Source organism: Novosphingobium aquiterrae (genome assembly GCF_042434435.1).
Classification (GTDB): domain Bacteria; phylum Pseudomonadota; class Alphaproteobacteria; order Sphingomonadales; family Sphingomonadaceae; genus Novosphingobium; species Novosphingobium aquiterrae.
In genome coordinates, this window is sequence record NZ_JBHLTL010000006.1 from 1 (window position 1) to 56,795 (window position 56,795).

Annotated in this window: 52 protein-coding genes and 2 tRNA genes (1 of these 54 running past the window's edge); 25 read left to right on the forward strand and 29 right to left on the reverse strand. The window is 64.1% G+C overall.

The features are described 5' to 3' along the window. Window positions 1-100 precede the first annotated feature (100 nt). The 4 genes from ACFFF7_RS09735 to ACFFF7_RS09750 form a co-directional block, all read right to left on the reverse strand. Window positions 101-391, reverse strand: coding sequence for a JAB domain-containing protein (locus ACFFF7_RS09735; protein ID WP_379481162.1), 291 nt, complete (start codon window positions 389-391; stop codon window positions 101-103). 95 nt (window positions 392-486) lie between these two features. Further along, window positions 487-948, reverse strand: a complete 462-nt coding sequence (locus tag ACFFF7_RS09740; RefSeq protein WP_379481163.1) for a hypothetical protein — start codon at window positions 946-948, stop codon at window positions 487-489. 40 nt (window positions 949-988) lie between these two features. Beyond that, entirely contained in the window at window positions 989-1,327 is a 339-nt protein-coding gene (locus ACFFF7_RS09745) for a hypothetical protein (RefSeq protein WP_379481164.1), read from the reverse strand. A 30-nt stretch (window positions 1,328-1,357) separates the two neighbouring features. Then, window positions 1,358-1,945, reverse strand: a complete 588-nt coding sequence (locus tag ACFFF7_RS09750) for a response regulator transcription factor (protein ID WP_379481165.1) — start codon at window positions 1,943-1,945, stop codon at window positions 1,358-1,360. A 568-nt stretch (window positions 1,946-2,513) separates the two neighbouring features. Between ACFFF7_RS09750 and ACFFF7_RS09755 the strand changes: the two genes are divergently transcribed. From ACFFF7_RS09755 to ACFFF7_RS09770, 4 genes are all read left to right on the forward strand, one after another. Further along, window positions 2,514-3,050, forward strand: a complete 537-nt coding sequence (locus tag ACFFF7_RS09755) for an RNA polymerase sigma factor (RefSeq protein WP_379481166.1) — start codon at window positions 2,514-2,516, stop codon at window positions 3,048-3,050. 38 nt (window positions 3,051-3,088) lie between these two features. Further along, window positions 3,089-4,012: a FecR family protein gene (locus ACFFF7_RS09760; RefSeq protein WP_379481167.1), complete on the forward strand. Its 924-nt coding sequence runs from the start codon at window positions 3,089-3,091 to the stop codon at window positions 4,010-4,012. 2 nt (window positions 4,013-4,014) lie between these two features. Beyond that, a complete protein-coding gene (locus tag ACFFF7_RS09765) occupies window positions 4,015-6,399 on the forward strand; it encodes a TonB-dependent receptor (protein ID WP_379481168.1) in 2,385 nt (794 codons plus the stop codon). A 494-nt stretch (window positions 6,400-6,893) separates the two neighbouring features. After that, the gene (locus tag ACFFF7_RS09770; RefSeq protein ID WP_379481169.1) at window positions 6,894-10,112 is read left to right on the forward strand and encodes a beta strand repeat-containing protein; all 3,219 of its coding nucleotides are present in this window, start codon (window positions 6,894-6,896) and stop codon (window positions 10,110-10,112) included. Between the two features lie 331 nt (window positions 10,113-10,443). On the opposite strand, the gene ACFFF7_RS09775 is transcribed toward ACFFF7_RS09770, so the two are convergent. The 7 genes from ACFFF7_RS09775 to ACFFF7_RS09805 form a co-directional block, all read right to left on the reverse strand. Beyond that, a complete protein-coding gene (locus ACFFF7_RS09775; protein ID WP_379481170.1) occupies window positions 10,444-11,514 on the reverse strand; it encodes a LacI family DNA-binding transcriptional regulator in 1,071 nt (356 codons plus the stop codon). A 189-nt stretch (window positions 11,515-11,703) separates the two neighbouring features. After that, the gene (locus ACFFF7_RS09780) at window positions 11,704-13,599 is read right to left on the reverse strand and encodes an ATP-binding protein (protein ID WP_379481171.1); all 1,896 of its coding nucleotides are present in this window, start codon (window positions 13,597-13,599) and stop codon (window positions 11,704-11,706) included. Continuing rightward, window positions 13,596-14,051 carry a hypothetical protein gene (locus ACFFF7_RS09785; RefSeq protein WP_379481172.1) on the reverse strand — a complete coding sequence of 152 codons (456 nt, stop codon included), beginning with the start codon at window positions 14,049-14,051 and terminating at the stop codon, window positions 13,596-13,598. The genes ACFFF7_RS09780 and ACFFF7_RS09785 overlap by 4 nt, the downstream gene beginning before the upstream one ends. 11 nt (window positions 14,052-14,062) lie before the next feature. Beyond that, complete coding sequence (locus tag ACFFF7_RS09790) at window positions 14,063-15,664, reverse strand: carboxyl transferase domain-containing protein (RefSeq protein WP_379481173.1); 1,602 nt, start codon at window positions 15,662-15,664, stop codon at window positions 14,063-14,065. Then, entirely contained in the window at window positions 15,661-16,272 is a 612-nt protein-coding gene (locus ACFFF7_RS09795) for a TMEM175 family protein (RefSeq protein ID WP_379481174.1), read from the reverse strand. Before ACFFF7_RS09795 ends, ACFFF7_RS09790 begins: the two co-directional genes overlap by 4 nt. Continuing rightward, window positions 16,272-17,435: an isovaleryl-CoA dehydrogenase gene (locus ACFFF7_RS09800; RefSeq protein WP_379481175.1), complete on the reverse strand. Its 1,164-nt coding sequence runs from the start codon at window positions 17,433-17,435 to the stop codon at window positions 16,272-16,274. Before ACFFF7_RS09800 ends, ACFFF7_RS09795 begins: the two co-directional genes overlap by 1 nt. Before the next feature lie 283 nt (window positions 17,436-17,718). Beyond that, a tRNA-Gly gene (locus ACFFF7_RS09805) sits at window positions 17,719-17,792 on the reverse strand. A gap of 168 nt (window positions 17,793-17,960) precedes the next feature. On the opposite strand from ACFFF7_RS09805, the gene aqpZ reads away from it, so the two are divergent. Beyond that, complete coding sequence (gene aqpZ / locus ACFFF7_RS09810) at window positions 17,961-18,680, forward strand: aquaporin Z (RefSeq protein WP_379481176.1); 720 nt, start codon at window positions 17,961-17,963, stop codon at window positions 18,678-18,680. A 72-nt stretch (window positions 18,681-18,752) separates the two neighbouring features. Here the strand turns inward: aqpZ and ACFFF7_RS09815 are convergent, their stop codons facing one another. The 5 genes from ACFFF7_RS09815 to pepN form a co-directional block, all read right to left on the reverse strand. Next, window positions 18,753-19,568, reverse strand: coding sequence for a cytochrome c1 (locus ACFFF7_RS09815; RefSeq protein WP_379481177.1), 816 nt, complete (start codon window positions 19,566-19,568; stop codon window positions 18,753-18,755). A 24-nt stretch (window positions 19,569-19,592) separates the two neighbouring features. After that, complete coding sequence (locus ACFFF7_RS09820) at window positions 19,593-20,885, reverse strand: cytochrome b (protein ID WP_379481178.1); 1,293 nt, start codon at window positions 20,883-20,885, stop codon at window positions 19,593-19,595. A gap of 11 nt (window positions 20,886-20,896) precedes the next feature. After that, window positions 20,897-21,463, reverse strand: coding sequence for a ubiquinol-cytochrome c reductase iron-sulfur subunit (petA, locus tag ACFFF7_RS09825; protein WP_379481179.1), 567 nt, complete (start codon window positions 21,461-21,463; stop codon window positions 20,897-20,899). 255 nt (window positions 21,464-21,718) lie between these two features. Next, window positions 21,719-22,483, reverse strand: coding sequence for a peptidoglycan editing factor PgeF (gene pgeF, locus ACFFF7_RS09830; protein ID WP_379481180.1), 765 nt, complete (start codon window positions 22,481-22,483; stop codon window positions 21,719-21,721). Then, window positions 22,476-25,130, reverse strand: a complete 2,655-nt coding sequence (gene pepN, locus ACFFF7_RS09835; RefSeq protein ID WP_379481181.1) for an aminopeptidase N — start codon at window positions 25,128-25,130, stop codon at window positions 22,476-22,478. The genes pgeF and pepN overlap by 8 nt, the downstream gene beginning before the upstream one ends. Window positions 25,131-25,188: 58 nt before the next feature. Here pepN and ACFFF7_RS09840 point away from each other — a divergent pair, with 58 nt between their 5' ends. Continuing rightward, window positions 25,189-26,031 carry a Rossmann-fold NAD(P)-binding domain-containing protein gene (locus ACFFF7_RS09840; RefSeq protein WP_379481182.1) on the forward strand — a complete coding sequence of 281 codons (843 nt, stop codon included), beginning with the start codon at window positions 25,189-25,191 and terminating at the stop codon, window positions 26,029-26,031. Here the strand turns inward: ACFFF7_RS09840 and ACFFF7_RS09845 are convergent. After that, window positions 25,932-26,852: a DMT family transporter gene (locus ACFFF7_RS09845; RefSeq protein WP_379481183.1), complete on the reverse strand. Its 921-nt coding sequence runs from the start codon at window positions 26,850-26,852 to the stop codon at window positions 25,932-25,934. The two genes, ACFFF7_RS09840 and ACFFF7_RS09845, sit on opposite strands and share 100 nt — an antisense overlap. After that, window positions 26,849-27,844: a threonine aldolase family protein gene (locus ACFFF7_RS09850; RefSeq protein WP_379481839.1), complete on the reverse strand. Its 996-nt coding sequence runs from the start codon at window positions 27,842-27,844 to the stop codon at window positions 26,849-26,851. Before ACFFF7_RS09850 ends, ACFFF7_RS09845 begins: the two co-directional genes overlap by 4 nt. A 52-nt stretch (window positions 27,845-27,896) precedes the next feature. On the opposite strand from ACFFF7_RS09850, the gene ACFFF7_RS09855 reads away from it, so the two are divergent. Then, window positions 27,897-28,208, forward strand: coding sequence for a GNAT family N-acetyltransferase (locus ACFFF7_RS09855; protein WP_379481184.1), 312 nt, complete (start codon window positions 27,897-27,899; stop codon window positions 28,206-28,208). Window positions 28,209-28,309: 101 nt separating this feature from the next. Next, the gene (locus ACFFF7_RS09860; protein ID WP_379481185.1) at window positions 28,310-28,435 is read left to right on the forward strand and encodes a hypothetical protein; all 126 of its coding nucleotides are present in this window, start codon (window positions 28,310-28,312) and stop codon (window positions 28,433-28,435) included. A 1,300-nt stretch (window positions 28,436-29,735) separates the two neighbouring features. Here ACFFF7_RS09860 and ACFFF7_RS09865 read toward each other — a convergent pair. The 6 genes from ACFFF7_RS09865 to ACFFF7_RS09890 all read right to left on the reverse strand — a co-directional run bounded on the left by ACFFF7_RS09865 (window position 29,736) and on the right by ACFFF7_RS09890 (window position 34,013). Continuing rightward, entirely contained in the window at window positions 29,736-29,867 is a 132-nt protein-coding gene (locus ACFFF7_RS09865) for a hypothetical protein (protein WP_379481186.1), read from the reverse strand. A gap of 306 nt (window positions 29,868-30,173) precedes the next feature. After that, window positions 30,174-30,443, reverse strand: coding sequence for a hypothetical protein (locus ACFFF7_RS09870; RefSeq protein WP_379481187.1), 270 nt, complete (start codon window positions 30,441-30,443; stop codon window positions 30,174-30,176). Window positions 30,444-30,551: 108 nt separating this feature from the next. Continuing rightward, complete coding sequence (locus ACFFF7_RS09875; protein WP_379481188.1) at window positions 30,552-31,634, reverse strand: sensor histidine kinase; 1,083 nt, start codon at window positions 31,632-31,634, stop codon at window positions 30,552-30,554. Window positions 31,635-31,753: 119 nt separating this feature from the next. Beyond that, entirely contained in the window at window positions 31,754-32,161 is a 408-nt protein-coding gene (locus ACFFF7_RS09880; protein ID WP_379481189.1) for a response regulator, read from the reverse strand. Window positions 32,162-32,416: 255 nt separating this feature from the next. Continuing rightward, window positions 32,417-33,856 carry a DUF6538 domain-containing protein gene (locus ACFFF7_RS09885; protein WP_379481190.1) on the reverse strand — a complete coding sequence of 480 codons (1,440 nt, stop codon included), beginning with the start codon at window positions 33,854-33,856 and terminating at the stop codon, window positions 32,417-32,419. Between the two features lie 82 nt (window positions 33,857-33,938). Further along, window positions 33,939-34,013, reverse strand: a tRNA-Thr gene (locus ACFFF7_RS09890). A gap of 127 nt (window positions 34,014-34,140) precedes the next feature. On the opposite strand from ACFFF7_RS09890, the gene ACFFF7_RS09895 reads away from it, so the two are divergent. Genes ACFFF7_RS09895 through ACFFF7_RS09945 form a run of 11 tightly spaced genes read left to right on the forward strand, consistent with a single transcriptional unit; the run spans window position 34,141 to window position 44,271 of the window. Next, window positions 34,141-34,275, forward strand: a complete 135-nt coding sequence (locus tag ACFFF7_RS09895; RefSeq protein WP_379481191.1) for a hypothetical protein — start codon at window positions 34,141-34,143, stop codon at window positions 34,273-34,275. Window positions 34,276-34,307: 32 nt separating this feature from the next. Continuing rightward, window positions 34,308-34,994, forward strand: coding sequence for a 2,3-diphosphoglycerate-dependent phosphoglycerate mutase (gpmA, locus tag ACFFF7_RS09900; RefSeq protein WP_379481192.1), 687 nt, complete (start codon window positions 34,308-34,310; stop codon window positions 34,992-34,994). 1 nt (window position 34,995) lies between these two features. Continuing rightward, window positions 34,996-35,487, forward strand: a complete 492-nt coding sequence (gene purE, locus ACFFF7_RS09905) for a 5-(carboxyamino)imidazole ribonucleotide mutase (RefSeq protein ID WP_379481193.1) — start codon at window positions 34,996-34,998, stop codon at window positions 35,485-35,487. A 15-nt stretch (window positions 35,488-35,502) separates the two neighbouring features. Further along, on the forward strand, window positions 35,503-36,558 hold the full coding sequence (locus ACFFF7_RS09910) for a 5-(carboxyamino)imidazole ribonucleotide synthase (RefSeq protein WP_379481194.1): 1,056 nt from the start codon (window positions 35,503-35,505) through the stop codon (window positions 36,556-36,558). Continuing rightward, window positions 36,552-37,052 carry a dihydrofolate reductase gene (locus ACFFF7_RS09915; protein WP_379481840.1) on the forward strand — a complete coding sequence of 167 codons (501 nt, stop codon included), beginning with the start codon at window positions 36,552-36,554 and terminating at the stop codon, window positions 37,050-37,052. Before ACFFF7_RS09910 ends, ACFFF7_RS09915 begins: the two co-directional genes overlap by 7 nt. Before the next feature lie 18 nt (window positions 37,053-37,070). Then, complete coding sequence (locus ACFFF7_RS09920; RefSeq protein ID WP_379481841.1) at window positions 37,071-38,270, forward strand: dipeptidase; 1,200 nt, start codon at window positions 37,071-37,073, stop codon at window positions 38,268-38,270. 2 nt (window positions 38,271-38,272) lie between these two features. Further along, entirely contained in the window at window positions 38,273-39,196 is a 924-nt protein-coding gene (locus ACFFF7_RS09925) for a bifunctional riboflavin kinase/FAD synthetase (protein WP_379481842.1), read from the forward strand. Next, window positions 39,193-40,242, forward strand: a complete 1,050-nt coding sequence (locus ACFFF7_RS09930) for a glycerophosphodiester phosphodiesterase family protein (RefSeq protein ID WP_379481195.1) — start codon at window positions 39,193-39,195, stop codon at window positions 40,240-40,242. The genes ACFFF7_RS09925 and ACFFF7_RS09930 overlap by 4 nt, the downstream gene beginning before the upstream one ends. A 35-nt stretch (window positions 40,243-40,277) precedes the next feature. Continuing rightward, window positions 40,278-43,331 (forward strand): isoleucine--tRNA ligase, encoded by a 3,054-nt coding sequence (ileS, locus tag ACFFF7_RS09935; protein WP_379481196.1) that lies wholly within the window; start codon window positions 40,278-40,280, stop codon window positions 43,329-43,331. Beyond that, window positions 43,328-43,855 carry a signal peptidase II gene (gene lspA / locus ACFFF7_RS09940; RefSeq protein ID WP_379481197.1) on the forward strand — a complete coding sequence of 176 codons (528 nt, stop codon included), beginning with the start codon at window positions 43,328-43,330 and terminating at the stop codon, window positions 43,853-43,855. The genes ileS and lspA overlap by 4 nt, the downstream gene beginning before the upstream one ends. A 5-nt stretch (window positions 43,856-43,860) precedes the next feature. Continuing rightward, window positions 43,861-44,271: a DUF3035 domain-containing protein gene (locus ACFFF7_RS09945; RefSeq protein ID WP_379481198.1), complete on the forward strand. Its 411-nt coding sequence runs from the start codon at window positions 43,861-43,863 to the stop codon at window positions 44,269-44,271. 62 nt (window positions 44,272-44,333) lie between these two features. On the opposite strand, the gene ACFFF7_RS09950 is transcribed toward ACFFF7_RS09945, so the two are convergent. Further along, window positions 44,334-45,659, reverse strand: a complete 1,326-nt coding sequence (locus ACFFF7_RS09950) for a hemolysin family protein (RefSeq protein WP_379481199.1) — start codon at window positions 45,657-45,659, stop codon at window positions 44,334-44,336. 153 nt (window positions 45,660-45,812) lie between these two features. On the opposite strand from ACFFF7_RS09950, the gene ACFFF7_RS09955 reads away from it, so the two are divergent. Further along, the gene (locus tag ACFFF7_RS09955; protein ID WP_379481200.1) at window positions 45,813-46,505 is read left to right on the forward strand and encodes a YiaD family glycine zipper/OmpA-like lipoprotein; all 693 of its coding nucleotides are present in this window, start codon (window positions 45,813-45,815) and stop codon (window positions 46,503-46,505) included. Between the two features lie 327 nt (window positions 46,506-46,832). After that, entirely contained in the window at window positions 46,833-47,600 is a 768-nt protein-coding gene (locus ACFFF7_RS09960; RefSeq protein ID WP_379481201.1) for a helix-turn-helix transcriptional regulator, read from the forward strand. On the opposite strand, the gene ACFFF7_RS09965 is transcribed toward ACFFF7_RS09960, so the two are convergent. After that, complete coding sequence (locus ACFFF7_RS09965; protein ID WP_379481202.1) at window positions 47,597-48,376, reverse strand: 3'(2'),5'-bisphosphate nucleotidase CysQ; 780 nt, start codon at window positions 48,374-48,376, stop codon at window positions 47,597-47,599. The genes ACFFF7_RS09960 and ACFFF7_RS09965 overlap by 4 nt on opposite strands. 166 nt (window positions 48,377-48,542) lie before the next feature. Here ACFFF7_RS09965 and sucC point away from each other — a divergent pair, with 166 nt between their 5' ends. From sucC to ACFFF7_RS09985, 4 genes are all read left to right on the forward strand, one after another. Continuing rightward, complete coding sequence (sucC, locus tag ACFFF7_RS09970; protein ID WP_379481203.1) at window positions 48,543-49,739, forward strand: ADP-forming succinate--CoA ligase subunit beta; 1,197 nt, start codon at window positions 48,543-48,545, stop codon at window positions 49,737-49,739. Window positions 49,740-49,961: 222 nt separating this feature from the next. Next, window positions 49,962-50,714, forward strand: a complete 753-nt coding sequence (locus ACFFF7_RS09975; RefSeq protein ID WP_379481204.1) for an electron transfer flavoprotein subunit beta/FixA family protein — start codon at window positions 49,962-49,964, stop codon at window positions 50,712-50,714. Beyond that, on the forward strand, window positions 50,714-51,646 hold the full coding sequence (locus ACFFF7_RS09980) for an electron transfer flavoprotein subunit alpha/FixB family protein (RefSeq protein ID WP_379481205.1): 933 nt from the start codon (window positions 50,714-50,716) through the stop codon (window positions 51,644-51,646). Before ACFFF7_RS09975 ends, ACFFF7_RS09980 begins: the two co-directional genes overlap by 1 nt. A gap of 77 nt (window positions 51,647-51,723) precedes the next feature. Continuing rightward, window positions 51,724-52,620, forward strand: a complete 897-nt coding sequence (locus tag ACFFF7_RS09985) for an energy transducer TonB (RefSeq protein WP_379481206.1) — start codon at window positions 51,724-51,726, stop codon at window positions 52,618-52,620. A 1-nt stretch (window position 52,621) separates the two neighbouring features. Here ACFFF7_RS09985 and ACFFF7_RS09990 read toward each other — a convergent pair whose 3' ends face one another. The 3 genes in view from ACFFF7_RS09990 to ACFFF7_RS10000 are tightly spaced (at most 56 nt apart) and all read right to left on the reverse strand, a layout consistent with a single transcriptional unit that may run on beyond the window. Further along, window positions 52,622-53,155 (reverse strand): GNAT family N-acetyltransferase, encoded by a 534-nt coding sequence (locus tag ACFFF7_RS09990; RefSeq protein WP_379481207.1) that lies wholly within the window; start codon window positions 53,153-53,155, stop codon window positions 52,622-52,624. Next, window positions 53,152-54,360 (reverse strand): DUF445 domain-containing protein, encoded by a 1,209-nt coding sequence (locus ACFFF7_RS09995; RefSeq protein WP_379481843.1) that lies wholly within the window; start codon window positions 54,358-54,360, stop codon window positions 53,152-53,154. Before ACFFF7_RS09995 ends, ACFFF7_RS09990 begins: the two co-directional genes overlap by 4 nt. Window positions 54,361-54,416: 56 nt before the next feature. Beyond that, window positions 54,417-56,795, reverse strand: partial view of an efflux RND transporter permease subunit gene (locus ACFFF7_RS10000; RefSeq protein ID WP_379481208.1) — the 3' portion only. The gene runs 1,095 nt beyond the window's last position; 2,379 of the gene's 3,474 nt are visible here — the last part of the coding sequence; its start codon lies beyond the right edge, outside the window — the gene reads right to left on this strand; it ends in the stop codon at window positions 54,417-54,419.

Sequence of the window (56,795 nt, forward strand, 5' to 3'; positions counted from 1 at the left end):
GCCAGCCGCTCGCTGGGACGAGCTCATGCCCTGGCACTGGACTTCCAGCCAGCAGCCGCTGATCGCAGAGGCCGCCTAACCGGCGGCCTTCAGGCCACGCTTACGCACAGTCGAGTCCGATCGCTTCTTTGAACAGTGTTCGGGGATGAATGTTGAGACTGTCGCCCGAGCCAACCGCAAGGATCCGCTCGGCAATATAACCTTCTTGCCGATCAAGGAACCAGCCGATCAACTGCTCGTTGCTGCGGCCGCTGAACCGCATAATGAGGTAGTCTAGAAAAGCTTTCGATTCAGTGTTGACTGGTTCGCGCTCAATTCGCTCACGCAGCCCGACATCGACGAGCTGCCTTGCGGCCATTAGCAAAGTCGCGAGTTCCCCGTCTGCGCCCATAGCGCGCCGCAATTCTTCCGGGCTTGCGCTTACCACACCGGCGATGCTGCCGAGCCGATCGATTAGAGATCGAGCGCGTAACGTCGCTCGATCTCCTAAAAGAGGAGTGAGGATCTGGGCAAGGGCGACAAGCTGTCGATCCTCATGGTGCGACGCGCGTGCAACCAAGTTCCCATCAGCAGCAATGCTATCTGCAAGTAAGATGGGACCCGAATCATCACTGAATATACCAGTGGATCGATCTGGAAGCTGATCAGGCGCAAGAAATGTCCCAGGACAGCAATCACTTGCGCCGAAGACACCCACAGCGTCCACCATCGATCGGCTTTCAGGGCGATCCATCCGGTCGTTGTCAGGGTTATCATATCGATCGTCAGATGTCCCAGATCGACTTGCCCGTAGTGTCCTCCACCAGCGATCAACCAGTGGTAGAGCGGATCGAGGACAAACATCAGAATGAGCGCGGCAGCAGTGGCACGCTCGGGAGCCGCGCCCCTGCGCCAAGCAAACACTGCCGCAAGCACAAGGAGCGCCACTTCGAGAAGGTATCTGGTCATCGATCATTGAGAGACACGCCGCCGCGCCGATGGTCAAGGATTAGGCAACCGCTTCAAGCGCGGCAGCGGGCTCGTGCTCGACCATGCCAGAAGGTGGACAAGTCGGTTCGTCTGCACTGCAGTAAATCGCGGCTGCACTGATGGCCTGGTTGTGTACGCGGAAAATGTTCGAACCTGCATCGAGCAGGCTAGACTGGACCTTGTTGAGACGCAGCAGCGCGTCTTGCCCAACATGCGGAGGGACGCCAGCCTCGCGGCGCGCTGTAACGATAGTGCGGATTACTTCCGTGGTGCGAAGCATGGCTTCATCGAGCGCCGCTTCGGCAGCCGGAATCTCGCGACGCAGTCGCGCCGCTGCGGTGAATACTGTAAAAGTCATGTTAGTCTCCGGTATTGATTCTACATCAGTTTACCGAAGCCTCGAACCAAAAGTGTCGAGGAGGGCACCTAACCCATTCGCGACACCAAGACCCAAAAGGGTCAAACAAAGCAGCGCTGCAGCACCTGCCAGAATGATTCCGACCCGGTAAAGCGCGCTGTCAGGAAGGCCCCGCAGCTTCGGCGCGAACCGCTTCTCTCCATCCTGCCACGGCGCATGTACGTCAAACGTCTGAGCGTCATGCATAGTGTAGATCGGCGATGGCAATTCGCTGCTGGAGTTATCGGACAAATCTGGTGGATGCGTTACCGGGGAAGATCGATATGGGAGAGTTTCCCATGTCCCTGTCAGTGAAGCGTAAAGGCGCGCAGCTTCGGAGCGACTTGTGACACCTAGCTTCGCACGCGCGCCGTCTAGTCGTTGATCGACGGTCTTCGGTGAAACGTTAAGGAGCCGCGCAATTTCTTTCGAGGAATTGTGCTGCAAGACCAATTCCAGCGCCTCGCGCTGCTTGTCGGTCAATGTCCGAATAATGTCATCCGGCTTCCGCAAAACAGGGACCTTGGTTATCTGACGGCCCGTTACCCTAAGGCATACTGCTGGAGCAGCCAACTTCAAAATCGAGTCGATACAGCCTTTGGAGGCCTCGGAATTGGTCCGATTTGGACCGATTCTAAAGCGCGATCTGTTTGATCAATTGCTTCGCTCAACTTTATTCCAGCAATCGGTAGCCCAATCGCGTCAGCAATTTCCAGGGCTTCCGCGATGCGCAGCCTAAGCGTCAGAAGAGCCTCTCTTTGCTGCTCGCCGACGCTATTTCGATTCATGAGATCTCCGGGCTCCCCAATGCCGGGTTTGTGACCTCATGGGCATATCGTAGACCTGTACAATTTCAAACAGAAACCAGCTGCGCTTGTCCTAAAACGGGAAATCGACACTCCTTACTCGCTCCAAGCGGAGACGAGTTGCCATTAGACTGACAGCACCGCCATTTTTCCCCGGTAAATCAATTTCGTCTCAGGTACCTTGCGCCAACTGCGGTGCATTTGGCACTCGCAACAGTGCACATCGGCTCATGTGATCACAACGAGCGCAGCAGGGCGGTGCGGGATCGCAAGTCTCCCTGTTGGCCGCGGGGAATACTTTCACTATAGCGCACAATCCTGCACACAAACGCTGCCTTGCCTTGTCGATAACCGAACCTATTGCCGCTCCGGCAGGCCTTGAGGCCGTTCTCCTCGCCAACCGCGGGGCGCTTCTGCGTTTCCTTTCCGCACGTGGCGCGGGCGACGCGGCCGAAGACATTCTTCACGAAGTCTGGCTCAGAGTGACCCAGTCCGCTGGCGCCAGCGGCCCGATCGCCGCGCCGCTGGCCTACCTCTATCGCACAGCAAACAGCGTGATGATCGACCGCTATCGCGCGCGTCGCCAAGCAGACGCGCGAGGCGAAGCCTGGGCAGACATGCATGCCGCCGGCGACCCTGCTTCCGTGGCAACGCCCGAACGCATTGCGATCGGGCGCGATACGCTCGCCGCGATTTTTCATGCCTTGGATGCCGCAAGTCCGAGAGCGGCGGCTGTATTCCGCCAGCATCGCATAGAAGGGGTGCCCCAGCGTGCAATTGCCGAAGGTTTGGGCGTCAGTCTCTCCACCGTGGAGAGCGATCTTCGCATCGCCTACCGCGTGATAGCCGCATTCCGGGAGCGTGACGATGAGGTTTGAGCGCAACGACTCCGTCATAGGATCAGGAGGCCGTGGTCATGGCGATTGATCCAAGAATGCTGGACGAGGCGGCGAGCTGGGCGGTGCGCACCGGCGATGCGGCATTTGCCGATTGGGCCGGTTTCACCGAGTGGCTTGAGAGGGATGCAGGCCATGCCGAAGCCTATGACCGGGTCATGGGCGCGATCGAAGGTGTCGTCGAAGTGGCCGGGGCAGAACCTTCCGCCATTCCTGGCGCGGACATTGCCTTGGAGCCGCACGTAAAGCGCGGCCCGTTCCGCGCCTGGATTGGCGGGGCGATCGCCGCCGTGCTGGTGCTTGCCGCGGTGCTTGGCCTGCAGCTGCGCGGTGGCGGCGTCGACTATGTGACAGCACCTGGCGAGACACGCAGTGTCGCGCTTGCCGATGGCAGCCGAATCACGCTAGCGGGCGGCACCCGGCTGGCAATGACCAGCACACGTGCCGTCCGGCTCGATCAGGGACAAGCGCTATTCGAAGTGCGTCACGACGCTGCGCGGCCATTTGTCGTCGTTGCGGGAGAGGCAACGCTGGTCGATGTCGGCACGGTGTTTGACGTCAGGCGCGAATTGGACGCGACCGTTGTCGGGGTCAGCGAGGGCGCGGTGGTTTTCAACCCGAAGCGTCAGAACCTGCGCGTCGATCCCGGCGAGCAGGCATCACTGCGTAACGGGTCGGATCGCATCGTTCGCAGCGTGGTGCCGGTCTCGGCGATCGGCGAATGGCGCGAAGGTCGGCTGACCTTCCGTGACGCGTCACTTGCCGATGTGGCCGCTGGTTTGACCCGCGCAACCGGGATCGACTTCACCGCAAGGCCGGGCGGTTCGCGGCGGGTATCGGGCAGTGTCGTCGTCGCCCCGCTACGCAGCGACCCCGCCGCGCTTGGTCCCTTGCTTGGCGTGACCATGACGCGGTCGGCGGATGGCTGGACGATCGAGCCCTGATCATGTTGCGGCCGCGGTACGGACTTCTTGCCACACTGGTTGCGATTGCTGCACCCGCTCAGGCCAATGAGGCGCGACTCGATGTGCCGAAAGGCCGGCTGGGCGATGCCGCCGTGGCGGCGGCACAGCAGACCGGCAGTACCATCGTGGTTGTTGACGAAAACCTGTCCAACCGAAAGGTCGGGCCGCTGCGCGGGACCATGACAGCAAGGCAGGCTGCAGAACGGCTGGCGCGGGCCTCTGGCGGGCATCTGGTGGTGGTCAACGGTGCGGCCTTCCGTATCGAGCGCGCGCCGACAACCCCGCCCCGCTTGGCAGCTGTCGAACGCCCGGCAAAAGCCGCCAGGCGCCCGGCTCCTGAATTGCCGCCCGAAGCCTTTTCCGAGCAGCCGATCGTGGTTGTCGCCAGCAAACGCGACTTGACGCTGCGTGACTTTCCCGGCCAGGTTCATCAGATCGATGGCAGCGATCTTGTGTTTGGCGGGGTTGGCGGGACCGATCGGATCGCGGCCCGGATCGCGACCGTTTCAACCACGCACCTCGGAACCGGGCGAAACAAGCTGTTCATCCGCGGCATCGCCGATTCCAGCTTCACAGGGCCTACCCAGTCAACAGTTGGCCAGTACCTTGGCGATCTGCGGCTGAGCTATAACGCCCCCGATCCCGATCTGCGACTGTCCGATATGCGCGCGGTCGAGGTCCTCGAAGGCCCGCAGGGTGCGCTTTACGGGGCGGGATCGCTGGGCGGCATCGTTCGTTTTGTGCCGAACGACCCCGATCTTGGTGCGGCGGCGGCGTCGGGGATCGTCGGCGGAAGCGTGACAGCGCGCGGCGAACCGGGTTTCGATGCCAATCTGGTGGTGAACCTGCCGTTGGCCGAGGATCGGATCGGACTGCGCGTTGCGGCCGACGGAGAACGGCAAGGTGGCTACATCGACAAGCCTCTGCTTAGACGTGAGGATGTCAACCGGACATGGGTCGGCGCGGTGCGCGGATCGATCCGTGCGCGAATTGCAGCAGACTGGACGCTGGACCTGATTGGCCTGACCCAGACAACGCGCGGCGATGACAGCCAATATGCCGATCGCGGCGGAGCACCGCTCGAACGCAGCGCCCGTGTCAGCGAAGGATACGGCGCACACTATGGTCAGGGACAGATCGTGCTCTCGGGCAGGGTCGGGGATATCCGCCTGCGCTCATCAACCGGCGCAGCCCGGCAGGATCTGTCCGAACGGTATGACGCAACCCTGCCGGATGGGCCGGACCGGCTTTTCGTGCAACGCAACCGCACCCTTCTGTTCGCGAACGAGACCCGGATCTGGCAGCCCCTTGGCCGCCGCTTCGGCTGGCTTGCGGGGATCAGCTACACGCACAACAACACACGGTTGCAGCGCGAATTGCAGGCTTCGGACACCATTACACCTTATACCGGCGTGGCCAACAGTATCGAAGAGTTTACCCTTTACGGCGAGGCGAGCGTCCGACTGTTCGAAGGGCTGGTGGCGAGTGCCGGGGGCCGCCTGACCTGGTCGACACTCGATGGCGCGGGCGAAGATGTCAGGCCAGAGATCGCGCTGGCCAACGGCGCGATAACTGCGCAGCGGACCGAGCGCATGGCGCTGCCTTCGCTTGCCTTGACCGCGCACCCACTGGCCGCATTGACCATGTACCTGCGATATCAGGAAGGCTTCCGACCAGGCGGCCTGACGGTCGACAATGATTTCGTCCGCCGTTTCCGCAACGACAGGATTTCCACAATCGAATTCGGGTTGCGGCGCGGATCAGCAGGGCGCGGGCCGTTCGATCTAGCCGCCAGTGTCTCCTTCACCGACTGGCGCGATATCCAGGCCGACTACATCGACCTGGCTGGTCTGCCGACCACTGCCAATGTCGGCAATGGGCAGATCTGGACTTTTACCCTGACAGGCAGCGCCCTGATTGCCCCGGGACTGCGCATCGACGCTGGCGGCGTGATCAATCGGAGCCGAATTTCGCAGCCCAACCTTTACGCTGATGTGCTGGTACCATCATTGATTCCGATCACCGAGGTACCCAATGTCGCCAAGGTCGCGGCGCGTATCGGTGTCGACTATCGCCGCAAGCTGGGCTCTGCGATCGAACTGCACGGGCAGGGCTGGGCGCGCTACGTTGGGCAGTCGCGGCTTGGCGTAGGACCGGAACTGGGCGACTTGCAAGGCGACTATCTGGAAACCGGAGCGACCATCAGACTTGGTACCGATGCGCAAGGCGCAACCCTGTCGATCACCAATATTCCCGACGTTGCCGGTAACCGCTTCGCGCTTGGAACGCCATTCGCGATCGGGCGCAATCAGGTCACACCGTTGCGTCCGCTGACCGTGCGACTGGGTTTCGACGCCCGCTTTTGACCTTGCTGCATGTGCGGGGAGCAATTTCTGTACAAGTAACCAAGGCCGCGAAGCCGCGGCTCCGTCTTCCCTTGCGACAGCCGAGAGGGAGGTCTTTCCGATGCGCCGACAATTGCTTGCCGCCACCGCCGTTCTTGCCCTGGCAACGCCGGCGATGTCGGCCAGTCGCGGCTTTGAGTGGGAACAGAACTGGGCGAACTGCAAGGCAAGGATCAGCAAACCGGAGCGACCGGCAGGGTCCTCGCCGCTGCGCAAGGCGGAGCCCTGTCTATCGCCAATATTGCCGACGTTGCCGGTAACCGCTTCGCGCGTGGAACGCCGGTCGCAATCGGGCGCAATCAGGTCACACCGTTGCATCGGCTGAACGTGCGGCCGGGCCTGGGCGCCGGCTTCTGCCCTTTCCCGACGAGCGGCGCGAAATTTTTTGCAAGTTACCAAGGCTGCGAAGCGGCGGCTCCGTCTTCCCTTTCGACAGCCGAGAGGGAGATATTCCAATGCGCCGAACATTGCTTGCCACGACTGCCGTTCTTGCCCTGGCAGCGCCGGCGATGGCAGAAACGGTCATTACCGCCAAGCGGACCACGACAATTAACACCTCGACCGCCAACAATGGCGCGGCTGACTCGATCCGTATCGGCAGCGCTGGCTCGATCGAGATCACGTCCGGCACGGCCATCACTGTCGACAGCAACAATGCTGCGACCGTTGAGGGTAAAATCATCGTCTCCAACGCGCCCGGCGGCGCGGGCATAGTCGTCAACGCAGGGACCAGTGGCGATATCGTTGTGGCCACGACCGGATCGATCACCGTGGATGAACCCTATACCGCAACCGATACTGATAACGATGGCGATCTGGACGGTCCATTCGCGGTGGGTGCCAATCGATATGGCATCCGTACCCTTGGTGCCCATACCGGCAAGGTGACGCAAAGCGGAACGATCCTGGTCGAAGGCAACGATTCTGCAGGTATCTGGCTGGGCGGCTCCCTGACCGGCAACTTTACGCATGACGGCAAAACGACCGTCATCGGTGATCGTGCGGTCGGCATTCGCGCGGACGCGATCAACGGTTCGGTCCGGCTTGCGGGCCAAGTCAGCGCGATTGGCGTTGGTGCGGTCGGCGCGCGCTTTACCGGTGATGTCTCTGGGGCGATGGTGGTTCAAGGCGCGATCACCAGCACGGGCTATCGCTACACCACGGTCCCGGCTGACCCTTCGAAGCTTGACGCAGATGATTTGCTGCAGGGCGGTTCCGCCTTGATGATCGAGGGCAATGTCGCCGGCGGCATAATCCTGGCCATCCCGCCCCGCGATACCAGCTCGACCGACAATGACGAGGATCGCGACGGGATCGAAGACAGCAAGGAAGGGTCGGCATCTGTCGTTACCTACGGCGCCGCTCCGGCAATGGTCGTTGGCGCAACCGATCACGCCATCGCAATCGGCCCGATCGCCGGTACCGGAACCGGATTTGGCCTGCAGATCGATGGTGCGGTTGCCGGCAACGGTCTCTATTCCGGGATCGCCGGTAATGGCTTGGTTATCGGCGGCCGCGGTGGCGCAGTCACGATCGCGGGCGGAATCGGCATCTCCGGCACGGTCAGCGCCGCGTCAAATGGCGCGAGCGCGACGGCTGTCCGGATCGGCAGCGGTGCCAGCGTTCCCGAAGTGCGCAACTCCGGTACGGTCAGTTCGAGCGGCGGGGGCACAGCAACGTCGGTTTCGTCAGCAGTGTTGATCGAAGCCGGGGCCAGCGTCGCCACGGTTCGCAACAGCGGCGCGATCAAGGCATCGGCTTCGGGTGCGGCAGGCACGGCGGTAGCGATTGCCGATCGCACCGGACAGGTCGCCCTGATCGAGAACAGCGGCACGATCAGCGCGACCGGGGCGCAGGCTGATTCGGGCCGGAACATCGCGATCGACTTGTCGGCCAACACGGCCGGTGCAACCATTCGCCAGACTGTTGTTGCTGCAGGAATCGCGGCTCCCAGCATCACCGGCGACGTCCTGCTTGGCAGCGGTGACGACCTGTTCGATATTGCCGACGGCTCGGTCACCGGGATTGTCACGCTGGGAAGCGGTAATGATCGCCTCACACTCGGCGGCGATGCGACGCTGGGTGGCAAGGTCCTGTTCGGCGCGGGCAACGACACGCTCACCCTGGCAGGCACATCGGCCGTGACGGCCATTGCCGACTTTGCCGGAGGGGGAACCGACAGCCTGACGATTGCCAATTCGGCCCGCTTTGCCGGAACAATGGTCAATGCCGGTCAACTTGCGGTAACGATGACCGGCGGTTCGCTCGAACTTGTCAAACCAACCACGATCGGTTCGCTGACCACGGCAAGCGGTTCAACGCTGCTGGTCATTCTCGACAAGGATGTCGGCGAGGGGACGGCAATCACCGTGAATGGTATCGCGACGATTGCCAGCGGTACGAATATCAAGGTCCAGCTGGCCGATGTCGCCAATGCAGAAGGGCGTTATACGTTCCTTACCGCTGGCACCCTTGTCGGCGGGACCGGGCTGGTCACCAACACCGATCTTGTGCCGTTCATCTACAAGGCGGCGTTGGCGACCAATGCGCCCAGCAACCAGCTGGCGATCGACATCGCGCGCAAATCGGCGACCGAGCTGGGGCTAAACCAGTCGGAAAGCGCGGCGTGGAATGCAGCCTACGCCGCAATCGGCGGGGATGCCGAACTGGGCAAGGTCTTCCTGAACACCCGTGACGGCGAAGTCTTCCGCACCAATCTTGATCAGATGCTGCCCGACCATGCCGGCGGCACATTCCGGGCAATCAGTCTGGGCGCACGGAGCATGGGGCGGCAGATCGCCGATCCGGTGGGGCCGATCAAACTGGATGGAAACCTGCAGGTTAACCTCGGCCTCAGCGTGTGGGGAACGTCGAAGGACAAATCGGATTCGATTGCCTATGACATCAAGGGCATGGGCGGGTTACTCGGCGCGGAATGCCAGACTGGCCTTGGCTATTTCGGTGCAGACCTGACGTGGTTGTGGAGCCAGACCTACAACGGCCTGGGCGTCGACAACACGGTCAAGTCGAACACCTATATGATTGGCGCGCACTGGCGGGTGAAGTCGGGCGGCTTCCAGGCTTTTGCCCGGGGCGGTATCGGGATTGTCCGCTTCGACAGCGAACGCGCGTTCAGCGGTGCCACCGCGACCAGCCAGGTTCGCCGAACCACCAGCAGCAAGTGGAACGGGACCCTGACGACATTCGGCGCAGGCGCCTCGATCGAAGGAGGCGGACGCTACTTCTATTTCCGTCCCTCGGTCGGGATAGATTATGTCCGCCTTAGCGAGGATGGCCATACCGAAACTGGCGGTGGAACGGGCCTGAACCTGACCATCGACAAACGTTCGGGAAGCGAACTGGCTGCCGAGGGCGGCCTTGTGCTGGGGATCGATTTTAGCGGAACGGGCCGGGACGACAGCGACTGGATCCGGGTCGAAGTCGAGGGCGGTCGGCGTGAAATTCTAAGCGGCAAACTGGCCGCAACGACGGCAAAGTTCGGTTCCGGCACCCCCTTCATCTTGCTGGCCGATCAAAGCAGAAGTGGCTGGTACAGCCGCTTGCGTGCTCTGGGCGGAACCAGCGATTACCAGTTCGGCGGCGAAGTGGGCGCCGAGGATGCGAACGGACAAACCGCATATTCGATCCGCGGCACGCTGCGCATTCAGTTCTGAGTCCCCGGAAGAGGCCCGGCATCCCCCCCCCTAACGGGCCTCTTCAACCACTCCGCGTCCTTGCGTCGCAGCGGGGGCGCGGAGTGGCCAATATCCCGTCGGCCAAGCGAATCTGCCCGATGGTGACGAAGGACTGTCGAGGAGCTGCTAATCGAGTGTGGGCGTACCCTATGACTTAAGATCTCACCGTATTGGCAGCCGCATGGCTCTCTAGCGACCGCGCGGGACAAGCCGGGACGCGGTGGTAGGCCCGGTCACTGGAGCCGGTGCGTTTCAGGGTCCGGTGGGATACCGCGCTCATCACCAGCGAGGCCTGCACAAGTCAGGCCGATCAGGCCTGGTGCGAAGCCCCGCGCGCCGTACTGCCGCGCACGATCAGGCGGACGGGGACGAGCCATTCGTCATCGGGCTTGCCCGCCATCATCGACTTGAGCCGCTTGACCAGCAGTTCGGCGGCCAGCGGCAAGTCCGGCTCGATCGTGGTGAGCGAAGGTACAACGTGTTCGCCGGCGTTGATTCCGTCGAAGCCGACCACGCCAACCTCATCGGGAATGCGCACGCCGCGGGCCTGCAATTCCTGCATCGCCCCCAGCGCGATCTGGTCGCAGGCGGCGAAGATCCCGTCGAACTTCATGCCGGTTTCGATCATCCCGCGCACCGCCTCGCGGCCCTGATCGATCCGCGACAGCGCCGGATCGATCTGCGCGATCACCGGGGTTTGCCCCGCCGCACGCAACGCCTTGGAAAAGCCGTCGAAGCGTTCGGTATACTGGCGCTGGAGCGAGGTGACCGAGCCGATGTAGACGTTGCTCTTGTAGCCGCTGTCGAGCAGCACCTGCGCCGCCAGTTCGCCGCCCGCGACATTGTCCGAGCGGACCCAGTTCTGGTCCTGATAAGGCGCGCCCCAGCAGACCATATTGGCGCCGCTGTCGGCGACCTCGCGGAAATGGGCCCAGGCCTCGGTATTTTCGGCGGTGCCGATCACGATCAGCCCGTCGGCGCGGCGGTTGCTTTCGTAATAGCCGTTGAGGTTGGCGGCGCTGTCCTGGAACGAGGTCAGCGCATCGCAGCCCGCCGCCGATATGGCCGAGCAGATATTGCCGAGCAGCGAATAGTAGAACGGGTTCATGTCACCCTTGAGCTCGCCCGGGCGGCAGATCACCACCACTGCGATCACGTCGGTGCGCCCGGTGCGCAGCCGGGTGGCGTTCTGGTCGATCGAGTAATGCAGCTCCTCGGCGGCGCGCTTGACCCGTTCGCGGGTCATTTCGCTGACCACCGGATCGCCGGCCAGCGCGCGCGACACGGTCGACTGGCTGACGCCGGCCAGCTCGGCGACGTCGAACGAGGTCGCCCGCGTCCGCCGCGCCGCTTTCCTCGTCTGGTCGGCCTCGCTTACCATGTGAAGTCCTTCACCCCCGCGCCGGATGAGCGCCCAACGCCTCTCTATGCGCGAAGGGGGCCGGGTTTCAAGGCTGTCAACCTCGACCCTCTGAGTCGTCATCCCCGCGAAGGCGGAGATCCAGCTCCAAGCGCGGGAGTTGGATCTTCGCCTTCGCGGGGATGACGAGTGGAGACAAAGCAGACCTGGCTATCCAGCCGCCTCGATCCGCGCCAGCAGCGCCTCGACCTGGACCTGCGCGCCGGGCGTGGCGGAGAGCTCGGCCACCGTGCCGTCGAACGGCGCGGTCAGGGTATGCTCCATCTTCATCGCCTCAAGCGTGATGAGCTTTTGGCCCTTGGTCACCGCCTGACCTTCGCTCACCTCTACCGCGATGATCTTGCCCGGCATGGGCGAGAGGATATCGCCGTCGTGGGCAGAGTGGTGGCCGGTGCCGTCCGTGCCGCGCGTGGTGAATCGAAAGGTCTGCCCCCGCTCGGTGACGAATATCTCGTTCCCCGGGGTCATCGTTGCGCACAAGCCGAAGTCGCTTTCAAATCCGCTGACATCGCCAGTGACCGCGGAGCCGTTCACATAGAGAACAACTTCAGAAGGTGCAGGTCTGTTGAGGCGAAAGCCGAAAAGCCCAGACCGCATATCGTTTGGCTGCCAGCCAACCCAGTCAAGAAAATCGCGGCGGTAACGCTTTGCAGCGGTATCGACGGCCAGCTTGCTTGGGCTTTGAGCTGGAAGCAGCGTATCGCCCTTTTCCGCAATCAGTCCGGTATCGATTCTACCGGAACGAAATTCCGCCAGGTCGAGGCATTCGAAAAGGAAGCCCTGATTTGTCGTAAGTGGTGACACATAGCTGGCGTTCAGCGCCGTCAGCATGTGGTTGATTGCGGCGTCTCGATCTACTCCGTGCACGACCAGTTTGGCAATCATCGGGTCATAATAAGGACTGACGGTATCGCCATCGTCCACGCCCGTTTCAATCCGGATTCGATGATCGAGCGCCAAGTGGTCAATCTTTCCAGGGCTCGGCAAGAACCCCTTGGCCGGGTCCTCGGCATAGAGCCGCGCTTCCATCGCCCAGCCGGTGATGCTCAGCTCGTCCTGCTTCAGCGGCAGCGGCTCGCCGCTGGCCACGCGGAGTTGCCATTCGACCAGATCGACGCCGGTGATCTCCTCGGTCACCGGGTGTTCCACTTGCAGGCGGGTGTTCATTTCCATGAACCAGATGCGGTCGGCGCGCAGGCCTTCGGACGCGTCGGCGATGAACTCGATTGTTCCGGCGCCTTCGTAGTCGACCGCCTTGGCGGCGCGCACAGCGGCGGCGCAGATCGCCTCGCGGGTGGCCGGGTCCATCCCCGGCGCGGGGGCTTCCTCGATCACCTTCTGGTGGCGGCGCTGGAGCGAGCAGTCGCGCTCGAACAGGTGGACGACGTTGCCGTGGCTGTCGCCAAATACCTGGACCTCGATGTGGCGCGGCGAGAGGATGTACTTCTCGATCAGCACGTGGTCGTTGCCGAAGCTGGCCGCCGCCTCGCGCTGGCACGAGGCGAGGCTGTCGGCAAAGTCGGCCGCGCTATCCACCCGCCGCATCCCCTTGCCGCCGCCGCCGGCGACCGCCTTGATCAGCACCGGATAGCCGATCTGCGCGGCCTGCCCCGCCAGGAAGGCCGGGTCCTGGTTCTCGCCCATGTAGCCCGGGGTGACCGGCACCCCAGCGGCCTGCATCAACGCCTTGGCCGCGTCCTTCAGCCCCATCGCGTCGATGCTGGCAGGCTTGGGGCCGACCCAGACCAGCCCGGCGTCGATCACCGCCTGGGCGAAGGCCGCGTTTTCCGACAGGAAACCGTACCCCGGATGCACCGCCTCGGCCCCGGTGGCCTTGGCCGCGGCGATGATCTTCTCCCCCACCAGATAGCTCTCGCGCGCCGGGCTCGGGCCGATATGCACCGCCTCGTCGGCTTGGAGCACATGCAGCGCCTTGGCATCGGCATCGGAATAGACCGCGACCGTGCGAATACCCATGGCCCGCGCGGTACGGATGATCCGGCAGGCGATCTCGCCGCGGTTGGCGATGAGGAGGGACTGGATCATTTCTTCGCGCACCCCTGGGGTTCGACCGTCCACATCGCATTGGCAACCAGCCATTTCCCCTCGACCTTCACCAAATCGAACACATCGATGCCGCAGTGCGAACGCTTGCCGTTGATGTCGAACGAATAGGGCGCCCAGAAGGTGGCGATGCCGCCGTGGACCAGGATGGTCGGCCTCCAGTACCGCTCATGCAGCCGATCCTTCGCGCCGCGCATGCGCTCCACCCAATCGGCGTTGCTGCGATTGCTCAACTTGAGCGTCCCGTCGGGCGCATGAAACTGGCGGAAGGTCATGCCTTGGGGCAGCTGGTTGGCGGCAAGCGCATCCGCGTCGTTCGCATTGATCGCGGCAAGCCAGCGGTCGACCGACGCCTTGACGTCGCTGCGATCATCGGCCGAGGCCGCCCCGGGAATGAGCAGCATCGCCGCTACGACCAGGCCTAGCTTGCGCATCGATCTTCCCCTCACATCCGGAACACGCCGAACGCCGGGCGTTCGGGAATGGGTGCTTCGAGCGCTGCCGCCAGCGCCAGCCCCAGTACGTCGCGGGTCTGCGCGGGGTCGATCACCCCATCGTCCCACAGTCGCGCGGTGGCGTAATAGGGGTTGCCTTCGTCCTCGTACTTCTGGCGGATCGGGGCCTTGAACGCTTCGGCCTGCTCAGGTGTCCAGCTTTCCGCATCGCGGTGGACGGTGGCGAGAACGCTGGCTGCCTGCTCTCCGCCCATCACCGAGATTCGCGCATTGGGCCAGGAAAACAGGAAACGCGGGCTGTAGGCGCGGCCGCACATGCCGTAATTGCCCGCGCCGAAGCTGCCGCCGATCAGCACGGTCAGCTTGGGCACGGTGGCGGTGGCAACCGCGGTGACCAGCTTGGCGCCGTGCTTGGCGATCCCCTCGGCCTCGTACTTGCCGCCGACCATGAAGCCGCTGATGTTCTGCAGGAACAGCAGCGGAATGCGGCGCTGGCAGGCCAGTTCGATGAAGTGCGCGCCCTTGACCGCCGATTCGCTGAACAGCACCCCGTTGTTGGCCAGGATCGCCACCGGCATGCCCCAGATGTGGGCAAAGCCGCAAACCAGCGTCGCGCCGTAATGCGCCTTGAATTCGTGAAACTCGCTGCCATCGACCAGCCGCGCGATCACCTCGTGGACATCGTAAGGCGCGCGGACATCGTCGGGCACCACCGCGTAGAGGTCTTCGGCGTCGTACTTCGGCGCGCGCGGGTCCTTGAGCGGCAGGCCGTGATCGTTGCGCGGTCCAAGGTGGCTGACGATATCGCGCACGATGGTCAGCGCGTGCTCGTCGTTCTCGGCCAGGTGATCGACCACGCCGGACTTGCGCGCGTGCAGATCGCCCCCGCCCAGATCCTCGGCGCTGATTTCCTCGCCGGTCGCGGCCTTGACCAGTGGCGGACCGGCCAGAAAGATCGTGCCCTGCTCGCGCACGATCACGCTCTCGTCGCTCATCGCTGGGACATAGGCGCCCCCGGCGGTGCAACTGCCCATGACACAAGCGATCTGGGGAATGCCCTTGGCCGACATGTTGGCCTGATTGAAGAAGATCCTCCCGAAGTGGTCGCGGTCGGGGAAAACCTCGCTCTGGTGCGGCAGATTGGCCCCGCCGCTGTCGACTAGATAGATGCACGGCAGGTGGTTGGCCTCGGCAATTTCCTGCGCGCGCAGGTGCTTCTTGACCGTCAGCGGGTAATAGGTGCCGCCCTTCACCGTCGCATCATTGGCGACGATCATGCACTGGCGGCCCGACACGCGGCCGATCGCGGCGATGATCCCGGCGCCGGGGATATCCTCGCCGTAGACCCCGTCCGCCGCCAGCTGCCCGATCTCGAGCAGGGGCGAACCGGGATCGAGCAAACGCTCGACGCGCTCCCTCGGCAGGAGTTTGCCGCGCGAAGTGTGGCGCTCGCGCGACTTTTCATTCCCGCCCAGCGCAGCCTCGGCCACCCTCGCGCGCAGTTCGGCGGCGAGCGCACGATTGTGCGCCGCGCGGGTCTGGGCCTGCGTATCGTCGGGATTGAGCGTGGTGGAAAGGACGGGGGCGGTCATGCCGGGTTCCTGCGCTTCAAGAGACGGATCCATAGCGGGATCGTGATCATGCCCATCTGGCTGATCGCGGGAAGCACGAAGGTCAGCAGCACCGATAGCGTGGCGCCAAGGATCACCGCGTTCGACCCCGCCGCTTCGCCCAGCAGGGTGTCCGAAGTCGGATCGAGCGCCTCGATGCGCTGCACCAGCAGCCGTCCCAGCAGCGCCGTGACAAGCAGGGTCAGGTTGTAGAATAGCGCAGGCCCGAACAGGCCGAGATTGCGCCCGATCAGCGCCGTGGCAAAAGGCATGAAGGCGATGGCCATCAGGTACATCATGTTCGGCCACATCAGGCGCGGATCATAGGTTTTGACGTGATCCATCAAGCCGTGATGGGTCATCCAGAAGCGCCCGATCACCAGGAAGCTGAGCACGAAGGCGAAGAAGCTGGGGAACAGGTCGGCCAGCGCCTGCAGAAACGGCTCGCTATCCTGCACGCGCGGCAAGTGTGGCACTTCGATTTCCAGCACCAGCAGCGTGATGGCGATGGCGAAGACCGCGTCGGAAAAGAACACCAGCCGCTCGAGCGAAAGCGCGCCCCCGGCGGCGGTATGCGGTTGCCTGCTCATCAATTGGTCCCGATCAATTCGCGCCCGATCAGCATCCGCCTGATCTCGTTGGTCCCGGCGCCGATGTCGAGCAGCTTGGCATCGCGCAGGAAGCGTTCGACCGGCCAGTCCTTGGTATAGCCCGCCCCGCCCAGCGCCTGAACCGCCTCGCCCGCGGCACGGAATGCGTTCTCGCTGGCGAGCAGGATCGCCCCGGCGGCATCGAAGCGGGTGGTCTGCCCGGCGTCGCAGGCCTTGGCCACGGCATAGACATAGGCCCGCGCCGACTGCATCGCGACATACATATCGGCGACCTTGGCCTGCATCAGCTGGAAGCTGCCGATCGGCTTGCCGAACTGCTTGCGTTCGCGGACATAGGGGATGACCACGTCAAGACAGGCTTGAAGGATGCCGATCTGCATTCCGGCCAGCACGACCCGTTCATAGTCCAGCCCGCTCATCAGCACGCCGACCCCGCCGTGGACCGGGCCCATCACATTCTCGTCCGGCACGAAACAATCGTCGAAGACCAGCTCGGCCGTGGGCGAACCGCGCAGGCCCATCTTGTCGATCTTCTGGCCGATCGAGAAGCCGGGCATGTCCTTTTCGATCAGGAAGGCGGTGATCCCGCGGCTGCCGCCCTGCGGGTCGCTCTTGCCATAGACCACCAGGGTATCGGCATAGGTCGCATTGGTGATCCAGAACTTGGTGCCATTGAGGCGCCAACCGCCATCGACCAGGTCGCAGCGCAGTTTCATCGACACGACGTCCGATCCCGCCCCGGCTTCCGACATGGCCAGGCTGCCCAGGTGTTCACCGCTGATCAGCTTGGGCAGGTACCTGGCTTTTTGCTCATCGCTGCCCCAGCGGCGGATCTGGTTGATGCACAGGTTGGAGTGCGCGCCGTAACTGAGGCCCACCGCTCCGCTCGCCCTGCTGACTTCCTCGACCGCGATGACGTGGTCGAGATAGCCCAGCCCCAGCCCGCCCCACTCCTCCTCAACCGTGATCCCGTGCAGGCCGAGCGAACCCATCGGCTCCCACAGCTCGCGCGGGAAGCGGTCGTTGGTGTCGATCTCGGCGGCGAGCGGCAGGATCTGTTCATCGGCAAAGCGGCCCGCCGCCTCGCGGATCATCTGGGCGCTTTCGGTCAGGCCGAAATCGAAGTCGGGGGTGGCGCGCATGCAAACTCCTCTGGCCCTTGGCGCATAGCAAGCCGCAGCCTTCACGCAAACCGGTTACAGCAGAAAGCAGATTGGCCCCGGAGCGATCAGAACACCCGTGCTTGCATAAAACGCAATCAACCTGCCCTTTTTCGCACTTGCAGCATGGCCGCCGCAGACCCATATGCGGGAGGCCTTTCAGGCATCCTCTCCCAAGACTTTCACAGGGCCGGCATCTGCCGGCCCTTTTTTTGCGCGTCACCCTCAGTGCTGGCGCGGCAAAATCGGGATTGGTTCTGGGAGGTGGAGCGGGTAGCGGGAATCGAACCCGCATAGCCAGCTTGGAAGGCTGGTGCTTTACCACTAAGCTATACCCGCGCTCTGGGTGCCGTGATCGGTGGCAGAGCGGCCCTATGCGACAGGCGCGGCGCGGGGTCAATGCCGCCCGTGGATACGGCAGAGCGGCAAGCGCACATCGCCTCTTTACCTCAAGCTGCTGAAAGCGCAGCCTTGCCCAATCCGCACAACAACGGATGGAGGGGAACCATGAAATCGACAAATGCCCTGATGGCCGAGGCTTTCGGCACCTTCTGGCTGGTATTCGGCGGCTGCGGCAGCGCCGTTTTTTCCGCCGCCTTTCCCGATGTCGGGATCGGCCTGCTGGGCGTCAGCCTGGCCTTTGGCCTGACCGTGCTGACCATGGCCTATACCGTCGGCCACGTTTCGGGCGGGCATTTCAATCCCGCAGTCACGGTTGGATTGTGGAGCGGCGGGCGCTTCCCGGCAAAGGACGTGCTGCCCTATATCGTCGCCCAGGTGGTCGGCGCGATCATCGCCGCTTTCCTGCTGTACTGGATCGCCAGCGGCAAGCCGGGCTATGACTTGGCGACCAATGGCCTGGCCAGCAACGGGGTCGATGATCATTCGCCCGGCAAGTACACGCTGGCCGCGGGCTTTGTCGCCGAAGTCGTGCTGACCATGTTCTTCCTGCTGATCATCATGGGGTCGACCCACGGCCGCGCACCCGCCGGCTTTGCCCCGATCGCGATCGGGCTGGGGCTGACCCTTATTCACCTGATCTCGATCCCGATCACCAACACCTCGGTCAATCCGGCGCGCAGCACCGGTCCGGCCCTGGTCGAAGGCGGGATCGCGCTGCAGCAACTGTGGGTGTTCTGGCTGGCCCCGCTGATCGGCGGTGCGCTGGGCGGCTGGATCTATCGAACGCTGATCGCCGATAACGAGCCCGCCGTCACCGGCCACTGATCGCTGCGGACAAACGAAACGGGGCGCCCCGCAAGGGACGCCCCGTTTTCTTGTGCCGTATCGGCGAAGGGATCAGTGCCCCTTCTTGGCGGCCCAGACGTTGCGGTAGGCCATGTAGCCCAGCACCGTTGCATAGATCAGGAAGCCGACCCACCAGAACCCGACCTGGTGGCGCTTGTCGAGCTTGGGCTCGGCCGTCCAGACCAGGAAGGCAGAGACGTCGGTCGCCATCTGGTCGACCGTGGCCTTGGTCCCGTCGGTATAGGTCACCTGCCCGTCGCTGGTCAGCGGCGGCGGCATGGCGATGTTGAGGTTGGCGAAATAGGGGTTGTAGTAAAGCCCGTCCGGGGTCTTCGCGTCGGGGAAGCGCTTGAGCAGCTCGGCCGGCTGGGTGGTATAGCCGGTCAGCAGCGAGTGCAGATAGGATGCCCCGCCGTGACGCGCCTTGGCGATCAGTGACAGATCCGGCGGATGACCCTGGCCGGCATAGACCACCGGCGGGAAGTGATCGCTGGGCAGGCCCGGACGATCCTTCAGTTCGCCGGTCAGCGGATCCTTGGCATTGATCGTCGCCGCGGCGGCGATGGTCTTGATCTCACCCTCGCCGTATTCGAGCGCGGCCAGATCGCGGTACGACACGTGCTTGATCGCATGGCAGCTGGCGCAGACCTGCTGGTACACTTCGAAGCCGCGCTTGACCTGCTTCTTGTCGAACTTGCCGAACCAGCCGTCGCTCGAAAGCTTGAGCGGCTTGGGGTGTTCGTGGAACGCCTTTTCAACGGTGTTGGGCAGACCTTCCTTGGCCAGGCCCATGGTGTCCCACAGCAGCGACCAGGCGAGCGCGCCGGCAAAGAACAGCCCGACCAGAATGGAGAAGATACGGATCATTGTTTCGTTTCCCTCTCTGTCCGCTCAGGCCTTGGTCGCCGCAGCGGCGGCCCCGGTTTCCGCATTGTCGTGCCCGAGCACCGCATCGGTGATCGAGAAGGGCAGCGGATCGGGACGCTCGATCGACGAGACGATCGGCACGATCACCAGGAAGTGCAGGAAGTAATAGATCGAGGCGAGCTGGGCGACGAGCACATAGGGCTGTTCCGCCGGCGAGCCGCCGCAATAGCCCAGGATGATGACGTCGATCACCAGCACCCAGAAGAATTTGCGATACAGCGGGCGGTAGCCGCCCGAACGGACCGGCGACTTGTCGAGCCAGGGCAGGAAGAACCACACCAGGATCGCCGCGAACATCGCCAGCACGCCAAGCAGCTTGGCCGGGAAGAACAGGAAGTCCTGGGTGAAGCTGCGCAGGATCGCGTAAAACGGCCAGAAGTACCATTCGGGCACGATATGCGCCGGGGTCTGCATCGGGTTGGCCGGAATGTAGTTGTCCGGATGGCCCAGCGCGTTCGGCATGAAGAACACGAACGTGCTGTAGATGACCATGAACAGCCCCACCGTCCACCCGTCCTTGGCGACGTAATAGGGGTAGAACGGCACGGTATCGCTTTCCTTCTTCACTTCGACCCCGGTCGGGTTCGACGAGCCCGGGATGTGCAGCGCCCAGACGTGGAGAATGACCACGCCAAGGATCACGAAAGGCAGCAGGAAGTGCAGCGAGAAGAAGCGGTTGAGCGCGGCATTGTCCGGAGCAAAGCCGCCGAGCAGCCAGGTGTGCAGCGCATCGCCAACCAGCGGAATGGCGCTGAACAGGCCGGTGATGACCTGTGCCCCCCAGTACGACATCTGGCCCCACGGCAGGACATAGCCCATGAAGGCGGTGGCCATCATCAGCAGGAAGATGACTACGCCGAGCAGCCAGATCATCTCGCGCGGGGCCTTGTACGAACCGTAGTAGAAGCCGCGGAAGATGTGGAGATAGATCACCACGAAGAAGGCCGAGGCGCCATTGGCGTGGGCATAGCGCAGCATCCAGCCGTAGTTGACGTCACGCATGATGTGTTCGGTCGAATCGAACGCCACCGCGGTGTTGCCGCCATAATGCATCGCCAGGACGATGCCGGTGACGATCTGGATCATCAGGCACAGCCCGGCCAGGAACCCGAAGTTCCACATGTAATTCAGATTGCGGGGGACTTCGTAGCCGCCACCGACCGCGTTGTAGACCAGGCGCGGCAGTGGCAGTTTCTCATCCATCCACACCATGAAGGGATTCGTGGGGGTATAGGTCTTTGCCCAGGGGAAGCTCATCGTGTGGTCCCTCAGCCGATCTTGACGACAGTGTCGGAAGTGAATTCATAAGGCGGCACTTCCAGGTTCCTGGGTGCCGGGCCTTTGCGGATGCGGGCTGCGGTATCATAGACCGAGCCGTGGCAGGGGCAGAAATAGCCGCCGAACTCACCCTTGACCTCACCCTCGCCCGAACCGAGCGGAATGCAGCCAAGATGGGTGCAGACCCCCATCGTGATCAGCCAGTTGGTATGGCCTTCCTTGGTCCGGTCCTTCAGCGTCTGGGGATCGCGCAGCGACCCCACGTCGACCGCTTCGGCTTCCTGGATTTCCTTGGCCGTCAGGTTGCGGATGAACACCGGCTGCTTGCGGAACACCGCCTTCATCGCCTGGCCCGGCTGGACCTGGCTGATGTCGACCTCGGTCGAGCTTTCGGCGAGCACGTCGGCCGACGGCGCCATCTGGCTGATCAGCGGATAGAGCAGCGAAAGACCGCCGACGCCGGCGGCACTAACCGCAGCGATGTTGATGAAATCGCGCCGCCGTACACCTTCACCGTCGATGACGGCGGAAGCGTCGGTGCCAGCATCTTGTGCCATGGTCGAACCAATCCTGTTCATTCCGTTTCCCGCAGGACCGGGTCTTTGCGAACCCTTGGGAAACCGTCCCTAAACCGTGTCCGGGAAGCGCCCCTGCTTTCCCCCGCCGCTTGCCCCTAGGCCAACCACGAGTGCACGGCAAGTGCCGCCGACCCTGACGATTTGGCGGGCCTGATAGACGCGAAGGCCTGCGCTGCCAACTGCGAATTTCGCACCGGCTGTTGCACTGCCCGAAGGGGCAGCGCGGGGCAGGGATTACAGCCCGATCAAGGAGATCTGTCGGCCATAGGATGGTTCGCCGCGGTGGGTGGCCCGGCGAAACGAGAAGAAGCGCTCGGCATCGGGATAGGTATCGCGGCCGAGCCGTTCGACCCCGCCGATTTCCGCGTCGTCGAGCCGCGCGGCGACGTAGCCTTCCAGATCGAAGTGCCAGTGCCCGGCGCGTCCGGCGGCGAAAAACCGTTCGTTCCCGGGCGCGGCCTGGCAGAAACGCTGGCGGAAAGTGTCGTCGACCTCATAGCTGGCCTGGGCGATGCACGGGCCGATCGCCGCAACGATTCGCTCGCGCTGCGCTCCCAGCGCTTCCATCGCGGTAATCGTGCTGTCGGTGACCCCGCCGATCGCGCCTTTCCATCCGGCATGAGCCGCGCCGACCACGCCCGCCGCCCGATCGGCAAGCAGCACCGGGGCGCAGTCCGCCGTGACCACGCCCAGCACCAGCCCGGGCCGGTCGGTGACCAGCGCGTCGGCCTGCGGGCGGTTCGCCTGGGGCCAGGGCTGCAGCGCGGTGACGCAATCGGCTGAATGGACCTGATAGACTGTCACCAGCTGCGCGCCGGGACAGACCGCCTCCACCGCGAGAGCGCGGTTAGAGGTTACCGCCGCATCGTCATCGCCCGCACCAAGCCCGGCGTTGAGTCCGGCAACCAACCCCTGCGACACCCCGCCGCGACGGCCGAGGAAGCCGTGCGCCACGCCGTCCAGCAGCGCGGCGCGGAAGACCTCGACCGGCTCAGCCAAGGCTCTTGCTGACCTGTTCGAAGGTGTCCTTGGACAGTCCCGGGGCGGCGGCGATCCGTTCCAGTTCGGCGCGCATCAAGGCCGATCGCACCGGCTCGATCCGCCGCCACCGGCCCAGCGACGCAACGAAGCGCGCCGCAGTCTGCGGGTTGATCGGATCGAGCGCCAGGATCAGGTCGGCAATCATCCGGTAGCCTACCCCGCCATCGGCGTGGAAAGCATGGGGCGCGGTGAATGCCATGTAGAGCGCGCGGACCCGGTTGGGATTGCTCAGCGTGAAGTCGGGGTGCTGGCTGAGCGCCCTGACGTGATCGACCACCCGCGGATGAAGCGATCCCGCCTGAAGCGAAAACCACTTGTCGATCACCAGGGCATTGCCGGCATAACGCTGGTGGAAGGCCGCCAGCTTTACCTCGCGCAGCGGGGTGTCGAGCCCGGCCAGGACCATCAGCGCACCCTGGCGGTCGGTCATGTTGTCGGCATCGTCGAACTGCTGCGCGGCAAGCTGCGCCGCCACATCCGGCACGCCTGCCGCCAGATAGACCAGCGCCTGGGTCTTGATCTTGCGCGCCCCGCGCGCCGCGGCCGCAAGGCTGTAGGGCACGCTGCTGGCGCGGTGGTGCAAGGCAACCAGCCGGTCCTTCAGCTGCGCGCCGAGCCAGGCCTTCAATCCCTCGCGCTCGGCATGGATCACGGCGGGATCGGCGACCAGCAGTTGCTCGCCCAGATAGGTCTCGCCCGGCAGGATCATCAGCTCGCCGCGCATCAGGTCGTCCAGCGCGGGATCGTCGATGACCGCGGCCAGCGCCTGGCCGATCGCCTCGCGACCGGCATCACGGTCGGCCGCGCACAGTGTGCCGCCGCTGACCAGCGCGATCAGGTGCTGGACCACCAGCTGCTGCATCGCCTCATACCGGGCGAAGGGATCGTCATCGTGCGCCGCCAGGAACACCAGATCGGCGTTCGACTGGTCGGCATCGATCGCGACGGGCGCAGAAAAGCCGCGGTTAAGCGATAGCACCGGACGTGTGGCGAATCCGGCAAAGCTGAACTCTGCTTGAGGTTCGTGCAGAATGACCAGCTCTTCGCCGCGGTGCTGACCGGTGGACCGGTCGAACAGGGCAAGACGCAGCGGGATGACCATCGCCTGCTTGTCGGCCTGACCGGGCGTCGGCGGCACCGTCTGGCGCAGCGTCAGCGTCGCGACGCCGTCGGCATGGGACAGCCGCGCCTCGACCCGCGGGGTACCGGCCTGCGCATACCACAGCCGGAACTGGCCGAGATCGGCGCCCGCGCCATCCTCGATCGCCTTGACGAAGTCCTCGCAGGTCGCCGCCTGACCGTCGTGGCGATCGAAGTAGAGATCGGTGGCTTTGCGGAAGCGCTCGGCCCCGACCATGGTTCGCATCATGCGGATCACTTCGGCGCCCTTGTTGTAGACTGTGGCGGTGTAGAAGTTGCTGATCTCCTGATAGCTGTCGGGCCGGATCGGATGGGCCAGCGGGCCCGAATCCTCGGGGAATTGCGCCGCGCGCAGCACCCGAACGTCTTCGATCCGCTTGACCGCGGCGCTGCCCATGTCCTGGCTGAACAGCTGGTCGCGCAGCACGGTGAAGCCTTCCTTGAGGCTCAGCTGGAACCAGTCGCGGCAGGTAACGCGGTTGCCCGACCAGTTGTGGAAATATTCGTGCGCGACCACCCCCTCGATCCCGTCGTAATCCATGTCGGTTGCCGTATCGGGATCGGCGAGGATATATCGGGTGTTGAAGACGTTGAGCCCCTTGTTCTCCATCGCCCCCATGTTGAAATCGGCGACCGCGACGATGTTGAACAGGTCAAGGTCGTATTCGCGGCCGAACACTTCCTCGTCCCACTTCATCGAATCCTTGAGCGCCTGCATCGCATGGTGGGTGCGGTCCTGATCGCCGTCGCGGACCCAGATGTTGAGATCGACCTGGCGCCCGCTCATCGTGGTGAAGCTGTCGTGATTCGCCACCAGATCGCCCGCGACCAACGCGAACAGGTAGCTCGGCTTGGGCCAGGGATCGTGCCATTCGGCCCAATGCGTGCCGTCGGCATTGTCGCCCGACGCGGTGCAATTGCCGTTCGACAGCAGCACCGGGAACGCGGCCTTGTCGCCCGCCATCCGCACCGAATAGACCGACAGCACGTCGGGCCGATCCGGGAAGAAAGTGATCCGGCGGAAGCCTTCGGCCTCGCACTGGGTACAGAGCATCCCGTTCGAGGCATAGAGCCCCATCAGCTGGGTATTGGCGCTGGGTGCGATGTCGGTCGCGATGCCGATTTCATGCGCGTCACCGGGCAGCGTCAGCAACAGGTCGCTGCCATCGATGGTCCATTCGGCGGTCTCTTCGCCGTCGATCCACACGCCTGCCGGAACCAAGCCGTCACCGTTAAGGCGCAGGGTCTCGCTGCCGTCGCCGGCCGGATTGCGGCGGACCTGCAGCGCGCTGCGCACCTGGGTCCGGTCAAGCCCCAGAGTAAAGTGCAGCGCGGTTTCAGGGACCAGCCAGGCCGGCGGCTGGTAATCTTCGCGCCGGATCGTCGCCGGAGCCTGCGGCGGCGTGGCGGCGTCGGCCGCTTCGGGGTTGGTGACGGGGTCGGCGGGTCTGCTGGCGATGTCCATCGTGCCAACTTAGTGGCTACGCTTTCGATTGCCAGCGCCGCGGACTATGAACACGGCGATGCGACGCATTTTCATCTTCGGGCTGGGTTACAGCGCCAGCCGCATTGCCGCCGCCCTGACGACAAAAGGCTGCGAAGTAGTCTCGACCGGACGCGCAGGAACCTTGCGCTTCGACGATAGCGGCAATGTCCGCCTTGCCCTGGCCGATGCCGATCACGTGCTGTCATCCGTCCCGCCGGACGGCGCGGGCGGCGATCCCGTGCTTGATACCTATTGGGACGCCCTGGCGGGAAAGGCCCTTGTCTATCTCTCTTCCACCGGGGTCTATGGCGATGCTGCGGGTGCCTGGGTCGATGAGAGCGCGGCCGTCGGCACGGGGCGCCGCACCGCGCGGGCCGAGGCCGACGGCGAATGGCTGGCGCGCGGCGCGCGGGTGCTGCGCCTGCCGGGGATCTATGGTCCGGACCGCTCGGCGCTGGACCGCGTCAGGGCCGGCACGGCGCAGCGCATCGCCCTGCCCGATCAGGTGTTCAGCCGGGTCCATGTCGACGACATCGTCAGCGGCGCACTGCTGGCGATCGATGCGCCGCCGGGGGCCTACAACCTGGCCGATGACCTGCCGTGCAGTCAGAATGCCGTGATCGAGGAGGCGTGCCGCCTGCTCGGCGTCGCGCCGCCGCCATTGCATTCGCTGGAAGAGGCGAACCTGTCGCCCATGGCCCGCGCCTTCTATGCCGAGAACCGCCGCGTCGCCAACGGCAAGGCCAGGCGCGTGCTCGGCTGGGAGCCGCGCTATCCGACCTACCGCGAAGGACTACGCGCCTGCCTGGGCGGCGACAGCGCGATCACCAGCCCGGCCAGCGCAAGTGCTGCCCCGCCCGCGGCCAGCGCCGACCACTGATAGCCCTCGAACAGCGTCGACAGGCCCATCGCCACCACCGGGATCAGCACGCTGGAATAGGCCGCCGGGCCCGGCCCCCAATCGCGGATCAGCGCGAAGTAGAGCGGGAAGGTCACCACCGAACCCATGATCGCCAGATAGGCGATGCCCAGCAGCTGGCGCGTACCCAGATCGAACGGCGGTGGACCCGCGGTGATCCATGCAAAGGTCGCGTCAGCCAGCGCCCCCAGCAGCATCGCCCAGGCGATCAGCACCACCGTGCTGCTGCGCCGCGCGATCTGCGCCGCCTGCATCACGTTCGAGGTCGAGGCGCTGAGCACCGCCAGGCCGGTCAGGGCGATCCCGCTCAGCACCGCTGCGCCGCCGTTCGGCCCGGCGCGATATTCGTGGAGCATCAGCAGCACGATCCCGGCAATCGCGACCAGCGATCCGGCAACGAAGCGAGCGCTGACCCGGGTGCCGACGAAGATCCGCCCGAGCAGGGTATTGGGCACCAGCAGCAGCGCGAAAATCACCGCCACCAGCCCCGAGGTGATGTGCTGTTCGGCGCGGTAGACCAGCTGGAAATTGCCGAAGAACTGGAACAGCCCGAGCAGCGTGGCAAAGCCCAGCGCCGGGAGCGGCAGCCCGAGCGGCTCACGGCGCAGCGCGGCCAGCGCAAACATTCCCGCCGCGGCCAGGACAAAGCGGTAGGTCACCGCCCAGGCCGGAGGAAGCGCGCCGACCTGGTCCTTGATCACCAGCCAGGTCGAGCCCCAGATCAGCGTGATCAGCAGAAAGGCCGCAAGGGCACGCGGCGTAACCCGGGTCGCCTGGCTCACAGGGCTGCGATGGCCCTGGCCAAAGCCTCCACATGATCCGGATTGCTGTTCCACGACGCGATCAGGCGCGCGGCATCGCTGCCCCAGTCGTAGAAGGTGAAGCCCTGGTCGCGCAGCGCCTGGCGCTCTGCCGCGGTCGAAATCAGGAATACCTCGTTGGCCTCGACCGGATGGAGCAGCCGCCCCGCCGCAGCGCCGCCGATGTGCTGCGCGGCGGCATTGGCGGCGCGGGCATTGGCCAGCCACAGATCGCCTTCGAGCATGGCGAGGATCTGCGCCGCCAGGAACCGCCCCTTGGACTGCAGGTGGCCCGCGCGCTTGCGCCGCAACCGGGCCAGATCGGCTTCTGCCGCGCCGAAAAAGACGATCGCCTCGGCGTTCATCGCGCCGTTCTTGACGCAGCCGAAGCTGAGCGCATCGACCATGCCGCAGGCCGCCGCCGGGCTGCAGCCGAGGAAAGCGACGGCATTGGCGAAGCGCGCGCCGTCCACGTGAAGCGCAAGGCCGCTGGCGCGGGCCAGTTCGACAAGCGCCGCGATCTCTGCGGGCGAATAGGCCAGCCCGTATTCGCTCACCTGGGTCAGCGACAGGGCGTGGGCCTGGACCTGGTGCACGTCGCCGCGAATCGCCGCGAGCGCCGCGCCGACGCTGTGCGGGGTCAGTTTGGCTCCGGCCCCTCCGGCCAGGATCAGCTTGGCCCCGTGGGTGTAGAACCCGGGCGCGCCGCATTCGTCGGTTTCGATATGGGCCTCGCGGTGGCAGATCACCCCGCCGTGGGGCGGGACCATGGTGGCCAGCGCCAGGCAGTTCGCGGCGGTTCCGGTGGCAGCCCAGACAACGTGGGCCGGGCGGCCGAACAGATCACCGAACCTTTCGTCCAGACTGCGCGACAAGGCATCGTTGTCATAGGGCGCGTCGGGCGCATCGGCGGCACGCATCGCTTCCCACACCCTGGGATGGACACTGGCGGCATTGTCGGAAAGAAACTGCATCGCCATCTAGCCTTGCTGGGCGGCACGTGCCGCGTCAAGCAGGAGCACAGCGATGAGCGCGGTCACCATTACCCGCCACGGCAGCCACAACGCCGGGGAATACCATGCCCACATTGCCGGAGAAACGGCGATTGGCCGCCTCACCTGGGTCCAGCGCGGCGATGTCCGCATTGCCGAACACACCCTGGTTCCGGCGGAGATCGGCGGACGCAGGGTGGCAGCAGAGCTGGTCGCGGCGCTGGTCGACGACGCCCGCACGCTTGGTTTCCGGATCGATCCGGCCTGTTCCTATGTCGCGGCCGCGTTCCGCCGCCATCCCGAATGGGCAGCGCTGCGGGCGCAGGTGCGGCGCGATACTGCTTAAGAAATGCCTCTGAACCGGTAAGCCTTTGCCCGCACCGCCGCTTAACCAAACCAGGGCACAATCATCGGCCACAGCAATCCGAAGCCGGAGAAAGCAGATCCATGCGCTATGTCTTCTACGCCTTCATCGGTCTTGGCCTGGTCATCGCCTGGATGAACCTGACCGTGGACGGCGCGCGCGCCAAAAGGCATCTGCTGCACACAGAGCAACCCGCCGCCTATCAATGAACGAGGATGCCGGTTTGCGGAATGGTGCTGCTGGGGAGGATTGAACTGGCACCCCGGCGGCTAAACCATTTGTAAAATCACGACTTTTTTCGGGTCGCTGTCCCGGTTGTCATAGGCGGATGTAATAGTTTCGGCAAGTGTCGGGACGGACTATTCCGCTGGGCCGGTGTGGCCCTCGCTTCGATCTGCACTTGGATCGCCGACGCCCCCCAAGTTATCCGGCTGAGCCAGTGCCGCCGGATAACGTCGCCTCTCCGACCAAAGTATTTGAGCGGGCAAAGCTGCATACATTAGTCCGGTAACGAAAAATGCCCACCTTGCAGTCTTAGTGACGTCTCCACAGTGATTTATTGTCTTTATCAGAGGATCACTTATCGCAGGAAGTAAAGTTGCTAAACAAAGCGCCAATCCGAAAAGCAAGACGAAAATAAGCGGAGTATTAGACTTCTTATTTTTTTTAGTAGGTGTAAATAGCTGATGCAACATTCGGCTTTTGGCATGCACAACTGTAGCACCGCTTGGCATACCCTTTACTGTCCCTTCGACACTCAGCTCGTTTATTGATCCAGAATGGATTATCTGGACCACGAAGCCATCGTCTCGATCCAAAAATGCAAAGTCTATTCTCGATGACTTGTCATCGGCCCTCCTATCAGACCGCGCCTCAATAACTGTACGTGTGCTCCTTAGGATGGATGACTTCAGCACCGCTCCACTTTCGACTGCCAATCTGAGTGGGTCAACGGCAAGTCATTCCGCATCATCGAGCGCCACGGCCACAGGTCCGTCAGGTTCTACCGTGACGGCGGAGAAGCTCAGCTTAGGTTGGACTTGCTAACGGACTTCCTGGGTCAGTGTGGCTTGCTGAAAAACGGCGACTGCAACAGCCCCGCTCCCTTTACTTGTAAAGGAGAGGGAGAAACCGTGGCGGGCGATCTGGACGCGGCCAATTCTCCCGGAGAAACCGTGGCAGGTGGTCACCGACAGGATCAGCCCAAGCCCCCTGTCGAGAGTTCTCCCGGAGAAACCGTGGCGGATGCACAGCCGAGCTTGTCAGAGCGCATTGCCTCGATTGCCGCAGCGTTTTCCCGTGATCACGCCGTCGCGCGCGGTGACGGTCCGGACCCTCTTGAGTTTTCGGACAACGCAATCCCCCGCCTGCCACCCTCCTAATCACAGCCGCACTCAACGGCCTGAAATCAGGCTCCTGACGCGCGCCGCCGTGCTCGCGCAGGCTACACCCCCAACCCATTCTTGCCGCTCCACGCCCGCCGCAGAGGCACTGCGCGTGGTTCGGCTCCTAACCACAGGAAACAATCCCATGAACGTAACCGAAATTGCCCGCCAGCTTGACGAAGCTCGCGCTGACAACGCCCTCCTGGCGCGCCTCCAGAACGCTCCAAAGCGGCTCGCAGAGCTTGAGAAGGCTCACGCCGCTGCCCTAGCCTTGGCAGTCCCGAGGAGCCGCTACAGGCCGCGCGAGGAGCGACCGCAGCGTTCACCCCCGCCGAGAGGTGAAGCCTTGCCCACGGGGCGTGAAATGCCCGGTTGGGGACCTATGGGCTACACACCGTCGCAGGGCAGTGATCGCCAAAACGAAACTGGCGGTTAGTCGATCACGGATAGTCGTCGTCACGCCAAACCGCCCGAGCTGGCTACAGACAAGATTGTCGTCCGCTATCGCTTAGTGACCTCGGCGCACTAATTGGCGGGAATGTCGGGGCTAGCGGACTGTGACTTAGTCATCCGGTTCCATTACGGGCCGGCCAGTCACTAGTCGCCGGATGATGTGGATGGCCAGTGAAGCGAACAAGACTATGCCGTACGTGCCACCAAGCATCACTCCAGCGGCCACCATAACGGTGGACCAGTAGCGCGTCATTTCAACGCCGAAGATGTGGATGAGAAAGGCTGCGCCGATTAAATACAGGAATGCCAGTATGACGCCGCTACCGAGAAAGTATGCCCGCATGCGGCGTCGAGCACGTTTCAGGCGCACAGCGTCCATGAGGTTTCCTCGCTGTTCATTCTCACTTTTTGCCAGCGACACCTAATGTCCGCAATGTTGTCGTTTCCGGAAAGGCCGGATCGGCGGGAATGTCGGGTTAGCGGACTCTCAGACCACTTCGGTAGGAGCTGGCTGAACGATGGTCGCAACGTGTGAGACCGTCACTTTGGTCCCTGGTCCGTTGTCGGTGACAACTATGGTAGCCGACAATTGCGCAGCCAGCGCGTTGACGATCCCGGTCCCCAGACCGGGTTTGGCGTCAGCATGATTGTCCGGCAGGCCGCAGCCATTGTCGGATACAGTCAAAACCCAGCCCGATCCTGTGCTGGCGAAGACCACATCGATGTGACACTGCTGCTGCGCCGCATCAGGGAATGCATGCTTGAGTGCATTGATCGCCAGTTCGGTCACGATCAGCCCGACACTTACCGACTGGTCCGGGCTCATGACGCTGTCGTCTGCGGTAACCTTCAGGGTAAGTCTGCCTGGATCGGCAATCATCGACGCGCCAATGCTTGCGCATAAATCGTTCAGGTAGTGTTTCAAGGCAACTGCACCGGTCGCGTTCGAGGCCAGCAGTCGCTGCAGGGTGGCAATCGACATCACCCGGTTATGCGCCTCACGCAGGTGTGTGCGGGCTTCTTCCGATTGCACTATCTTGACGCGCTGCATCAGGATGCTGGCAATGATCTGCAGGCTGTTGGCGACGCGGTGATTCAGTTCCTGCAGCAGGACCTGCTTCTCTTGAACCAGCGCATCGTTCTTTTGAGCCTGGACGCGAACCGCATTCTGGGCATCGCGCATCGCCGTGTTGTCCAAAATGGCGAGAACCAGCCGCATTGCATCGTTATCGACGTGGTCGAGCGCATGGGCGGTCAGGATCAAGGCCCGATCCGGCTTGTCTGCCTGCTTCAGTTCGAACTCATAAGCATCGATCGCAGCGCGCCCGTTGGCGGTTGCTTCAAGCAAGGTGCGCAGCTGGGGCTTGTTCCATTCACCTTCGCCTAGCGCAAACAGCGACGTTCCGACCACGGCATCGATATGCAGATCGAAAGTGCGGTAAAACGTCTCGCTCGCGGCCCGGACAACAAACTGCTCGTCGAGCAGCAGCAGCGGGGTAGCTGACGAAACGACCAGTGCCATTCCCAGGCTGCTGGAGCTTTCAGGATCAAAGCGCGTAAAAAATTCCATGGCCGTAGCCTTCGGAGACCGGAGACTCGCACAGCGAAAGCCATACCCGGTTGCTTGTCGCGCCGTCTAAGACTCGCAGAACGCTTCGATCATAGCATTGATCGCTGAGGACCTCGCATTCAATCGGTTGTCGGGCTTTCTTGCGAACGCTGCGGCATAGCCTCATTCAACAGGCTTGCGATTGCAGTCATCAATTGCGCTTCGGCGTAAGGCTTCTTCAGGATTAGGCTATTGGGAACGCCCTCTGCGGTCCAATCGCCGGCGCTGTCACCGGTTACATAAACCACCGGCAGGTTGGGAAACTTACGCCGAGCGTGATGTGCGACAGCCCAGCCGTCGGGTCCGTTGCCCAGCTTGATGTCGGTGATCAGGCCCTGGAGGTCGGACGCCTTGTCGATCTGGGCGATTGCATCGTCACCGTCACTGCACTCCTCGACAGTGAAGCCGCCCTCAAGCAACATCGCCACTAGCTCCATCCGAATCAGTGGCTCGTCTTCAACGACAAGGATTGGCAGCAAGGCCGACATAACTTCATGGTTCTCCGCTCGGTGAGCAAACACACAACGGGCGCATTTGTTTCATCGATCGATTAAAAGGCTACGTGAATTTACCCAACGTTCGCGAACGAGCTGGCGAGGATGCCCTTGCCTTTTCCGGGCCAAATGCTCCGCAGCCGCAAGACATCTGAGCGTCCGCAATGTCGTCGTGTCCGGAACGTCAGCTTCACAACAAAAATAGCGGGTAGCTGCCGTTCGCGCCACGATTGGATTTACCGAACGCGCCTAGGTGAGGGCGCTTTCCTCATCGGCCTCAATCCGAGGAACGAGGTGGATCGCATCCCGCAGTGCGGAGAGGGAAGTGACACCATATTTCCCACCCTCGTTGCTGGGGGCATGGCCTTGGATACGGTCGGCAATCTCCGCCGGAATGCCAACGGCTCGGGAAACGCTTTTCCAGCGATGCCGCCAACCGTGGTTTGGCGCGGGTGCGGTAATCCCCAGCGTGCGAACCCACTTCGCCAGATCGGCGGCACGGATTGCCGACGCCGGGTTCACTCCATTGCCCGCCCCCTGTCTGTAGAATAGCGGTGATGTGTTCCCCGCTTTGGCTAGGGCCGTGACGCCCTGTTCAATCAAGTGGGGATGCAGTGGCACGGACCGAGCTTCGTACGTTTTGACCGATCCGGCATCGGGCGTGATATGGACAACCCAGATACCTTGCTCTTGCCGAATGTCCTTGGCCCGTAGTTGGGTTATCTCGCCCACCCGCGCCCCGGTGTAGGCACAGAGCCAAGGCACCCAGCGCCGGGCAAGCGCGTGCTCCGGTGACAACCTATCCGGCTGCGGCCCCAGAGCGGCTAGCAATATGGTCTGCGTCTCATCGTCGGTTAGGTCACGCTCGCGCAACTTAACTGTCTTGGGAGCCTTGACCTTGATTGCGCTGGCCGGGTTGGTTGGGATCGCCCCGTCATCATAGGCAACAGCGAAGGTCACACGGATCGCCGGGAGATACCCAGCCGTAACCGTTTTCTTCGCAAGGCCTTTGGCGATCAATGCCTCAACCCAGCGATTGAGGTCCGCCCGCGACACCTTGCTGGCATCGTCATGGCCAAGGTAGGTCACGAGGTCCGCAACCCGCGCCCGCCACTTGGCCACGGTTTTCGGGTTGGCCGTGCCAGTTGCCGCATAACGCTCATACAACGCCAACAGGCTCAAGGCTGACCCGCTGCGCCTTGACGTCTCCCCAATTATGCCCAGCCGTTCATTGCCCGCCTCCATGACGGCCTTGGCCCGGCGCAGTTCCTCTATCTCCGCTCCCTGCTCGTTGATGAGGTCAACAGCCGCCGCCTGTTCGGGCGTGAGCAAGGCCGTGCTGGTCGCCTTCCGCTTGCGCCATAGCGTTCGCAGTTCCGACCGGGCTTCCTGCCTTGCTGCGCTCTCGGCTGCCAATGCGGCTTGTGCGGCCTGTTCTTCCCGCTCCCGTGCCGTGGAGACCGCAGGGGCCGTCCGGATCGCGGACCGCGCTTCGTCGATTATTTTGTCTGTGTCAGCCACATGGGGCCGCAGGAGCCGCTTGGCCTCTTCACGGTCCTTGGTCCGCAGGCTGAACTTCCATTCAGTGCGCGGCTGCCCTGTGGCGGTCAGAAAATGCCCGATAAGGTCCTTCGGGACGGGGCGTCGGAAGTAGTATGTTGAGCCGGTCTTATCGAGGTGCGTACACATGGTGGCCTCCGTTACAGATGTAACAGTCAGCCGTCAAAAAGCCCTGATTTTCCGCCAATTCCGCAGAAATCTGCGGCCGGAATGGTGCTGCTGGGGAGGATTGAACTCCCGACCTCAGCCTTACCAAGGATGCGCTCTACCACTGAGCTACAGCAGCACACCATTCCGAAGGTGCCGGGGCCGCGTCCAAGTCAAGCGCTTGGGACCGCCCGGGCAGGGGCGCGCTATTGGCTGCGGCCCCTTGCTTTGTCAAGCCGAACCCTGATAGCGCCAAGAAATTGCCGATGCGTGAAGAGACCCCCGCCTTGAGCCGCGAAGAACGGCTGGCCGCCAAGCTGCGCGAGAACTTGCGCCGCCGCAAGGAACAGGCGCGTGAATTGGCCGATCCCGCGCTTCCCAAAGACGAATCGACTCGCTAGGTGCCAGTCGTCCGAAACGGGGAGCCAAGACCTTGCCTAAGCTAATCCTGGTCCGTCATGGCCAGAGCCAGTGGAACCTGGAGAACCGCTTCACCGGCTGGTGGGATGTCGACCTGACCGCCAAGGGCGAGGACGAGGCGCGCGCCGCGGGCGCATTGCTGGGGGCCAAGGGCCTTCTGCCCAGCGTGGCTTTCACCAGCTTTCAGACCCGTGCGATCCGCACGCTGCATTTCGCGCTGGAAGCGGCAGGGCGGCTGTGGATTCCGGAAACCAAGGACTGGCGGCTGAACGAGCGCCACTATGGCGGGCTGACCGGGCTCGACAAGGCCGAGACCGCGGCGAAACACGGCGAGGACCAGGTCAAGATCTGGCGGCGCAGCTTCGACATTCCGCCCCCGCCGCAGGAAGCGGGCAGCACGTTCGATCTCAAGGCCGACCCGCGTTATGCCGGGATCGCGATCCCCGATACCGAAAGCCTCAAGGACACGATCGCCCGGGTCCTGCCCTATTACGACAGCGCGATCGCGCCGCAGTTGCAGGCCGGGGAAACGGTAATCATTGCCGCTCACGGCAATTCGCTGCGCGCGCTGGTCAAGCACCTGTCGGGCATTTCCGATGCCGACATCACCGGGCTCGAGATCCCGACCGGCCAGCCGATCGTGTACGAACTGGACGATGCGCTGAACGCGGTCGACCGCTACTATCTGGCGGAGCGCTGAGATGGCAGGTTCCGGTGCCGTTCCCGTCGCGATCATCATGGGCAGCCAGTCGGACTGGGCGACGATGAAATGTGCCGCCGACATGCTCGACAAACTGGGCGTGGCGCATGACACGCGGATCGTTTCGGCCCACCGCACCCCGCAACGCCTGGTCAGATTTGCCGAAGGTGCAGCCGATGCCGGGTTCAAGGTGATCATCGCCGGGGCCGGCGGCGCGGCGCATTTGCCGGGCATGGTGGCCAGCATGACCCATCTCCCCGTGCTGGGCGTGCCGGTGCAATCCAAGGCGCTGAGCGGGCAGGACAGCTTGCTGTCGATTGTGCAGATGCCTGCCGGGATCCCGGTCGGTACGCTGGCCATTGGCGAGGCCGGGGCCACGAACGCCGGTCTGCTTGCCGCGGCGATCCTGGCGACGAACGATCCGGCGCTGACGCAGCGGCTCAAGTCCTACCGCGCGGCGCAGACCGACGGTGTCGCGGAAAGGCCGGCGTGAGGTGATGCCGCGATTATGATTCCTCCTGGCGAGACTATCGGAATTCTGGGCGGCGGACAGCTGGGCCGGATGCTGGCCATGGCGGCGGCGCGGCTGGGCTATCGCTGCCACGTCTATGCCCCCGAAGCCGAGGCGATCGCCGCCGAAGTTTGCGCGCAGTGGACCCGCGCCGACTGGGACGACACCGCCGCCATGGCCGAGTTTGCCGGCGATTGCGCAGTGATCACCTACGAGTTCGAGAATGTGCCGGTTGCCCCGCTGAAGGCGCTGGGCGGGGTGCAGCTGCTGCCTAGTGCGCGGGCGCTGGAAGTGGCTCAGGACCGTTTGAACGAGAAGCGGTTCGTCGCCGACCTGGGCGGCACGACAGCGCCCTGGCATCTGGTCGATACCGCAGAGGATCTGCAGCAGGCGCTGACCGAAATCGGCTCGCCCGGAATCCTGAAGACCCGGCGCGAGGGGTACGACGGCAAGGGCCAGTGGCGGATCATGGCCGATCACGAGGCCGAAGGCGTTGCGCTGAGCGGCGAGCCGCTGATCTATGAAGGCTTCGTCCGCTTCTTTGCCGAGTTCTCTGTGATCCTGTGCCGCGGGAGCGATGGCACGACGGTGTTCTGGGACAGCGCGGAAAACACCCATGATGGCGGCATCCTGGCGCGCTCGGTGGTGCCGGCCAGCGAAGCAGTCCAGGCCCAGGTCCCCGCGGCGCGTGCGCTGGCGCAAAGGGTGGCAGATGCGCTGGACTATGTCGGGGTGCTGACGCTGGAGTTCTTCGCCACCGAAGCAGGACCGGTGTTCAACGAGATGGCCCCGCGGGTGCACAATTCGGGGCACTGGACCGTCGAAGGCGCACTGACCAGCCAGTTCGAGAACCACGTGCGCGCGATCTGCGGACTGCCGCTGGGTGATACCCGGCTGGCCGCGCCCCATGTCGAGATGCGCAACGTGATCGGCGACGCGGCCGAGGACTGGGACAAGATCCTCGCCGATCCGGCCAATCACCTCCACCTCTACGGCAAGGCGGCCGCGCGCCCCGGGCGCAAGATGGGCCACGTGACAAGGCTGGGCTGGTGAAACGCGGTGAGGTGTTTCTGGTCGTCGCGGTCGCGGACAACGGCGTTATCGGCAATGCCGGAACCATGCCCTGGCATCTTCCGCTCGACCTGCGGCACTTCAAGGGGCTGACCACCGGCAAGCCCATGGTGATGGGCCGCAAGACCTTCGAATCGTTGCCCGGGCTGCTGCCGGGGCGGCGCCACATTGTCCTGACCCGCGATCCGCACTGGGCCGAAGATGGCGCGGAAGTGGTCCGCTCACCGGAAGAGGCGCTGGTGGTGGCCAATTCCTCGCACGTTGCCGTGGTCGGCGGGGCCGAGATCTACGCGCTGTTCCTGCCGCTGGCCCAGCGGATCGAATGGACCGAAATCCACGCCGCCCCGGACGGCGATACGCACTTTCCGGCGTTCGACCGCAGCGCTTGGCACGAAGTCGCGCGCGAAGCCCATCCCGCCGAAGGGAAATCGCCGGGGTTTGATTTCGTCACGCTGCTGCGTAAACCCTCCGCCTGACCGGGAGGGACAATGACGATGCGCAAGAGAGTGTGGATTCCGCTGGTGGTGATGGCCGTGGCCGCAATCGGCTTTTTCGGCGTGGCCCCGGGCTATCTCGAAGCCAGCATGAACAAGGTCGATGGCAAGCCGCCGATCCCGGTCAGCGCCGAGGCCAAAGCGCTCCACGCCACGCTGCAGATCGTCGACCTTCATTCCGATACGCTGATGTGGAAGCGCGACCTGCTGGGCACGACTCCGCGCGGGCATGAGGATCTGGCCCGGCTGCAGGCCGGCAACGTCGCGCTGCAGGTCTTTTCCAGCGTGACCAAGACCCCGCGCGGGCAGAACTATGATGGCAATTCCGACGCGACCGACAACATCACCCCGCTGGTGATCGCGCAGTTGCAGCCGGTGCGGACCTGGGGATCGCTGCTCCAGCGTTCGCTGTGGCATGCGACCAAGCTCGACCGGGCGGTGGCGGGTTCGCACGGCGGTCTGGCCAAGGTGACCGACGACGCCAGCCTCGACGCGCTGCTTGCCGCGCGCACCGGGAAGAGCGCCCCGGTCGGCGCGATGCTCTCGATCGAAGGACTGCAGGACCTTGAGGGCAAGGCTGAAAACCTAGACAAACTCTATGCCGCCGGGTTCCGCATGGCGAGCATGGCGCATTTCTTCGACAACCAGCTGGCCGGATCGATGCACGGCATCAGGAAGGGCGGGCTGACCCCGCTCGGCCGGCAGGTCATGGCCAAGATGGAAGACAAGGGCATGATCGTCGACATTGCCCATTGCAGCCACGCCTGCGTTGCCGACATCCTGGCCGCCGCGCGCCGCCCGGTGGTTTCCAGCCATGGCGGAGTCCAGGCGACCTGCAAGGTCAACCGCAACCTGACCGATGACGAGATACGGGGCGTCGCCCGCACCGGCGGGGTGATCGGCATCGGTTACTGGGAAGGCGCGGTCTGCGATACCGATCCGCGCGCGGTTGCCAAGGCGATGAAGCACGTCAAGGACCTGGTCGGGGTGCAGACGATCGCGCTGGGCAGCGATTACGACGGGGCGACCACGGTACGCTTCGATACGTCGCAGCTGGTCCAGGTTACCCAGGCGCTTATGGACGCGGGCTTCACGCCTGACGAGATCCGCGCGGTGATGGGCGGCAACGCCCTGCGGGTTATCGGGGCGGGTCTGGTGCCGCTGTCCCAGCTCAAACCGGTAGCCGCCGCCGCGCCATGACCATCCCGCGCCTCGACGCCCGCGAACCCATGCCCGATGCGCTGCGCGGGGCGATCCTTGCGCTGGGCAATTTCGACGGGTTCCACCTCGGCCACCAGGCCGTCGCAGGGGAAGCGATCGACTGGGCCCACCGCGAAGGCCGACCGGCAATCGTCGCGACCTTCGATCCGCATCCGGTGCGCCACTTCGCGCCCGCTGCCCCCCCGTTCCGCCTGACCACGCTCGATCAGCGGCAGGAGCTGTTCGCCGCCGCCGGGGCCGATGCCATGCTGGTCTTCGCCTTCAATGCCGAACTCGCCGGGACCACCGCGCAGGATTTCGTGGTCACGCTGCTGGGTGAGCGGCTCGGCGCGGCAGGCGTAGTCACCGGCGAGGACTTCACCTTTGGCAAGGGCCGCGGCGGCAATGTCCAAGTGCTGCGCGATCTTGGCGCAGACCACGGCATTGCCGCGCGCGCGGTCGGCCCGGTCAGCGATTCTGGCGAGGTCGTCTCCTCCAGCCGCATCCGCGAGGCGCTGCAGGTCGGGGATTGCGAGACCGCAGCGCGCCTGCTGACCCGCCCCTTCGCGGTGCGCGGAACCGTCCAGCACGGCGACAAGCTGGGCCGGGTGATCGGCTATCCCACCGCCAACCTCAGCCTCGACAACTACCTGCGCCCGCGCTTCGGGGTCTATGCTGTGACCGGGCACCTGGCCGATGGCACCGTGCTGCGCGGCGCGGCCAACCTGGGCGTGCGCCCGCAGTTCGAACCGCCCAAGGAACTGCTCGAGCCGCACTTCTTCGATTTTTCCGGCGACCTCTACGGGCAGGAGATCGAGGTGGCGCTGCACCACTTCCTCCGCCCCGAGGCGAAGTTCGACAGCCTCGACTCGCTGACCGCGCAGATCGAGGCGGACTGCGGGCAGGCGCGGGAACTGCTGGGGTGAAGCGCTGGGTCAGACACCTGGCGCTGGGCTTGGCGATCGCCTTCCTGGCCCTGACCATCTTCAATGCCAGCTGGCTTGCCCCCAGCCCGCGCGGCATGCCCAAGCTGCTGGCTCATCGCGGCGTGATGCAGCAATTTGGTCGCGCCAATTCCGGCGCGGCCACCTGCACCGCCACCCTGATCGAGCCGCCGGTAACCCCTTTCATCGAGAATACCGCGCCCGCGCTGTACCAGGCGCAGCGGCTTGGCGCACAGATGATCGAGATCGACGTGGCGCAAAGCGCCGATGGGCACCTGGTGCTGTTTCACGATGACGACCTTGGCTGCCGCACCGATGGTGCCGGCAAGCTGGCCGGTGCGACACTGGCCCAGCTCAAGGCGCTCGACGCGGGCTATGGCTACAGCGCCGACGGGGGCAAGACCTTTCCGCTGCGCGGCACGGGCAAGGGCCTGATCCCGACGCTGGACGAGGCCCTGGCGGCCGCACCGCAGACCCCCCTGCTTTACAACCTGCGCGGCACGAATCCTGCTCTGGGCGAGCGGCTGGTCGCCGCGCTCAAGGCGGCGGGCCGCGATCCCATCGCGCGCCGCGACGGGTTTTCGGGGCCCGAAGCCACGCTTGCGCCAATCCGCACGGCTTGGCCTGGAGCCTGGGCCTATAGCGACGAGGCTGTCGAAGCCTGCACCCGCTCCTACCTCGCCCAGGGCTGGCTGGGGATGATGCCCGCCGCGTGCCGCAACGGTACCATCGCGATCCCGCTCAACCGGCAATTCCTGTTCGCCGGCTGGCCCAATCGGCTGATTGCGCGGATGGAGGCGGCCCATGCGCACGTGCTGCTGATCGGCCCGACCGGTGCGCACAAGCCGATGGGACTGGATCTGCCCGAACAGATTGGCGACATCCCGGTGGGATTCAACGGCTATGTCTGGGTCGACGATATCCATGCCGTCGGCCCGGCGCTGCGCCCGGCGCTGAACAAACGCAACCCGGTGGAAGAGGCCGAACTCGTCAAGGCGCTCGATGCACGCAGGAAGGCGCGGGACTAGCGTTGGCGGACCTTGCCCGCTAAGGCGCGGCACTTATGACAGAGCAGCGCGACTATAGAGACACCGTCTTCCTGCCGAAGACAGAGTTCCCGATGAAGGCCGGCCTCCCCGCCAAGGAGCCGATCATTGCCGCGCGCTGGGAGGCCGAGAAGCTGTATGAGCAGCTGCGCGATGCGCGGCGCGGGCGCGAGACCTTCATGTACCATGACGGCCCTCCCTATGCGAACGGCGACATGCACATCGGCCACGCGCTCAACCACACGATCAAGGACATGGTCTGCCGCACCCAGAACCTTTTGGGCAAGAACGCGCCCTATGTGCCGGGGTGGGATTGCCATGGCTTGCCGATCGAATGGAAGGTCGAGGAGCAGTACCGCAAGAAGAAGCTCGACAAGGATGCGATCCCGCTGCTCGAGTTCCGCGCCGAATGCCGCGCCTATGCCCAGCACTGGGTCGACGTGCAGCGCGGGCAATTGAAGCGGCTGGGCGTGATGGCCGACTGGGACAATCCCTACCTGACCATGCAGCCCGAAAGCGAGGCGACGATCGTGGCCGAACTCTTGAAGTTCGCCACCAGCGGCCAGCTCTACCGCGGGGCCAAGCCGGTAATGTGGTCCCCGGTCGAAAAGACCGCGCTGGCCGAGGCCGAGGTCGAGTACGAGGACATCACCTCGACCCAGATCGACGTGGCGTTCGAGATTGTCGAGAGCCCGATCCCCGAACTGGTCGGCGCACACGCGGTGATCTGGACCACCACGCCGTGGACGATCCCGGTCAACCAGGCTCTGGCCTATGGGCCGGAGGTTGAGTACATTGTATTTAGTGCAGCGCTCGGAAACGATCCGCTGGACAACGAAGAGTCCGGGCACCGCTATTACGTTGTAGCTGAGCCGCTCCAGCACGAATTCATCAAGCGTGTCGCGAATGATACAAACGCTCTTTTGATCGATCATAGTTTCAAGATCAAAGGCTCCGACCTAGCCGGAACGATCGCCCGCCACCCGATGCACCACCTCGGCGGGTTCTTCGCCGAGCCGCGGCCGCTGCTCCCGGGCGACTTCGTCACCACCGACAGCGGCACGGGCCTGGTCCACATGGCGCCCGATCACGGCGAGGACGATTTCGAGCTGTGCAAGGCGCACGGGCTGGGTCCCAAGTTCGCGGTCGAGGGCGACGGCAAGTACCGTGAGGACTGGCCGTGGCTGGGCGGGCAAGGCTCGGTCATCAACCCCAAGTTCAACGCCCCCGACGGGCCGATCTGTGTTGACCTGCGCGAAGCGGGCGGCTTGCTCGCGGCCAGCGCCGACTACAAGCACAGCTACCCGCACTCGTGGCGCTCCAAGGCCAAGGTGATCTACCGCTGCACCCCGCAGTGGTTCGTGCCGATGGACCAGCCGCTGGCGCACCTGCCCGCGCTGTCCGGTGCCGAGCAGCGCTGGGAAGGCGAAGGCGGCGACGCGACGATCGACGAGGAAGCGCGCGCCGGTTCGCCGACGCTGCGCGAGATCGCGCTGGCTGAGATCGAGCGCGTCCAGTTCACTCCCGACAAGGGCCGCAACCGCATCGGTTCGATGGTCGCGGGCCGCCCCGACTGGGTGCTCAGCCGCCAGCGCGCCTGGGGGGTGCCGATCACGCTGTTCGTCAATCGCAAGAGCGGCGAATACCTGGTCGACGAAGCGGTCAACGCGCGGATCGTCGCGGCGGTGAAGGAGCAGGGCATCGACGCCTGGACCCCTGAAACCGCCCACGGCTTCCTCGGCGATGGCTACAACCCCGACGAGTGGGAAGCCGTGCCCGACATTCTCGACGTTTGGTTCGATTCGGGCACCAGCCACGCCTATGTGCTCGACAGCGGGCGCTGGCCCGACCTGTCATGGCCGGCCGACATCTATGTCGAAGGCAGCGACCAGCATCGCGGCTGGTTCCAGTCGAGCCTGCTGGAAAGCTGCGCCACCCGCGGCCGCGCGCCCTATGACCGGATCCTGACTCACGGCTTCACCATGGATGCCAAGGGCCTGAAGATGTCGAAGTCGCTGGGCAACACCATCGACCCGATCAAGGTCATGGAAACCTATGGCGCGGACATCATCCGGCTGTGGGCGCTGTCGGTCGATTTCACCGAGGATCACCGCATCGGCGACGAGATCCTGAAAGGCGTGTCCGACCAGTACCGCAAGTTGCGCAACACCTTCCGCTATCTGCTCGGCGCATTGGATGGCTTCAGCGAGGCGGAGCGCGTTGACGTGGCGGCGATGCCCGAGCTGGAACGCTATGTGCTGGCGCTGCTGGCCCGGCTCGATGCGACGCTGCGCGCGGCGGTCGATAGCTTCGATTTCAACACCTATGTCCGCGCGCTGACCGACTTCTGCAACGAGGACCTTTCGGCCTTCTTCTTCGATATCCGCAAGGATAGCCTCTACTGCGACGCGGTTTCGGACCCGAAGCGCAAGGCCTACCGCACGGTGCTCGACACGCTGTTCCACGCTCTCGTCCGCTACGCCGCGCCGGTGCTGGTGTTCACCAGCGAAGAGGTGTGGGGGACGCGCTTCCCTGAGGGGGGAAGCGTGCACTTGCTGGAGTGGCCGATCCTTCCCTCCGCCACCCTAGATCGTCAGCCCGTGCTTGACACGGGCCAAGGCTTTTCTTCGAGCGTCGCAGAAGGCAGCCAAGCCCCGGATCAAGTCCGGGGCGACGGGTTGATTGAACGGTGGGAAGATCTGCGGAGGCTTCGCTCTGACGTCAACGAGGCGATAGAGCCAATGCGGCGTGAGAAGATCGTCGGCTCATCACTCGAAGTTGGGTTCACCGTCTACCGCAATGCGAAGGACGAGCTGCCCATCGCGCAGAACGATCTGGCCGAAATATTGATCGTTTCGTCAGTCACTTTCGAGAGTGGACTTGCACCCCAAGGTTCATATTCGCTGCATCATTCAAACGGCGACGTTCCTGAGCAGGCTGCATTCATCGTCACCCGCACCACCCATCACAAATGCGGCCGCTGCTGGCGGCACTTGCCCGAAGTGACCGAGGACGGCGCGCTTTGTTCACGTTGCGATCAGGTGGTGGCGGACATGGATGCCGGCGCATGAGCGCATCCCCCGCCCGCAACCGCATCCTTGGCTTCGCGCTGGCCGCGCTGGTGCTGGCGCTCGACCTTGGGCTCAAGGGCTGGGTGACCGGTCCGCTGGGGCTTGACCAGGACGGCCAGCAGATCGTGCTCACCCCGTTCTTCAACCTGACCCGCACTTCCAACTACGGCGTCTCGCTCGGCCTGCTGACCGCCAATACCGATACGATGCGCTGGGCGCTGGTCGCGATGACCGCCACCATCGCACTGGTGGTGTTCGTCTGGCTGCTGCGCGAGCGCAAGCTGGGCGACGTGGTGCCGCTGGGCCTGGTGCTGGGCGGGGCATTGGGCAACATCCGCGACCGCGTGGTGTTCGGCCACGTGATCGACTATGCCGACCTTCACTTCGGTGACTGGCGCCCGTTTCTGGTGTTCAACCTGGCCGACGCGGCGATCACCGTGGGCGTCCTGATTATCCTTGCCCGTTCCTTCCTTTCGCGCGAAAAGCGCCCAGATGACGCGGCGCTGACCGCTACGGAGAATTGACGACCATGCGCAAATCGATCGCCCTTTTGAGCCTTGCCGGCGCCTCGCTGCTGCTTTCGGCCTGCGGGGGCGGCGGGCTGTTCAATCGCGCCCGTCCGGACGAATTCGCGGTGCAGCGCCAGGCCCCGCTGGTCATTCCGCCCGACTTCTCGCTGACCCCGCCCGCCCCCGGCGCGCCGCGCCCGGTCGATGGCAGCACCGCCCAGCAGGCGCAGGACGCGCTGTTCGGCCCGCCTTCGGCGCGCAGCGCGGTGGAAAGCGCGGTCGACAACAAGGCGGGCATTGCCGCCACCTCGATCCGTTCGACCGTTGGCGATCCCAATACCGCCACGGTCAGCAAGGGCAGCGTGACCCGCGACATCATCGGTGCCCCCCAAGGCGACGGTCGCGAGGCCCAGGCCGCAGTCGGCGGCTGAGCTGACAGGCAGTTGAAATTGAAACGGGGCTCGCCGCGGCGGGCCCTTTTTCGTTGCGTCCTTCAGTCCGCGCTGTCGATCGGCGCCGGGGTCTTGCGGCATTCGCAGACCAGCAGCTTGTCGATCTTGCGCCCGTCCATGTCGACCACTTCAAAGCGCCAGTCCTGTTCGACAAAATGCTCGCCCTCGCTGGGCAGGCGTTTCATCACCGACAGGACAAAGCCCGCCGCCGTCGCATAGTCGCGGGTTTCGGGCAGGTCGATGCCCAGCCGGTCGGCCAGGGCATCGGCGGGGAGCGCGCCCGAGACCAGCAGGCTGCCATCCTCGCGCTCGACCAATAGCGGCGAATCGCCTTCATCCTGGTGGCTGGCAAAATTGCCGACGATGGCGCTGAGCAGGTCGGCCGGGGTCACCACGCCTTCCAGGTGGCCATATTCGTCATGGACCAATGCCATCGACACGCCCGACTGCTGCAACATGCGCAGCGCGTCCATCGCGTCGAGCTGGTCGGGGACGATCTCGGCCTTCTTGATCAGCCGGCCGAGCTGGAGCCGCTTGCCGGCCAGCAAGACCGCGAGCACGTCCTTGACCTTGACCACGCCGACGATGTTGTCGGGCGAGCCATCGGCCACTGGAAGCAGCGAATGCGGGCTGGCCTTGATCGCGGCGCGGATCTCGTCCTCGCTGGCCTTGCGGTCGATCGTGTCGAGTTCGGTGCGCGGCGTCATCACCTCGCGCACCGGACGGTCGGCCAGCCGCATGATCCCGGTCATGATCTGGCGCTCATCCTCCTCGATCACGCCCGACCGGGTCGCTTCGGCAAAGACCATCTGCAGCTCGTCGGCGGTCAGGGTGTGCTCGCCGCCGTGAGTCAGCCCGGTCAGGCGCAGGAGCAACGAGGATGACCGGTCGAGCAGCCAGACCAAGGGGGCGGTCGCGCGGCTCAGCCCCTTCATCGCCGGCGCGGCGATGATCGCGATCGTCTCGGCCGCGCGCAGCGCGATCTGTTTGGGGACAAGCTCGCCGACCACCAGGCTGAAATAGGTCGTTGCGGCAATCGCGATGGTGAAGCCGGCTTCGGGCGCCCACCGCTCGGGAATGCCCAGCACCTGCAAGCGCTGGCCGATCGGCCCGCCCAGGCTCGCCCCCGAATAGGCACCGGCGATGATCCCGATCAGGGTGATCCCGATCTGCGCGGTCGACAGCAGCTTGCCCGGATCGCCCGCCAGGGCCAGCGCGGTGCGGGCACCGCGGCTGCCGCGTTCGGCCGCCATTTTCAGCCGGGCCGGACGCGCAGAGACGATCGCCAGTTCGCTCATCGCGAAAATGCCGTTGAGCAGGATCAGGCCTGCGATGATCAGAACATCGGTCCAGGGAAAGGTTGTCACCGGGCTGTGCTAGCAGAAAGCGGAACAAAGGCGAAGCGTGCGCGTTGTGGGTCATGAAGACGTAAATCTTGTCCGGGAAATGTGTTCATCCTTGGTCAACCACGATTTTCGCACTAGTCTGTCCACAACTGCACAATGGGAAGGGTCCCGATCATGAAGAAATCTCGCTGGCTTATATCCGGTTTCGCCGCTTCGGCACTGCTCGCCACTTCGGCCTGCGTCACCGATCCCAACACGGGTGAGAAGAAGGCATCACGCACCGCCATCGGCGGCATCGGCGGCGCTGTCGCGGGTGCCCTGCTGGGCGGCCTGATCGGCGGCAAGACCGGCCGCATCATCGGCGCCGGCATCGGCGGCGTGGCTGGCGGCGTCGTCGGCTACAAGATGGATCAGCAGATCAAGGAACTGAAGGAACAGACCGCCGGTTCGGGCGTCGACGTCAGCGAAACCGATGGTGGTCAGGCCATTCTGGTCAACCTGCCCGATGGTGTGACCTTCGCCACCGGCAGCTATTCCATCTCGCCCAGCTTCCAGACGACGCTGGACAAGGTTGCCGCTTCGATGGTGCAGTATCCCAACAGCCTGATCGACGTTTACGGCCACACCGACACCGTCGGATCGACCGCTTCGAACCAGGTTCTTTCGGAAAACCGCGCCCGCGCTGTCGCCAACTACCTGATCAGCCGCGGCGTGCCGTCATCGCGCATCCGCTGGTACGGCTATGGCGAAACCCAGCTGAAGGTGCAGACTGGCGACAACGTCAACCAGCCGGCCAACCGCCGCGTCGAAATCAAGATCGTTCCGATCACCCAGGAAGACGTCGCGGCCGCCAAGGCGGCCCAGTAAGCGCCAGCTTCCGTAATCCGGAAATAGTCGAGGGCCGGTGGCGACACCGGCCCTCTTTTTTTTGACTGCGCCGCTTTAGGCGGTGCAGGCGCAGCTATCGCCGCACTTGCAGTTCGGTCCGCAGAGGCAGGCCGTGGGCGCAGCCTGGGTCTTGCAGTTGCAGCTGGGCTGACAATTGCACGGGTTGCACTGGCATTGCTTGGTCATGGTAGGCTCCTTGTGTGTTTGGGTGCCGCCTATCTGCACGCTTGCGATCGAGCGGGCTTGAACGAAGGGGCTAAACTTCAAAGCAGCGACACACCTGTGCAAAGGCGCTAGACTGACTCCATGCAGATCGCCGGCCGCGGACGTGTTTTTGTTTGGCAGGGCGCAAGCCTGTGGGTGCTTGCCTCGGACGGGAAGGATTCTGGCGCATCGGTTCACGCGCACCATGCCCATCAGGTGACGCTCTCGCTTGAAGGCGGGTTTGTACTCTCTGACGGCGTGCGGTCCTGTAATGGCCCGGTTGCGGCCGTCGCTGCGGATCATCGCCACGGATTTACCGCTACCGGCAAGGTCGCCCTGCTTTTCATCGAACCGGAAAGCACGGCGGGTCGGGTCCTTACTGCGCAATTCCCCTCGGGCGCGTCGCTGGTTGATTTCGATCCGGCGCCCTTTGCCCCCGCCATTGCCGATCTGAACGCCGGCTTTGCCGCCAATGCCGGCGATGCCGAATTCATCGCGATCGGCCGCGATGTGGTGACGACGCTTTGCGGCGAAGCGCCATCCGCGGCGCTGGATACCAGAGTGCAGGCGATGATCGACCAGGTCCGGGCAACTCTGGACGACAGGGTCGATCTGGCTTCGGTTGCCGACCGTGCCTGTCTCTCACCCAGCCGTGCCCGCCATCTTTTCGCGGCAGAGACCGGCTTGCCGTTCAAAGCCTTTGTCCTGTGGCAGCGTCTGGAACGGGCCGTGGCGTGCTATGCGGCGGGACACTCGCTGACCGAAGCCGCGCACCTCGCCGGATTCGCCGATTCGGCCCATCTCAGCCGGACCTTCCGCAAGACCTTCGGCATCCCCGCATCGCAGCTGGAATTCAGCCGACCGCGCTAACCCGCCAGCTCCGTCGCCCGCCCGGCCAGCCGGTCAACCGCCGCCGCATGGATGCCCTGTGAACTGACCAGAACCCCGAAGGCCCGGGGATCGCGCTTGTTGTAATTGAGCGGCGCGCCGAAGGCGTCGGTGACCACCGCGCCGGCTTCGCGCGCGATCAGTGCTGCTGCGCCGATGTCCCATTCGAAGCCCCAGCGCAGCGTGGCGACCAGATCGGCCTCGTCAGCGGCGACCATGGCCATGCGCAGCGCGATCGAGTTGGGCTGGTCGACCATGGTCAGGTCGATATCGGATGGCGGAAGCGCGAGCGCCGGTACCCGTGCGCCTGGCAGTGTCTCGCGGGTGCTGGAGACCAGCCGCTGGCCATTACGCCATGCCCCGCGTCCCGATTCGCCATGCCAGAACTCGTCCCGTGCCGGAGCTGCGAGCATGCCCAGCAAGGGGCGGCCGCTGCTGATCAGTGCGACCGAGACGGCCCAGCCAGGCCGTCCGCGAATAAAGTCCCGGGTGCCGTCGACCGGATCGACCAGCCACAACAGGTCACCGGCCAGCCGCTCGGGTGCATCGATGGTCTCTTCCGAAAGCCAGCCGGCCGAAGGCAGCAGCGCGGCCAGTTCCCGCTTGAGAAAGGCATCGACCGCCATGTCGGCTTCGCTGACCGGGTCGCCCGGCTGCTTTTCCCAGCTCTCCAGCGCATGACCGTGCCCCGGCCAGCGCGCGAGGGCAATCCGTCCGGCCTCGCGCACGATCGTTTCAAGCCTATCGCGGTCGATCACGGCGCGCCTGCCGGGGTCGCAGCGGCTGATCTTGCAAACGGTTCGCAACTGGCGTTCATATTTCTTCTGTCTGCCACCTTTGGAGGACTTTTCAACCCTGCCGCGCTGTGCTTAGGCCCACGGCGACCCAGGGCACCGCGCCTTTCTCCCCGCAAGGAGTCGATCAATGAACATCCATGAGTACCAGGGCAAGGAACTGCTCGCCAAGTTCGGCATTGCCATCCCCAAGGGCATTGCCGCGATGACTGTCGCCGAAGCTGTCGAGGCGGCCAGGCAGCTTCCCGGCCCGCTCTATGTGGTGAAGTCTCAGATCCACGCTGGCGGGCGCGGCAAGGGCACGTTCAAGGAACTCGCCCCCGGCTCCAAGGGCGGCGTACGCCTCGCCAAGAGTCTCGAGGAAGTCGAGGCCCATGCCAAGGACATGCTCGGCAATACCCTCGTGACGATCCAGACCGGCGATGCCGGCAAGCAGGTCAACCGGCTGTACATCACCGACGGGGTCGACATCGGCAAGGAATACTATCTGTCGATGCTGGTCGACCGGGCGACCGGACGGATCGCGATGATCGCCAGCACCGAAGGCGGGATGAGCATCGAGGACGTGGCCCACGACACCCCCGAAAAGATCGCCACGATCACCATCGATCCGGCCCAGGGCTTCATGCCGCACCACGGCCGCGCGCTGGCCTTCGGGCTCAAGCTCAAGGGCGATCTGGCCAAACAGGCGCAGGTCCTTGGCAAGCAGCTCTATGACGCCTTCATGGCGCTCGACTGCGCGATGATCGAGATCAACCCGCTGGCCGAATGCGACGGCAAGCTGATGGTGCTCGACACCAAGATGAGCTTCGACTCGAACGCGCTCTACCGTCACCCCGATGTCATCGCGCTGCGCGACGAGACCGAGGAAGACCCGGCCGAGATCGAGGCGTCGAAGTACGACCTCGCCTACATCAAGCTCGACGGCAACATCGGCTGCATGGTCAACGGCGCGGGCCTGGCCATGGCGACGATGGACATCATCAAATTGAACGGCGAGTTTCCGGCCAACTTCCTCGACGTCGGCGGCGGCGCCAACAAGGAAAAGGTCACCGCGGCGTTCAAGATCATCCTCAAGGACCCGGCAGTGAAGGGCATCCTGGTCAACATCTTCGGCGGGATCATGAAGTGCGACATCATCGCCGAGGGCATCGTTGCCGCGGCCAAGGAAGTGAACCTGTCGGTGCCACTGGTCGTTCGCCTTGAAGGGACCAACGTCGAACAGGGCAAGGAAATCCTGGCCAATTCGGGACTGCCGATCGTTCCCGCCAGTGATCTGGGCGATGCTGCGAAGAAGATCGTCGCGGAAGTGCGCAAGGCAGCTTGAACCTGTCCGGACGTGACCGCAAAGGGCCGGTCCTGCCAGGTGCAGGTCCGGCCCTTCCCGTTCGGTCAGGCGGTCAAGTCCGGTTTGCCCCTTGACCGCATAGGAATGCGCGGCAAAGGCGGAATCGCACGGCGGTTAACCGGTCGCTTGAAGACGGGTTGACGTTTCCGTAAACGTAAACTAGGCGCAGCAGCGTCATTCAACGGGAAAGGCTTGAACCTCATGAAAGCCCTGGTCTGCGTGAAGCGCGTGATCGACTACAATGTGAAGCCGCGGGTCAAGTCCGATGGTAGCGGCGTCGATCTTGCCAACGTCAAGATGAGCATGAACCCCTTCGACGAAATCGCCGTCGAAGAAGCCATCCGCCTCAAGGAAAAGGGCGTGGTCACCGAAATCGTCGCCCTCAGCGTCGGTCCGGCCAAGGCCCAGGAAACGCTGCGCACCGCGCTGGCGATGGGCGCCGACCGCGCCGTGCTGGTCCAGGTCGACGACGGCGTGGAAGTTGAGCCGCTGGCGGTGGCCAAGATCGTCAAGGGCGTTGCCGAGGAAGAAGGCGTCCAGCTGATCATCACCGGCAAGCAGGCGATCGACGACGATTCGAACCAGGTCGGCCAGATGGTCGCCGCGCTGATGGGCCGCCCCCAGGGGACCTTCGCCAACGAAATCACCGTCGAAGGCGATTCGGTTGTCGTGAAGCGCGAGATCGACGGCGGTCTGGAAACCGTGAAGCTTGCGCTGCCGGCCGTGGTGACGACCGACCTGCGCCTCAACGAGCCGCGCTATGCCAGCCTGCCCAACATCATGAAGGCCAAGTCCAAGCCGCTCGCGACCAAGGCGCCCGGGGACTACGGCGTGGACATCACGCCGCGGCTCAAGACGCTCAAGGTCGGTGAACCGCCGGTGCGCAGCGCCGGGATCAAGGTCGCCGACGTGGACGCCCTCGTCGCCAAGCTCAAGGAAATGGGAGTAGCGTAATGGCCAAGACACTCGTTTGGGTCGAACACGACAACACTTCGGTCAAGGACGCTACCCTGGCCGTCGTCACCGCTGCTGCGCAGCTTGGCGAAGTCCATCTGCTGGTCGCTGGATCGGGCTGCAAGGGCGTGGCCGATGAAGCCGCCAGGATCGCCGGCGTGGGCAAGGTCCACCTGGCCGATGACGCCGCCTATGCCAACGCGCTGGCCGAAAACGTCGCGCCGCTGATCGCCGATCTGATGGGCCATCACGACGCCTTCCTGGCCCCCGCCACCACCACCGGCAAGAACATCGCGCCGCGCGTCGCCGCGCTGCTCGACGTGATGCAGATTTCGGACATCCTCTCGGTCGAAGGGCCCAAGACCTTCACCCGTCCGATCTATGCCGGCAACGCCATCGCCACGGTCGAATCGAGCGATGCCAAGCTGGTCATCACCGTGCGCGGCACGGCCTTTGCCAAGGCTGCCGAGACCGGCGGTTCGGGCACGGTCGAGGCCGTTTCGGGTCCGGGCAATGCCGGAACCAGCACCTTCCTCGGCTCGGAAATCGCCAAGAGCGAGCGCCCCGAACTGACCAGCGCCAAGATCATCGTCTCGGGCGGCCGCGCGCTCAAGGACGCGGAAACCTTCAAGGCCACGATTTTCCCGCTGGCCGACAAGCTCGGCGCCGCGGTCGGCGCCAGCCGCGCCGCGGTCGATGCGGGCTATGTCCCCAACGACTACCAGGTCGGCCAGACCGGCAAGATCGTCGCCCCGCAGGTCTATATCGCGGTGGGCATCTCGGGCGCGATCCAGCACCTGGCGGGGATGAAGGACAGCAAGACCATCATCGCCATCAACAAGGACGAAGACGCCCCGATCTTCCAGGTCGCCGATATCGGCCTGGTCGGCGATCTGTTCACAGTGGTGCCGGAACTGACCGGGAAGCTGTAGATCCAAAGGCAAAGCAAAACTGGAAGCCCCGCTTCGGCGGGGTTTTCTTTTGGTCCAGCTATGATTACTCTCAAACGATGAATTTTCTCTCGAAGATATCTGCCATCACACTTTTGCTAGGCACAGTGTCGACGGCGAGTTTCGCAGATGATGCCAATCTGGCAACGATTACACTTAATCCGGCCGGGCCGTGGAATCTTCACTACGAGAACGAATCCTGCAAGCTTCGGCGCAGTTTCGGCAACGGCGACCAGCAAGTGTCCATCGAGATGACCAAGTTTCGTCCTGGTGAACGCTTTGAACTGATTCTTTTCGGCAAGCCGCTTAAGCCTATTTACAAAGGCGCTAGTTATACGGTCGCGTTCGGTTCGCTGCCGGAATTGGACGCGGCTTCGGCCATGACCGCCTTCGACGGCAATCACGTCGACGTGTCCTTGTTGACTCTCAATGGCTTTGGCCCAGTCGACCCAAAAGCAGTGGAGGCAGCGTTCGTCGCCAATCGGCCCATCCCTTCCACTGTCAGTCCTGAACAGCGCAAATCGATCAAGTCGATATCGATCACGATCCGGAAGAAGCAGCGCTTTGTCTTGAACAGCGGATCGCTGGAGGGCGCCATCGCAAGCTGGGATAAATGCCTCGCTGAACTTGTGCGTAGCTGGGGTGTCGACCCGACGTTGCAACTCGCTCACTCGCCGATCCCTAAAATGAATCCTGCTGATTGGTTATCCGCGGACGACTATCCAAAAAGCGCCTTGCGAGAGAACAAGGGCGGAGTGATCAACTTTCGACTTTCGGTCGACGAAAAGGGTGCCGTTTCCAAGTGCTCGGTTCAACGCGCGGTCAACGGAAGTGAATTTGCGGCAATCACGTGCGATTTGCTAGCCAGGCGGGCTTCCTTCAAGCCAGCAGAAACGACATCAGGACAAGCCGTACCGGGATTCTTCCAGTCATCGGCCCGCTTCCAAATCCCTTAGATCAGGCGCAAATTTCGAAGAGTTGCAACCTGCTGCTTTGGTCCGGTGCGTGACTTCCGCACGCCGTGAACCCCAGCCGCTCCGCCACTCGCACCGAAGCGTCATTGCCCTCTTCGATCATGCAGGCGATGCGCTGGCGGCCATGCGTCGCGTCGAACCACGCCAGCACGGCGCGCATGATTTCGGTCGCAGCGCCCTGGCCCCACAGGTCGCGGTGGACGATCCAGCCGGCTTCGGGGACGTCGTCCATTCTGACATCGGCGCCGAAGCCGCGGAAGCTGCGGAACACGCCGCATGATCCGACGATCCGGTCCTGGCCCTTCTCGCGCACCACGAAGCTGCCATAGCCATAGAGCGCCCAGCTGCCGGCATTGCGCAGCAGGCGGGCGAAGGCATCGCTGGCTGACGATGCCATGCCGCCGAGAAACCGGGTCGTCTCGGTATCGTCAAGCATGGCGCAAAGGCCCGCATGATCGCCGGCACGCGGCTGAAACAGGTCGAACCGTTCGGTGGTAAGGAGCGGCGCGCCGGTCACAACAGCTGGTCGATCGCGTGGATCGCCACCCCGACCAGACCGCCGACCAGGGTGCCGTTGATGCGGATGAATTGCAGGTCGCGGCCGACCGCGCCTTCGATCCGGTCGGTCACGGTGCGCGCGTCCCAGCGCTTGACGGTTTCGGAAACCAGCCGGACGATCTGGTCGCCATAGCGGGTCGCCACGCCGACCATGGTGCGGCGGGCAAAGCGGTTGATCTGCAGCTGCATCGCGGGATCGTCACGCAGATGCCGGCCAAGTTCGCTGAGCGCTTCGGCGACCTGGCCGCTGCCCTGCCCGGCAGGGCGGCGCAGCCGTTCGAGCATGGCGCTGCGCAGCCGTTCCCACACCCCTTGCCACCAGGTCGACACGGCGGGATTGGCGACCAGTTCGCCCTTCATCTTCTCGATCCGGGCGCGCAGCTCGGCATCGTGCTGGAGGTCCTGGGCGAGCTTGGCCAGCCCTTCCTCAACCTTGCCGCGCAGCGGATGCTGCGGATCGACCATCACTTCGGCGAGCAGCTTGTAGAGCCCGTCGAGCACCGAATTGGCCAGGGTTTCGTCCAGCCCGGTCCAGCGGATGACGGCATTGGCGCGGCGGTGGATCAGGTCGCGGATGATCGCTTCGTTGTCCTCGATCGTCAGCCCGGCCCAGCGCACCAGCGAATCGATCACCGGCATGTGGCGCCCGTCGGCGATCGTGGTGGCGAGCAACTGGCCAAGCAGCGGCGAAACCTCGAGCCGGTCGATCTGCCTAAACAGCCCGCCCCGCACCTGGTTGCCGAGCCGTTCGGGATCGAGCGATTCGAGCACCTGGGCGATCAGTTCGGCGGCACCATCGCGCAGCCGGGTGCTGCCGCCCTTGCTGGGATTGGCCAGCCAGTCGCCCGCGGCCCCGGCCAGGTTCATCGCCTGGAGCCGCCGCGCCACGACTTGCGGCGTCAGGAAATATTCGCGCAGGAATGCCGCCATGGTGTCGGCAATGCGGTCCTTGTTTTCGGGAATGATCGCGGTGTGCGGGATCGGCAAGCCCAGCGGATGGCGGAACAGTGCGGTGACCGCGAACCAGTCGGCCATGCCCCCGACCATGCCGGCTTCGGCAAAGGCCAGGACATAGCCCCAGGCGGGATGCGTACCGAGGAAATGCCGCGCGACGAAATAGATCCCCGCCATGACCACCAGCAGGCTGGTTGCGAACAGCCGCATCCGCCGGGCCCGATCGGCGGGCAGCGCGGATGGCGTCAGGCGGAGTTCGCTAGCGGTCACTCGGCCGGTAATGGCCCGGATTGCCCGCCAAGGCGAGTCGCGGCTGCCCCGCCGGTCGCGCCCGCCGGATCGTCATGGCGGGGCATCTGCGGTGCCGTGTCATCGCCTGGCTGGTAAGTCAGCAGGCGGGTGCGCAGCCATGGCCCGATGCGCTTTTCAACGCCGTCGGCCAGGCTGAAGCCGGCCGGGACGATGATCAGGGTCAGCAATGTCGAGACGATCAGACCGCCGATCACCACGGTGCCCATCGGCGCGCGCCAGGCCCCGTCGCCGCTGAGCGAAAGCGCGGTCGGGATCATCCCGGCGGTCATGGCCACGGTGGTCATGACGATTGGCTGCGCGCGCTTGTGCCCGGCATCCTTGATCGCTTCCAGCTTGGGCACGCCGCGGGCCATTTCCTCGATCGCGAAATCAATCAGCAGGATCGAGTTCTTGGCAACGATGCCCAGCAGCATCAGCAGCCCGATATAGACCGGCATAGAAATCGGCTGGCCGATGATGACCAGCGCGAGCAGCCCGCCTAGCGGAGCCAGCAGCAGCGAGGTCATGTTGACCAGCGGCGATACGAAGCGGTGATAGAGCAGCACCAGCACCGCGAAGACCAGCAGGATCCCGCTGATCACCGCGACGATGAAGTTCATCACCAGTTCGGCCTGCCACTTTTCGTCGCCGACCGGCGCATTGGACACGCCTTGCGGCAGATTCTTCATGATCGGCAGCGCCTGGATCTTCTCGGTCACCGCGCCCTTGACCGCGCCCTGGGCCAGATCGGCACCGACGAAAATGCGGCGCGACTGGTTGTAACGCTGGATTTGGGTCGGCCCGGCGCCAAAGGTGATATCGGCGACCCGGTTGAGCGGCACCGATCCGCCGCTTGCGGTAGGCACGGGCAGGTTCTGGATCGTCGCGATGTCGCGGCGTGATTCCTTGGGCAGGATCACCCGGATCGGCACCTGGCGGTTGCTGAGCGAGAACTTGGCCGCGTTTTGATCGATCTCGCCCAGCGTGGCGATACGGATCGCCTGGCTAAGCGAGGCGGTGGTCACACCAAGCTGTGCCGCGATATCGAGCCGCGGGATGATCACCAGTTCGGGCCGCTTCATGTCGGCGGCGATGCGCGGGGCAACCACGCCCGGTATGTTCTGCATCTGGTCGGCCAGGGTCTGCGCGGTTTTCTGCAGCAGATCAGGATCGCTGCCCGAAAGCATGACCGAGATATCCCGCCCGGTGCCGAACCCGCCTGACTGCGAAGCGAAAGTCACGCGGGCATCGGCAAAGGCTGCAAGCTGGGGCGCGAGGCGTCGCTCGAACTCGATGCTGGTCGTGTCGCGCTTTTCCTTGAGCATGATGAACAGCCGCGCATCGCTTTCGCGGACGCGTTCCATGACGCGCTCAACCTCGGGCTGGCTGCGGATCAGCTTCTCGACCCGGTCGGTGATCTGTTCGGTCTGCTCGATGGTCGTGCCGGGAACCGTTTCAATGTTCACCCGGCTCGAATCATCATTGATGGTCGGCTGGAACTGCTGCGGAATGTTGGTCAGCAAGGCGAAAGTCAGGACCAGCGCGACTAGGCCCATGCCAAACGCCCAGACGCGGTGATCGCCGCGCATCCGCGCGCCGAGCCGAGCCACGAAATAGGCGTGATAGCGCGCCATGCCGCCACCGATCGCACGCACGATCAGGCTGAGCAGCTTGCCCGCAAGCCAGCCAGCCACAATCATGACGAACAGGGTCAAGGGCACCGAAGCCCAGGCCGGCAGTTCGATCTTGCCCGCAGCAAGACCGGCCGTGAGCCCGCTGCGCGCGGCAAAGGCGGCAACGACCGACAGCAGTGCGATGACCGTTTCGACAATGTAATACCACCAGTGGCCGCGAACCGGCGTCAGCGTCTGGCGGATCGCAGCGGCCTTTTCGGTGTTCAGCGTCCAGGCCAGAACCCGCGTATAGAGGTCCATGGCGCGGCCTTCGCCGTGGCTTTCCTCGCCGTGGGCCTTGAGGAAATAGGCCGCAACCATTGGCGTGATCATGCGCGCCACGGCCAGCGATACCAGCACCGCGGCAACGATGGTCAGGCCGAAATTCTTGAAGAATTGGCCGGAAATACCCGGCATCAGGCCGACCGGCAGGAACACCGCGACGATGCACATGGTGGTCGCGACCACGGCCAGGCCGATTTCGTCAGCGGCATCGATCGAGGCCTGATAGGCGCTTTTGCCCATGCGCATGTGTCTGACGATGTTCTCGATTTCCACGATGGCATCGTCGACCAGCACCCCCGCGACCAGGCTCAGCGCAAGCAGCGAGAGCGAGTTGAGGTCGAAGCCCATCAGGCTCATGAACCAGAAGGTCGGGATCGCGGAGAGCGGGATGGCGAT

What these genes read in the sequence shown, in the direction of transcription:
- ACFFF7_RS09735 (WP_379481162.1), bottom strand. Translation starts at nt 391, where the DNA reads ATGGGCGCAGACGGGGAACTCGCGACTTTGCTAATGGCCGCAAGGCAG.
- ACFFF7_RS09740 (WP_379481163.1), bottom strand. Translation starts at nt 948, where the DNA reads ATGACCAGATACCTTCTCGAAGTGGCGCTCCTTGTGCTTGCGGCAGTG.
- ACFFF7_RS09745 (WP_379481164.1), bottom strand. Translation starts at nt 1,327, where the DNA reads ATGACTTTTACAGTATTCACCGCAGCGGCGCGACTGCGTCGCGAGATT.
- ACFFF7_RS09760 (WP_379481167.1), top strand. Translation starts at nt 3,089, where the DNA reads ATGGCGATTGATCCAAGAATGCTGGACGAGGCGGCGAGCTGGGCGGTG.
- ACFFF7_RS09765 (WP_379481168.1), top strand. Translation starts at nt 4,015, where the DNA reads ATGTTGCGGCCGCGGTACGGACTTCTTGCCACACTGGTTGCGATTGCT.
- ACFFF7_RS09770 (WP_379481169.1), top strand. Translation starts at nt 6,894, where the DNA reads ATGCGCCGAACATTGCTTGCCACGACTGCCGTTCTTGCCCTGGCAGCG.
- ACFFF7_RS09775 (WP_379481170.1), bottom strand. Translation starts at nt 11,514, where the DNA reads ATGGTAAGCGAGGCCGACCAGACGAGGAAAGCGGCGCGGCGGACGCGG.
- ACFFF7_RS09780 (WP_379481171.1), bottom strand. Translation starts at nt 13,599, where the DNA reads ATGATCCAGTCCCTCCTCATCGCCAACCGCGGCGAGATCGCCTGCCGG.
- ACFFF7_RS09785 (WP_379481172.1), bottom strand. Translation starts at nt 14,051, where the DNA reads ATGCGCAAGCTAGGCCTGGTCGTAGCGGCGATGCTGCTCATTCCCGGG.
- ACFFF7_RS09790 (WP_379481173.1), bottom strand. Translation starts at nt 15,664, where the DNA reads ATGACCGCCCCCGTCCTTTCCACCACGCTCAATCCCGACGATACGCAG.
- ACFFF7_RS09795 (WP_379481174.1), bottom strand. Translation starts at nt 16,272, where the DNA reads ATGAGCAGGCAACCGCATACCGCCGCCGGGGGCGCGCTTTCGCTCGAG.
- ACFFF7_RS09800 (WP_379481175.1), bottom strand. Translation starts at nt 17,435, where the DNA reads ATGCGCGCCACCCCCGACTTCGATTTCGGCCTGACCGAAAGCGCCCAG.
- aqpZ (WP_379481176.1), top strand. Translation starts at nt 17,961, where the DNA reads ATGAAATCGACAAATGCCCTGATGGCCGAGGCTTTCGGCACCTTCTGG.
- ACFFF7_RS09815 (WP_379481177.1), bottom strand. Translation starts at nt 19,568, where the DNA reads ATGATCCGTATCTTCTCCATTCTGGTCGGGCTGTTCTTTGCCGGCGCG.
- ACFFF7_RS09820 (WP_379481178.1), bottom strand. Translation starts at nt 20,885, where the DNA reads ATGAGCTTCCCCTGGGCAAAGACCTATACCCCCACGAATCCCTTCATG.
- petA (WP_379481179.1), bottom strand. Translation starts at nt 21,463, where the DNA reads ATGGCACAAGATGCTGGCACCGACGCTTCCGCCGTCATCGACGGTGAA.
- pepN (WP_379481181.1), bottom strand. Translation starts at nt 25,130, where the DNA reads ATGGACATCGCCAGCAGACCCGCCGACCCCGTCACCAACCCCGAAGCG.
- ACFFF7_RS09840 (WP_379481182.1), top strand. Translation starts at nt 25,189, where the DNA reads ATGCGACGCATTTTCATCTTCGGGCTGGGTTACAGCGCCAGCCGCATT.
- ACFFF7_RS09850 (WP_379481839.1), bottom strand. Translation starts at nt 27,844, where the DNA reads ATGCAGTTTCTTTCCGACAATGCCGCCAGTGTCCATCCCAGGGTGTGG.
- ACFFF7_RS09855 (WP_379481184.1), top strand. Translation starts at nt 27,897, where the DNA reads ATGAGCGCGGTCACCATTACCCGCCACGGCAGCCACAACGCCGGGGAA.
- ACFFF7_RS09860 (WP_379481185.1), top strand. Translation starts at nt 28,310, where the DNA reads ATGCGCTATGTCTTCTACGCCTTCATCGGTCTTGGCCTGGTCATCGCC.
- ACFFF7_RS09870 (WP_379481187.1), bottom strand. Translation starts at nt 30,443, where the DNA reads ATGGACGCTGTGCGCCTGAAACGTGCTCGACGCCGCATGCGGGCATAC.
- ACFFF7_RS09875 (WP_379481188.1), bottom strand. Translation starts at nt 31,634, where the DNA reads ATGGAATTTTTTACGCGCTTTGATCCTGAAAGCTCCAGCAGCCTGGGA.
- ACFFF7_RS09880 (WP_379481189.1), bottom strand. Translation starts at nt 32,161, where the DNA reads ATGTCGGCCTTGCTGCCAATCCTTGTCGTTGAAGACGAGCCACTGATT.
- ACFFF7_RS09885 (WP_379481190.1), bottom strand. Translation starts at nt 33,856, where the DNA reads ATGTGTACGCACCTCGATAAGACCGGCTCAACATACTACTTCCGACGC.
- ACFFF7_RS09895 (WP_379481191.1), top strand. Translation starts at nt 34,141, where the DNA reads ATGCGTGAAGAGACCCCCGCCTTGAGCCGCGAAGAACGGCTGGCCGCC.
- purE (WP_379481193.1), top strand. Translation starts at nt 34,996, where the DNA reads ATGGCAGGTTCCGGTGCCGTTCCCGTCGCGATCATCATGGGCAGCCAG.
- ACFFF7_RS09910 (WP_379481194.1), top strand. Translation starts at nt 35,503, where the DNA reads ATGATTCCTCCTGGCGAGACTATCGGAATTCTGGGCGGCGGACAGCTG.
- ACFFF7_RS09920 (WP_379481841.1), top strand. Translation starts at nt 37,071, where the DNA reads ATGCGCAAGAGAGTGTGGATTCCGCTGGTGGTGATGGCCGTGGCCGCA.
- ileS (WP_379481196.1), top strand. Translation starts at nt 40,278, where the DNA reads ATGACAGAGCAGCGCGACTATAGAGACACCGTCTTCCTGCCGAAGACA.
- lspA (WP_379481197.1), top strand. Translation starts at nt 43,328, where the DNA reads ATGAGCGCATCCCCCGCCCGCAACCGCATCCTTGGCTTCGCGCTGGCC.
- ACFFF7_RS09945 (WP_379481198.1), top strand. Translation starts at nt 43,861, where the DNA reads ATGCGCAAATCGATCGCCCTTTTGAGCCTTGCCGGCGCCTCGCTGCTG.
- ACFFF7_RS09955 (WP_379481200.1), top strand. Translation starts at nt 45,813, where the DNA reads ATGAAGAAATCTCGCTGGCTTATATCCGGTTTCGCCGCTTCGGCACTG.
- ACFFF7_RS09960 (WP_379481201.1), top strand. Translation starts at nt 46,833, where the DNA reads ATGCAGATCGCCGGCCGCGGACGTGTTTTTGTTTGGCAGGGCGCAAGC.
- sucC (WP_379481203.1), top strand. Translation starts at nt 48,543, where the DNA reads ATGAACATCCATGAGTACCAGGGCAAGGAACTGCTCGCCAAGTTCGGC.
- ACFFF7_RS09975 (WP_379481204.1), top strand. Translation starts at nt 49,962, where the DNA reads ATGAAAGCCCTGGTCTGCGTGAAGCGCGTGATCGACTACAATGTGAAG.
- ACFFF7_RS09980 (WP_379481205.1), top strand. Translation starts at nt 50,714, where the DNA reads ATGGCCAAGACACTCGTTTGGGTCGAACACGACAACACTTCGGTCAAG.
- ACFFF7_RS09985 (WP_379481206.1), top strand. Translation starts at nt 51,724, where the DNA reads ATGAATTTTCTCTCGAAGATATCTGCCATCACACTTTTGCTAGGCACA.
- ACFFF7_RS09995 (WP_379481843.1), bottom strand. Translation starts at nt 54,360, where the DNA reads ATGCGGCTGTTCGCAACCAGCCTGCTGGTGGTCATGGCGGGGATCTAT.